The organism is Pseudomonas sp. NPDC087639 (assembly GCF_044743385.1).
In the GTDB taxonomy this organism is placed as follows: domain Bacteria; phylum Pseudomonadota; class Gammaproteobacteria; order Pseudomonadales; family Pseudomonadaceae; genus Aquipseudomonas.
The window spans coordinates 1-48,329 of sequence record NZ_JBIUWI010000012.1; the positions used below are offsets into that span (position 1 = coordinate 1).

31 protein-coding genes are annotated in these 48,329 nt (G+C 59.2%); 16 read left to right on the plus strand and 15 right to left on the minus strand.

All coding sequences use genetic code 11. From position 1 onward, the window contains the following. Positions 1-1,257, plus strand: a 1,257-nt coding sequence (guaA, locus tag ACIOVB_RS07660; RefSeq protein WP_401266352.1) for a glutamine-hydrolyzing GMP synthase, incomplete at its 5' end; no start/stop codon positions are given. An 89-nt stretch (positions 1,258-1,346) separates the two neighbouring features. On the opposite strand, the gene ACIOVB_RS07665 is transcribed toward guaA, so the two are convergent. The 3 genes from ACIOVB_RS07665 to treR form a co-directional block, all read right to left on the minus strand. After that, entirely contained in the window at positions 1,347-4,451 is a 3,105-nt protein-coding gene (locus ACIOVB_RS07665) for a membrane-targeted effector domain-containing toxin (protein ID WP_401266355.1), read from the minus strand. A 186-nt stretch (positions 4,452-4,637) separates the two neighbouring features. Continuing rightward, positions 4,638-7,733 (minus strand): membrane-targeted effector domain-containing toxin, encoded by a 3,096-nt coding sequence (locus ACIOVB_RS07670; RefSeq protein ID WP_401266358.1) that lies wholly within the window; start codon positions 7,731-7,733, stop codon positions 4,638-4,640. Between the two features lie 101 nt (positions 7,734-7,834). Then, positions 7,835-8,539, minus strand: coding sequence for a trehalose operon repressor (treR, locus tag ACIOVB_RS07675; protein ID WP_401266360.1), 705 nt, complete (start codon positions 8,537-8,539; stop codon positions 7,835-7,837). Positions 8,540-8,775: 236 nt separating this feature from the next. On the opposite strand from treR, the gene treP reads away from it, so the two are divergent. The 7 genes from treP to tadA all read left to right on the plus strand — a co-directional run bounded on the left by treP (position 8,776) and on the right by tadA (position 18,106). Continuing rightward, positions 8,776-10,218 carry a PTS system trehalose-specific EIIBC component gene (gene treP / locus ACIOVB_RS07680; RefSeq protein ID WP_401266363.1) on the plus strand — a complete coding sequence of 481 codons (1,443 nt, stop codon included), beginning with the start codon at positions 8,776-8,778 and terminating at the stop codon, positions 10,216-10,218. 28 nt (positions 10,219-10,246) lie between these two features. Continuing rightward, positions 10,247-11,893 (plus strand): alpha,alpha-phosphotrehalase, encoded by a 1,647-nt coding sequence (gene treC, locus ACIOVB_RS07685; protein WP_401266366.1) that lies wholly within the window; start codon positions 10,247-10,249, stop codon positions 11,891-11,893. 105 nt (positions 11,894-11,998) lie between these two features. Continuing rightward, positions 11,999-13,222, plus strand: coding sequence for a maltoporin (locus ACIOVB_RS07690; RefSeq protein WP_401266369.1), 1,224 nt, complete (start codon positions 11,999-12,001; stop codon positions 13,220-13,222). A gap of 62 nt (positions 13,223-13,284) precedes the next feature. Further along, positions 13,285-15,822, plus strand: a complete 2,538-nt coding sequence (gene ptsP / locus ACIOVB_RS07695; RefSeq protein ID WP_401266371.1) for a phosphoenolpyruvate--protein phosphotransferase — start codon at positions 13,285-13,287, stop codon at positions 15,820-15,822. 2 nt (positions 15,823-15,824) lie between these two features. Then, positions 15,825-16,124, plus strand: a complete 300-nt coding sequence (locus ACIOVB_RS07700; protein WP_401266374.1) for a PTS glucose transporter subunit IIB — start codon at positions 15,825-15,827, stop codon at positions 16,122-16,124. A 108-nt stretch (positions 16,125-16,232) separates the two neighbouring features. After that, entirely contained in the window at positions 16,233-17,609 is a 1,377-nt protein-coding gene (locus tag ACIOVB_RS07705) for a multicopper oxidase family protein (protein ID WP_187680609.1), read from the plus strand. Next, positions 17,609-18,106 carry a tRNA adenosine(34) deaminase TadA gene (gene tadA / locus ACIOVB_RS07710; RefSeq protein ID WP_401266376.1) on the plus strand — a complete coding sequence of 166 codons (498 nt, stop codon included), beginning with the start codon at positions 17,609-17,611 and terminating at the stop codon, positions 18,104-18,106. Before ACIOVB_RS07705 ends, tadA begins: the two co-directional genes overlap by 1 nt. Before the next feature lie 131 nt (positions 18,107-18,237). Here tadA and cmoB read toward each other — a convergent pair whose 3' ends face one another. From cmoB to ACIOVB_RS07750, 8 genes are all read right to left on the minus strand, one after another. After that, positions 18,238-19,194: a tRNA 5-methoxyuridine(34)/uridine 5-oxyacetic acid(34) synthase CmoB gene (gene cmoB, locus ACIOVB_RS07715; RefSeq protein WP_401266378.1), complete on the minus strand. Its 957-nt coding sequence runs from the start codon at positions 19,192-19,194 to the stop codon at positions 18,238-18,240. Beyond that, on the minus strand, positions 19,191-19,934 hold the full coding sequence (cmoA, locus tag ACIOVB_RS07720; RefSeq protein ID WP_401266381.1) for a carboxy-S-adenosyl-L-methionine synthase CmoA: 744 nt from the start codon (positions 19,932-19,934) through the stop codon (positions 19,191-19,193). Before cmoA ends, cmoB begins: the two co-directional genes overlap by 4 nt. A 212-nt stretch (positions 19,935-20,146) precedes the next feature. After that, positions 20,147-20,782 (minus strand): lysoplasmalogenase, encoded by a 636-nt coding sequence (locus tag ACIOVB_RS07725; protein ID WP_401266382.1) that lies wholly within the window; start codon positions 20,780-20,782, stop codon positions 20,147-20,149. Positions 20,783-20,784: 2 nt separating this feature from the next. Then, positions 20,785-21,177: a protease inhibitor I42 family protein gene (locus ACIOVB_RS07730; RefSeq protein WP_187680605.1), complete on the minus strand. Its 393-nt coding sequence runs from the start codon at positions 21,175-21,177 to the stop codon at positions 20,785-20,787. A gap of 214 nt (positions 21,178-21,391) precedes the next feature. Continuing rightward, positions 21,392-23,809 carry an endopeptidase La gene (lon, locus tag ACIOVB_RS07735; RefSeq protein WP_401266385.1) on the minus strand — a complete coding sequence of 806 codons (2,418 nt, stop codon included), beginning with the start codon at positions 23,807-23,809 and terminating at the stop codon, positions 21,392-21,394. Positions 23,810-24,467: 658 nt separating this feature from the next. Continuing rightward, a complete protein-coding gene (locus tag ACIOVB_RS07740) occupies positions 24,468-24,842 on the minus strand; it encodes a DUF6124 family protein (RefSeq protein WP_401266387.1) in 375 nt (124 codons plus the stop codon). A gap of 508 nt (positions 24,843-25,350) precedes the next feature. Then, positions 25,351-27,762, minus strand: coding sequence for a glucose/quinate/shikimate family membrane-bound PQQ-dependent dehydrogenase (locus tag ACIOVB_RS07745; RefSeq protein WP_401266389.1), 2,412 nt, complete (start codon positions 27,760-27,762; stop codon positions 25,351-25,353). Between the two features lie 215 nt (positions 27,763-27,977). Further along, positions 27,978-29,339 carry a carbohydrate porin gene (locus ACIOVB_RS07750; RefSeq protein WP_401266391.1) on the minus strand — a complete coding sequence of 454 codons (1,362 nt, stop codon included), beginning with the start codon at positions 29,337-29,339 and terminating at the stop codon, positions 27,978-27,980. Positions 29,340-29,640: 301 nt separating this feature from the next. On the opposite strand from ACIOVB_RS07750, the gene ACIOVB_RS07755 reads away from it, so the two are divergent. Both ACIOVB_RS07755 and ACIOVB_RS07760 read left to right on the plus strand, forming a co-directional pair. Beyond that, entirely contained in the window at positions 29,641-29,871 is a 231-nt protein-coding gene (locus ACIOVB_RS07755; RefSeq protein ID WP_187680225.1) for a VF530 family DNA-binding protein, read from the plus strand. Position 29,872: 1 nt separating this feature from the next. Next, a complete protein-coding gene (locus ACIOVB_RS07760) occupies positions 29,873-30,517 on the plus strand; it encodes a Pr6Pr family membrane protein (RefSeq protein WP_401266394.1) in 645 nt (214 codons plus the stop codon). A 179-nt stretch (positions 30,518-30,696) separates the two neighbouring features. On the opposite strand, the gene ACIOVB_RS07765 is transcribed toward ACIOVB_RS07760, so the two are convergent. Beyond that, entirely contained in the window at positions 30,697-31,482 is a 786-nt protein-coding gene (locus ACIOVB_RS07765; RefSeq protein ID WP_401266396.1) for a siderophore-interacting protein, read from the minus strand. Further along, positions 31,479-32,054: a PadR family transcriptional regulator gene (locus ACIOVB_RS07770; protein WP_187680222.1), complete on the minus strand. Its 576-nt coding sequence runs from the start codon at positions 32,052-32,054 to the stop codon at positions 31,479-31,481. Before ACIOVB_RS07770 ends, ACIOVB_RS07765 begins: the two co-directional genes overlap by 4 nt. 497 nt (positions 32,055-32,551) lie before the next feature. Between ACIOVB_RS07770 and ACIOVB_RS07775 the strand changes: the two genes are divergently transcribed. The 6 genes from ACIOVB_RS07775 (at position 32,552) to ACIOVB_RS07800 (ending at position 39,504) form a co-directional block, all read left to right on the plus strand. Beyond that, complete coding sequence (locus ACIOVB_RS07775; RefSeq protein WP_187680221.1) at positions 32,552-33,043, plus strand: CS1 type fimbrial major subunit; 492 nt, start codon at positions 32,552-32,554, stop codon at positions 33,041-33,043. 108 nt (positions 33,044-33,151) lie between these two features. Then, positions 33,152-35,674 (plus strand): CS1-pili formation C-terminal domain-containing protein, encoded by a 2,523-nt coding sequence (locus ACIOVB_RS07780; RefSeq protein WP_401266399.1) that lies wholly within the window; start codon positions 33,152-33,154, stop codon positions 35,672-35,674. Positions 35,675-35,677: 3 nt separating this feature from the next. Further along, complete coding sequence (locus ACIOVB_RS07785) at positions 35,678-36,886, plus strand: hypothetical protein (RefSeq protein ID WP_401266401.1); 1,209 nt, start codon at positions 35,678-35,680, stop codon at positions 36,884-36,886. A 43-nt stretch (positions 36,887-36,929) separates the two neighbouring features. Further along, entirely contained in the window at positions 36,930-37,679 is a 750-nt protein-coding gene (locus ACIOVB_RS07790) for a molecular chaperone (RefSeq protein ID WP_401266404.1), read from the plus strand. 27 nt (positions 37,680-37,706) lie between these two features. Further along, positions 37,707-38,207: a CS1 type fimbrial major subunit gene (locus ACIOVB_RS07795; RefSeq protein ID WP_401266407.1), complete on the plus strand. Its 501-nt coding sequence runs from the start codon at positions 37,707-37,709 to the stop codon at positions 38,205-38,207. A 52-nt stretch (positions 38,208-38,259) separates the two neighbouring features. After that, positions 38,260-39,504: a hypothetical protein gene (locus tag ACIOVB_RS07800; RefSeq protein ID WP_401266410.1), complete on the plus strand. Its 1,245-nt coding sequence runs from the start codon at positions 38,260-38,262 to the stop codon at positions 39,502-39,504. A gap of 48 nt (positions 39,505-39,552) precedes the next feature. Here the strand turns inward: ACIOVB_RS07800 and ACIOVB_RS07805 are convergent, their stop codons facing one another. Both ACIOVB_RS07805 and ACIOVB_RS07810 read right to left on the minus strand, forming a co-directional pair. Continuing rightward, positions 39,553-44,676, minus strand: coding sequence for a dermonecrotic toxin domain-containing protein (locus ACIOVB_RS07805; protein WP_401266412.1), 5,124 nt, complete (start codon positions 44,674-44,676; stop codon positions 39,553-39,555). A gap of 202 nt (positions 44,677-44,878) precedes the next feature. Continuing rightward, positions 44,879-48,016, minus strand: a complete 3,138-nt coding sequence (locus ACIOVB_RS07810; RefSeq protein ID WP_401266414.1) for a transglycosylase domain-containing protein — start codon at positions 48,014-48,016, stop codon at positions 44,879-44,881. Positions 48,017-48,329 lie beyond the last annotated feature (313 nt).

A 48,329-nucleotide genomic window follows, 5' to 3' on the forward strand; every position in this document is an offset into this window, starting at 1 on the left:
TTCGGTTATGCCCGCGTTGACGTGGTCGGCAAGAGCCGTCTGCTCGACGGCATCGAAGACCATATCGACGCCGACGGCCTGTTCGGCCTCGACGTGTGGATGAGCCACGGTGACAAGGTCACCAAGATGCCGCAAGACTTCCACATCCTCGCCAGCACCCCGAGCTGCCCGATCGCCGGCATGTTCAACGACGATCGCGCGTACTACGGCGTGCAGTTCCACCCGGAAGTGACCCACACCAAGCAGGGCGGTCGGATCCTGTCGCGCTTCGTTCTCGACATCTGTGGCTGTGAAGCCCTGTGGACCCCGTCGAAGATCGCTGAAGACGCCATCGCCAACATCCGCGCACAAGTCGGCACCGACAACGTGCTGCTGGGTCTGTCCGGCGGCGTTGACTCCTCGGTGGTTGCCGCGCTGCTGCACAAAGCCATCGGCGATCAACTGACCTGCGTCTTCGTCGACAACGGTCTGCTGCGTCTGCACGAAGGCGAGCAAGTGATGGCCATGTTCGCCGAGAACATGGGCGTCAAAGTGATCCGCGCCAACGCCGAAGAGCAGTTCCTGAACAATCTGGCCGGCGAAGCCGACCCAGAGAAGAAGCGCAAGATCATCGGTCGCACCTTCATCGACGTATTCGATGCCCAGTCGAACAAACTGGACAACATCAAGTACCTCGCTCAGGGCACCATCTACCCGGACGTGATCGAGTCGGCTGGCGCGAAAAGCGGCAAGGCTCACGTGATCAAGTCGCACCACAACGTGGGCGGCCTGCCGGAAGAGATGAACCTGAAACTGGTCGAGCCACTGCGCGAACTGTTCAAGGACGAAGTCCGTCGTTTGGGTCTGGAACTGGGCCTGCCGTACGACATGGTCGACCGTCACCCGTTCCCGGGTCCGGGCCTGGGCGTGCGCATCCTCGGTGAAGTGAAGAAGGAATACGCCGACCTGCTGCGTCGCGCCGACCACATCTTCATCGAAGAACTGCGTAAAGCCGACTGGTACCACAAAGTCAGCCAGGCTTTCGTGGTGTTCCAGCCAGTGAAATCGGTTGGCGTGGTTGGTGATGGCCGTCGTTACGCCTGGGTTGTGGCCCTGCGTGCCGTGGAAACCATCGACTTCATGACTGCGCGTTGGGCTCACCTGCCTTACGAACTGCTGGAAACTGTTTCCGGCCGCATCATCAATGAAATCGAAGGCATCTCCCGCGTCACTTACGACGTGTCGAGCAAGCCGCCGGCGACGATTGAGTGGGAATGATCCCGCTGCACGTCGATGCCTGCATTGAGTGACTGAAAACCCCTGGCCCAGGCCAGGGGTTTTTCGTTTCAAGCGCCTTTGAAATCCTTTCAGGCGGGTAGGCGACTCTGAAGTTTCATGCCGACTTCTATCAGGCGCTGCGATAAAGCCGCGATATCCGGAAACAATATCCCACTGATTCGCGGCATGGACTGAAGCCAGATGTAAGCCTGGCCGTCCAGTGTCCGATTCACCGGTATTCGAACAATGTTGCCTGTGCTGTTACGGCGCACGAGCATGTAATCGTTTTGCGACTTTTCAAACAGGTAAGCGCCATTGCGATGCAGCAGGCGACCCAGCGTTTCCTCAGTCCATATCACCGCAGGCGCGTCGATTTGCAGGCGAAGGTCAGCGTAGAGGTAGTCGAACGAGTCGCGGGTCGATGCACCATTGTCAAAAGGGCCGCGAGCTACTTTGAGTCCCGGGTCGATGCTGACGCCTGGGTTTTCCAAGGCAGCGGCTTCTTCAATGCGTAAGCCGATGCCGCCTTTCAGTTCGCTGATTCCTGGCAGGCCTCTGAAATTATTGGTGTTCTGTGCATCGATCAGGGCAATCCATTTGCCCGGTCGATTGAGGAGTGCGTCGCCCCACATGATCCGGGACATCAGATGAGCGCGCATCATTTGCTCTTCAATCGACGTGAGCGGCACTCTGATTTTGCTACTCGCCGCGCACCCAAGGCCTTGGACGCGCACGCCATTGGCCTGGGCGGTCTTCACCAGTTCCAGGATGTTGTACACCTCGTTCGGATCGGTTCCGAGGCTGGTCAGGTAAATCCGCAGATCCTCGGACATCTGTCCTGTGGTGTAGAAACTGTTCAGATCAACCTGGGCAAAATCATTCAGCAACTCACCCACGTAGAGCGTCGTGGCGTGTCGTGCAAGCGCGGGCATGTTTTCGATCATGAAACGCATGCTGGTGATGCGATCAAGGGTTTCTCCCACTGCCAGGCCAACTGTTTTTTCAAAGAGGCGATCAATGAGTTCATCGGTCGACATCGAGTGACTGACTTCGGGCAGTGCCGGACGAGCAGGCAGGTTGGTCCAATCCAGCTCTGAGTAATACTCTTTGGCCTGGTTCAGGAGTTGTGTGCGTTTTTGGCTGAAATGCAGCGCAACCTGATCATTGAAAGATGGATGTCTGGCCGTGCTCGCCACATCAGCGGAATCATCAGGGAGGTTCATCGCCCACTTTCTCAGCCTGACCTTGTCCAGGCTTCCAGTATCGGCGAGGGTGGTAACCAGGCGCAGTGGGCGGGCAGTCGGTGGCACCGGTTCGACCAGTGGCAGATCCGGCGATGACGTTGATGTAGAGGTAAACGAGGTCCCTTGAGTCTTCGGCGTGCATCCCTTGCCAATGCACTGACCGCCCCCTCTGAGACGCAGCGCAGGCATGCGCTCCCACTTGCCGGCAGCATTGAAGCGAACCGGCAACGAATAAGCGAACTGGTTGGGGTGTTGAGGATCGATGATGGCCCAGTTGCCACTGCTCTCGGAGGCGTCGAAGTAGCGCACGTAGTACGCGCTGCCATCGATATCGATCGCATAGGGGTGGGCGTTATCGAGGCGGTAGATGCCTTGAAACTTTCCTGGCTCGGTTTCTGCGTAATAGCGATCAAGCAACTCGTTGCACTGATACCGGACAGGCACCTTCGGCGCAGACGGGCGTTGCGGCAGGGGCGCGGTGGGTGTGACCTCGACGGGAATTTCGTTTGCCATCTCGTCTGCCTCTTCGTCAGCGATCAGCAACGACGCCTGATCCCGCGGTGGCAGGAAGGGCTCGTTCGCCGAGGTGAACTCAATCAGCCCGGCCATTTCTTCAGCTTCGGCAAATTCGACTTGCGGGCCCACCTCCAGATACGCGCCGGTGCCGATCAAAAACGGGACGTTGAACACCACTTCGATGCCATTGAGCACCGCGCCAAGGGTGCCGGTCTTGCGCTCGGCAGCTGTCCTGCCGTTGACTGCAAGATCGATGTTCAGCCCCATATTGGCGATGCCGGCGCCAATCACCGGCAATGCCAGCGGCCAGCCGACGGTTGCCATTGGGCCGAATACTTTCAGACCCGCGCTCAAGTACCCTATCCAGAGTTTTTTGCGCAGATCACTGTTGGAGGTCAATGCCAGATTTGCCTCGGCCAACATGGCGCTACGAGTCGAATCGCTTAACCAGGTGAATGCGTCACCGCTGATCGCGACGTTGCTGTGGTTGATCATCCGGTGATCGCTGTGTCCCCAGCTGCTCACCAGGCGGGTCATCAGATCATTCAGTTTTTCGCTCATCTGATTGCGGTCAGTCAGCGAAAAGCGGTTCATGAAAACCTTGCGCTTATCCTCGGTGTTCATCTGTTCAAGCATCCACCAGTGCAGATCCGCTTCATCTTCCATCAACCGAAAGGGTTGAGCTTCGCCGGGCAGGTAGAGGGTTTGCCGGCCATTGTCCTCAACCAGACGCAGCACTTGGGTGGCGACATGACCATCGAGATCCAACACGCGCACATCACCACTCACCGGGTACGTGGCTTGTAGCATTTGAAGGGTGACGGGCCAGGTAATGGGCCCTGTCACGGAGTTGATTACGCGCTGAAAATCAGTGCCGTCAAGTTGACCTTTTTGCAGCGCCTGTACCGCCAGGCTGAGGAAGTTGCACTTGGCCAGCGTCCGGAAATCGTTCCACGAGGACTGCCAGAAAGTGGTCAGCTGATGGGTGTAAAGCGTGCTGAAATCGATGTTCCAGAATGCATTCAGAACATCGCTACCCAGCAGCCGCACTTCATTATTCTGATTGAAGTTTTCAGCTTGCGGCCCGTCCGAGTAAAAGCCGCAGTACAGGCCCAGCAGATCGGCATTGTCCTGATCGGTGGCGCGAAAGCGGTGGATCACCAGTTGTGTGAGGGTCAACGATTCATAAGGCTTTTCCAGCAGGTGTTCCCAACCGGTAAACGTCAGATTGCTGCTCTGCGCTGCCCTGAATCGATGGAAATAGACCCGGTCCGGATCGATGTCCGACAGTCCTTTGTCGATCAGCAGTTGAAGGGCGATCTCACGGGCCGCCTCCAACAGACTGGGACATGTGTGTACGAGTGTTGTTGCGATTGCCTTGAGGCTGGCCTTGTCTGCTGCGTTCGGCAACAGGCGGCGTTCGGGGGCGTTCATGCACTTCTCCATCCTTGGGGAAAAACGAAGATCGAGCATGATCGATCTGCTCAGGGGGGATGCATTACATATGTATTGCTTATCGCAAAACCGAGGAGGGGAATGATCCCGCTGCACTTCGATGTGCGTATTGCGTGACTGAAAACCCCTGGCACACGACAGGGGCTTTTCGTTCTGGCTCGGCCGTTAATCCGGGAGGCGGCTTTGTAAGGTCAGGCCCATTTCGATCAATCGATTAGACATGGCCTCGATGCTGGCGAACCGGACATCGTTCACTTGTGGCCATGACGGGCGGTGCAAAGAAACGCCTCCGTCCGCCAGTAGAACCACGCGCGTTCGCACGAGTATGCCCTGCTTGCTGCGGTGCACCACGGTGTAGGTGTCTGCGATTTTGTTGATGATGAACATGCCACGTCTGTGCAATAAGTTTTCTAACGCATCCTCCGTCCAGTTCATTGGTTCGGCTGGCATTCGCACGCGCAAATCAGCACGAAGAACATCATGATTGCCCTGTGCGGCAGCACCGTTTGGAAATGAACCTCGACGCACTTCGATACCCGGATCAACGTCGATATCCATGATCGTTCCCACTCCAACTTCCTCGATCCGCACACCGATGCCGCCCTTTATTTCGCTGATACCGGCAAGGCCTCTGAGCGTGTTGGTGTTTTGTGCACCGATCAGCACGATCCACTTTTTCGGGCTGTTGAGGTAGGTGTCGCCCGTCATGATGTCGCTCGCCAGGTAGGTGCCGATCATTTGCTCGTCATAGAGCGAGAGGGGCGTCTTCATTTTGTAGCTCGCGGCGCAATCGATGCCCTGGATTCGAACACCATTTTCCCTGGCCACCTTGACCAGCTCCAATGCATTGAAGCGCCCCGCCGGATCGGTGCCCAGGCTGGTCAGGTAGGTTTGCAGATCTGCCGACAGGGTCCCAGTCGTGAAGTAGCGGTTCAGCTCCACTTGAGCGAAGTCACTCAGTACCCCGCGCATGTAGAGGGTTTTTGCGTGTCTGGCCAGTGCCGGCATGTTCTCGATCATGAAGCGCATGCTGGCAATGCGATCCAGGGTCTCACCCACCACCAGTCCGGGGGCTGATTCAAAGAGGCGATCCAAGAGCTCGGAAATTTCCATCTGCGCCCTGATTTCTGGCAGTGGCGGACGGGAAGGAGGGGTGATCCACGGAAGGTTGCTGAAGAATTTTCTTGCGGCGGCATGCAGCAATTTGCGCTTGCTGACTGCATACAGCTCAAAGGGGTCGGACATGCCGAAAGCGCCGTCGGCATTTGGCTCCAGTTGGGCGTGGGTTTCGTTCAGGTTCAAGGCCCAGCCTTTGATCGAACGGCGCACCGTCGGCTCGATATCGTAGGCAGAGGTCACGATGCGCACTGGGCGTAATACCGTATAAGGTGATTCGACCTCCGATTGAATCGCCGCTTCGGGCGCTGGCGGTTCATAGGTATCGAGGGCGATATCGGGGGCGCACGGTTTTCCCACGCATTGACCGCCGCCTGATAGACGCAGCGCTTGCATCCGCTCCCAGGCACCTTCGGCATTCAGCCGCACCGGCAATGAATGAATAAACTGATTGGGACGCTCTGGATCGACGATAGCCCAAAAACCGCCGTCGCCTGGTTCGCCGAAATAACGCACGTAGTACGGATTGTCATTCATCAGGATGGCGAAAGGCGGGTCGGTATCAAGTCGAAAGATACCCTGAAACTGTCCGGGATCACTTTGCACGTCCAGCCCGTCGAGCAATTCGTTGCACATGTATTTGTCTGGAATGGGTGGTGGTGCGGCGCTGTCAGCCGGGGGCAACCGTGGGGGCTCAATAGCCGGGGTGATCACTTCGGGCTCACCGGCAACCCTTGCCGGCGCCTCATCAGCGAGCGAATCCCCTGGCTCCAATGCCGCGGCAGACTCGTTGAGCTCCGCCATCTCTGTCGCTTCGGCCGCGTCCACCGCACCACCAGCCTCCAGCATCGAGCCGGTACCTTTGAGAAAGGGCACGTTGAACAGCGCATCAATGCCGCTCAGCACGGCGCCAACCACGCCGGCCTTACGCTCCCCAGCGGTTTTGGCGTTGACTGCCTGGTCGATGTTCAGCCCCATGTTGGCGATGCTGGCGCCTATCACTGGCAGCGCGACTGGCCAGCCGACGGCGGCCATCGGGCCAAGCACTTTGAGGCCTGCGCTCAAGTAACCGATCCACAGTTTTTTGCGCAGATCAGCATTGGACGTCAGGCTGAGGCTGGCTTCGGCAAACATTGAGCGGCGGGTTGAGTCACACAACCAACTGAACGCGTCGCCAGTGATCTCGAGTTTGCTCTGATTGATCAGATGATGGTCGGAGCGGCCCCAGGTGCTCACCAGCCGATTCATCAAATCGGTGATGTTCTCCCTCACCTGCTGGCTTTCGGCAAGTGAATAGTGATTGAGCAAGGACTCGCGGCGGATCTCCTCGTTCATCTGCTCAAGCACCCACCAGTGCATATCCGCCAGCGTTTCGTTCACGACAAATGATTGCGCTTCACCCGGCAGATAGACGATTTGCCGACCCGTGGGGGAGATGAAGCACAGGAGGTTGGTGGAGGCATGCCCAGCGATATCGAGCGCGCGCACATCACCGGTTACAGAGTGACTCGATTGCAGCATGGACAGGGTCACCGGCCAGGTGACAGGCCCGATGACTGCGCCGACGATCCATAGGTAATCGCTGGCGGTCAGTTGCTTGAGTTCCAGTGCCTGCACCGCCCGGCTGAGGAAACTGCACTTGGCCAACGTACGAAAATTATCGGCGTGTGTGTTCCAGAAAGTCGTCAGCTTGTCGTTGTATCGCGTGCTGAAGTCGATGCCCCAGAAGGCGTTGAGCACCTCGTTGCCGTGCAGGTGACATTCATTGGTCTGGTCGAAATTTTCGGTCTCGGGGCCGTCCGTGTAGAAACCGGCGTAGAGGTCCAGCAGGTCGGCGTTGTCTTGGTCGGTGGCACGAAAGCGATGAATCACCAGTTGCGTGAGAGTCATCGATTCGTAGGGCTTTTCGCGGATGTGCTCCCAACCGGTAAACGCCTTGGTACTGCTTTGTGCCGATCTGAACCGATGGAAATAAACCCGGTCCGGATCGAACCTCGTCAGGCCCTTACGTTCCAGCAACTGGCGAGCGACTTGATGTGCCTCGTCGTGAAGGCTGGGGCACATTTGTACGACAGCCGCAGCGATGGTTTTGAGGGACGCTTTGTCTGCCGCATTCGGCAGAGGACGCTGTTCAGGCGAATTCATGCTTTCTCCATCCTTGAGAAATGAAGGCCGAGCATGGCCGATTCGCTCAAGTGGAGTGCACTACATGGATACCGCACATTACCTAGGTAAACGTGCTGCGGTCAGCGGCGAGCCACGTCGGAGAAGTAGAACTTGTCCAGGGTGTGCCGGGATTCGGTGTACTCGAACTGCCTTCCGTCCTGCAGGAATGTCTGGTTGCTGACCACGATCACATGGCTTTGGCCATCGAGATCCAAGTGCAATTGGTCATCCTTGCTGCGCGGCACCGCTTCGATGGTGCGTTGGGCGTAAGCGATCTGCAGCTGCAGGGTCTGTTCGATATAGGCGTAGATCGATTGCTCGGCGATATCGAGTGACAGGCCGGGAATGACTTCGCTGACAAAGTGGTTGATGTCGAGAATGACCCGTTTGCCGTCGATCCGCCGCACGCGTTTGACCCGGGTTATCAGGCAGCCGGGCTCGGCCTTGATGTGCTCAAGCAGGCTGCCTTCAAGTGCAAACTGGGTCAGTTCGACGACTTCAGTGCTGACGTCGTTGCCCAGCCGCGGATAGGTTTCCTGGAAACTGACGATGCCACCGAGTTGAAACTCGATCGGATTGGTCGACAGGACGAACGTGCCTTTGCCATGGACTTTCTGGGCGAAACCGCGCTCCTGAAGCAGTTCGATGGCCTTGCGTACGGTGCCGCGACTGGCCTGATAGCTGTCCATCAATTCGGTTTCCGACGGCAGGCGGGCGCCGCGCTCCAGGCGTTCGGTCGTAATGCTGGCCAGCAGATCGCTATAGATCTGGTTGTATTTACTCATGGAAGGGGCTCGATGCCGGCTGTGCTCAAAGCTTCGAACCTTAAGGGCAGGGTAGGGCTTTGTCCATGTAGGGATTGGAAATCGACTAAGGGCACGGTAGGAAATTTCTCCGCTGGTCCGGCAAAAACATACAAAAACAAACTCGTCTGTACGAGTTGTTGCATTAACTCGTACAGACGAGTACTTTTCGCTTCGGCGTGCTGCCAATAACAACAATCCACAGCGGAAGAACTAGCATGAGCCACGACTATCCGAACATCGCCAGGGAACTGCTGCAAAGCCTTGGCGGCAGCGACAACCTCGAGCAGGCCGCGCATTGCGTCACGCGGTTGCGACTGGCCCTGAAGAATCCCGGTCTGGTCGACAGCGCCACGCTCAACCAGATCGATCTGGTCAAAGGCTCGTTCTTCACGGGTGGCCTGTATCAAGTGGTGATCGGTCCGGGCGAAGTAGAAAAGGTCTACGCCGAATTGCGCCGCCAGACCGGTCTCGCCGCATCGACCATCGCCGACGTCAAACAGAAAAGCGCCGAGAAGATCAACGCCATGCAGCGTCTGGTGCGGGTGTTTTCCGATGTGTTCATGCCGATCCTTCCCGCGCTGATCATTGCCGGCCTGCTGATGGGTATCAACAACCTGATCGGCGCGAAGGGCATGTTCATCGACGGGCAGACCCTGCTGGATGCCTACCCGAAACTCGACGGGCTCTGGAGCCTGATCAACCTGATGGCCAACACCTCTTTCGTATTTCTGCCGGCGCTGGTGGGCTGGTCGGCAGCCAAGCGTTTTGGTGGCAGTGAAATCCTTGGCATCGTGCTCGGCCTGATGCTGGTTCACCCGGATCTTCTCAATGCCTGGAACTACGGCAAGGCCGTGGCCGGGCTGGACGGCCAGCAGATGCCGTACTTCGACATCCTCGGGCTGTTCCAGATCGAGAAGGTCGGTTACCAAGGGCAGATTCTGCCGATTCTGCTGGCGGCGTATGTCATGAGCGTCATTGAAAAATGGCTGCGGGCACGGGTGCCGAACGCGGTGCAACTGCTGGTGGTGCCGATCACCACCATCGTGGTTACTGGTGTGCTGGCGCTGGCGGTGATCGGCCCGGTAACCCGCCACATCGGCATCTACATCACCGAAGGTGTGGTCATGTTGTTTGATCTGGCGCCGATGGTCGGCGGGGCGATTTTCGGCCTGCTGTATGCGCCACTGGTCATCACCGGCATGCACCACATGTTCCTGGCGGTCGATCTGCAGTTGATCTCGACCCAGGGCGGCACCTTTATCTGGCCGATGATCGTCATGTCCAACCTCGCGCAGGGCAGTGCTGCGTTAGCGGTGTTCTATATGACGCGCAATGCGCGGGATAAAAGCATGGCTTCGACCTCGGCCATTTCCGCGTATTTCGGCATCACTGAGCCGGCCATGTTCGGCGTCAATCTGCGCTACAAGTTTCCGTTCTATGCCGCGCTGACCGGTTCGGCGCTGGGCTGCATCTTCCTGTCACTGAACAAGGTTCAGGCCTCGGCCATCGGTGTCGGTGGCCTGCCCGGTTTCATCTCGATCATCCCGCAGTTCATCCCGATGTTTGTGTTCGGGATGGTCATCGCCATGGTGGTGCCATTCGTTCTGACCTGTGCACTGAGCATGAAGATTGTCCGGCCTGGATATCGGGTTGCCTGACGCGTCCACTTATTGAAGGAGTCCTGCCATGCAAGACTGGCAACGTTCGGTGATCTACCAGATCTACCCGAAGAGTTTTCACAGCCACGCCGGCAACCCGACAGGGGATTTGCTCGGTGTTGTGGCCAAGCTCGATTATCTGCAATGGCTGGGTGTCGAGTACTTGTGGATCACGCCGTTCCTGCGCTCGCCGCAACGTGACAACGGTTACGACATCAGCGATTACTACGCGATCGACCCGAGTTACGGCAGCATGGCCGACTGTGAGTTGCTGATCGCCGAAGCCGGCAAGCGCGGGATCAAGTTGATGCTCGATATCGTGGTCAACCACACCTCGATCGAGCACGTCTGGTTCCAGCAGGCGCGCAGCAGCCTCGACAATCCCTACCGCGACTTCTATATCTGGCGCGATCAGCCGAACAACTGGGAATCCAAGTTCGGCGGCTCTGCCTGGGAGTACGAGGCCCAGACCGGCCAATACTTCCTGCACCTGTTCGATCACACCCAGGCCGACCTGAATTGGGACAATCCCAAGGTGCGCGCCGAAGTGTTCAAAATGATGCGTTTCTGGCGGGACAAGGGGGTGGGTGGTTTCCGTCTGGATGTCATCAATCTGATCTCCAAGCCTGCGGATTTTCCCGAAGACGACAGCGACGGTCGACGCTTTTACACCGACGGGCCGAACGTCCATGAATACTTGCAGCAGATGCACCGCGAAGTCTTCGAAGGGCACGACCTGATCAACGTCGGCGAGATGTCATCGACCCGCCTCGAACACTGCATTCGTTATTCGAATCCGCAATCGAAAGAGTTGTCGATGACGTTCAATTTCCATCATTTGAAAGTTGATTATCCGAACCTGCAAAAGTGGGTTCGTGCCGATTTCGATTTTCTGCAACTCAAGCAGATTCTGTCCGACTGGCAGACCGGTATGCAGGCTGGTGGTGGCTGGAATGCGCTGTTCTGGTGTAACCACGATCAGCCGCGGGTGGTCTCACGCTTCGGTGACGACGGCGAGTATCGGGAGATCTCGGCAAAGATGCTCGGCACCGCGCTGCACTTCCTGCAGGGCACGCCGTTCGTGTATCAGGGCGAAGAGCTGGGGATGACCAACCCAGGGTTTGAGCATATCGATCAGTACCGTGATGTCGAAACGCTTAACATCTTCCGGCTCAAGCGCGACGCCGGTAGCAGCGACGCCGACAACATGGCGGCGATCATGCAGAAGTCCCGGGACAACGGGCGTACGCCGATGCACTGGAACGCTGAACCAAATGGCGGTTTCAGTCGTGGCGAGCCGTGGATCGGAGTGCCGGCCAATGTTGCGCAGATCAACGTTGCCAACCAGCTCGACGACCCGCAATCGGTGCTGCATCACTACCGCCGTTTGATCGCGTTACGGCGCACGGAAACGTTGATTTCCGACGGTGTCTATCGACAGTTGTTGCCCGAGCACAAGCAAGTCTGGGCTTACCTTCGCGAAGGAAGGGGCGAGCGCCTGCTGGTGGTGAACAACTTCTATGGCACGCCGTGTGAGATCGAATTGCCGCCCGTGATCGACGAGACGCAGAGCCAGCGGTTGCTGATCAGCAACTACCCGGACTGCCCGCGGCGCAAGCGACAGTTGACGTTGCGACCTTACGAATCGTTCGTCCTGCACCTGATCGATCACTGATACCTAACTAAAAAGCCGACGTTTAAAAAACACGCAGAGCCCTGCGCGGGGGAGTTTTGCGCGCCGAATTCATGCAAACACACAATAAAAATAATGGGGTGGCTTATGAAAACAACAATAAATCGCAGCCTTGCAGTTGCAGGTATTTGCCTTGCGTTACCACAGACTTCACAAGCGCTGGAGTTCGGTGGTTACTTGCGCAGCGGTGTCGGCAACTCGACCAAGGGCGGTGGCCAATCGTGTTTCCAGTTACCGGGGGCGCAGACCAAATACCGTTTGGGCAACGAATGCGAACAGTACGGCGAGCTTGAGCTGCGCCAGGATTTGTACACCCTCGACGACGGCTCGGTGCTCAGCGTCGATGGCATGGCCTCGCTGTACAACCGCTACAACCGCAGCCCCACGTTCAACGAGGATAACGGCTCGATTCGCCTGCCACAGGCCTATGCACAATGGTCGAACATGCCCGCGCTCAATGGCGGTTCGCTGTGGGCCGGGCGCCGCTACTACAAGCGTAATGACATCCACATTTCCGATTTCTACTACTGGAACCAGAGCGCCACGGGCGGCGGTGTCGAGGACGTGCTGATCGGCGACCTGAAATACAGCTACGCCTTTTCGCGCAAGGACAACCTGTACCAGAAGGATTACATCAACCGTCACGACTTCAACGTGGCCGGTTTCAATACCAACCCGGGCGGTGAGCTTGAGTTCGGCTTGAGCTACATCGACAAACCCGACAGCCGCGATGCCCACCGTGGCTGGGCGATCACCACCCAGCATGTGCAGAAGGATTTTCTCGGCGGCAAGAACAAACTGGCCCTGCAATACGGTGAGGGGCCGGGTACCGGACTCGGCTATACCGGCAACGTCAAACTGGACGACAGCAACAAAAGTTATCGGGTCGTGGAGTTTTTTGACTGGCAGGTGACGCCGCGCTTTGGCGGACAATTCGAGGCGGTGTATCAGAAGGACATTCGCCCGGACGGTGCTGATCAGAACTGGATGTCACTGGGCGTTCGCCCGGCCTATGCGCTCACCGAACAATTCAAACTGGTGACCGAGCTGGGTCATGATCAAGTCGAAGCCCCTGGCGGTACGCGCAAACTGAGCAAGTTTACGATTGCCCCGACGTGGTCTCCCAAAGGCCCTGAATTCTGGGCGCGCCCCGAGGTGCGTCTGTATTACACCTATGCCACCTGGAACGAGGCGGCCAAACGGGCGGCCAACGAACTGGCCAAAGGCTCGGCGCTATCGGACACCGGCGCCTTTGGCACCGCACGCCACGGGGCGAACGTCGGATTGCAGGTCGAATACTGGTGGAAATAAGCGATGCTGGTGGGGCGTTGCGCTCCATGGGCACTTCAAAGAATAAAACCGCAGGTGACGTCATGGCCACATCTCAACCCTTGCAACTGCTGGCGCCTTTGGCTGGCGTGCTGATACCGCTGGATCAAGTACCCGATCAGGTGTTTTCCAGCCGCGTGATCGGCGACGGTCTGTGCATCGACCCGACTTCGTCAACGCTGTGCGCGCCGCTGGCCGGGGTGATCAGCAACGTACAGGCCAGCGGGCATGCCGTGAGCATCACCGATGACCACGGCGTTCAGGTGTTGCTGCACATCGGTCTTGATACGGTGAACCTCGCCGGTCAGGGATTCACCCGATTGGTTGAAGAAGGTCAGCGGGTGGAATTCGGTCAGGCACTGATCGAGTTCGATGCCGACTACATCGCTTTGCATGCCCGCAGTTTGATGACGCTGATGCTGGTGGTCAGCGGCGAGCCTTTCACCTGGCTGACCGTGCCAACCGGTCTGGTCGAAACCGGCCAGCCATTGCTGAGCCTCGCCAGTGCAGAAACCACCGCCGAGGAGCCTGCGACGCCACAAGGCGAAGCGTTTTTCTCCCAGTTCTTGAAATTGCCCAATCCCAATGGCCTGCATGCGCGTCCGGCAGCGGTTTTCGCCCAGGCGGCGAAGGGTTTTGCAGCAAAAATCCTTCTGCACAAACAACAGGCCGAAGCCAACGCCAAATCTCTGGTGGCGATCATGGCGCTGCAGACCGCTTTGGGTGACAGCGTGCGGGTCAGTGCAGTGGGCGAAGATGCTGAGGCTGCTATCAGTGCGCTCTCCCGGTTGCTGGCCGAGGGTTGTGGTGAGGCGGTGACCGCGCTGCCGGTGGAGGTTCAAGTCGAGACCATCGAGCCTGAGAGTCCGGGTGTTCTGCTGGGGGTCTGCGCTTCACCGGGTTCGGCGTTGGGGCGAGTGATGCAGGTCACCGAGTCGAAGCTCGACGTGAGCGAATTTGGTGCCGGCCCGGCTATCGAACAGGAGGCTTTGGCCAATGCTCTGATCGAGGCGGATATGGCCTTGCAGCATTTGCGCGATACCGCCACCGGCGAGGCCGAGGCCGAGATCTTCAAGGCGCATCAGGAGCTGCTCGAAGATCCAAGCCTGCTCGATCAGGCCCAGGCGTTGATCGCCGAAGGCAAAAGCGCCGCGTTCGCATGGCGCGCCGCCACCGAGACAACAGCGACACTTTTCCAGCAACTGGGCAGTGCGTTGCTGGCCGAAAGGGCGGCGGATCTGGCTGACGTCGGCCAGCGCGTACTGAAACTGATCCTCGGGATTCGCGAGCATGCGCTGGAGCTGCCGGCCGGGACCATTCTGATTGCCGATCAACTGACACCATCACAGACGGCCGGGCTCGATACGAGCAAAGTGCTGGGATTCGCCACGGTCGGCGGTGGTGCGACCAGTCACGTGGCGATTCTGGCGCGGGCCTGTGGTTTACCGGCAATCTGCGGGATGCCTGTGCACATGCTGGCGCTGGCCAACGGCTCACAGGTGTTGCTCGATGCCGACAAGGGCGAGTTACAGGTGCATCCGGACGCCGTGGCGATCAATCAATGGCAGGCCAGGCACGAGCAACAACACCAGCGCCGTCAGCACGAACACGCGCAGGCAACACTGGCGGCCTGTACCCGCGACGGACATCACATCGAAGTGACCGCCAACGTCGCTTCGCTGAGCGAGACTGAACAAGCGATGGGCCTGGGTGGTGCGGGCGTGGGGCTTTTACGCTCGGAGTTTCTTTATCTGGATCGCAACCACGCACCGACTGGCGACGAACAAGCGTCGACCTACAGCGCCATCGCCCGGGCCGTGGGGCCGTCACACAATCTGGTGGTGCGCACACTGGATGTCGGCGGTGACAAACCTCTGACCTACGTGCCAATGGACAGCGAAACCAATCCATTTCTCGGGTTGCGCGGGATCCGCCTGTGTCTGGAGCGCCCGCAGCTGTTGCGCGAACAGTTCCGGGCAATCCTTGGCAGTGTCGGTCTGACCCGCCTGCACATCATGTTGCCGATGGTCACGCAGCTCTCGGAGCTGCATCAGGCTCGGCAGATGCTGGAGCAGGAAGCGCTGGCGCTCGGCCTGGTCGAGCTGCCCAAACTGGGGATCATGATCGAAGTGCCGGCGGCGGCATTGATGGCCGATCTGTTTGCGCCGCACGTGGATTTCTTTTCGATCGGCACCAACGATCTCACCCAATACACCTTGGCCATGGATCGCGATCATCCGCGTCTGGCCAGTCAGGCCGACAGCTTTCATCCCTCGGTATTGCGCCTGATCGCCATGACCGTGAAAGCCGCGCATGCCTACGGCAAATGGGTCGGTGTGTGTGGGGCAATGGCCTCCGAACGTCTGGCCGTGCCGTTGTTGCTCGGGTTAGGCGTAGATGAGCTGTCGGTCAGCGTGCCGCAAATACCGGCGATCAAAGCCGCAGTGCGCGAGGTGCATCTGCTCGACTGCAAAGCCATCGCCGAGCAGGTGCAGGGGCTGGAAAGCGCTGAAGAAGTGCGCGAGGCGCTGCGCCTGTATCACGAGGCGACGGTCGATACTCTACGGGTTCTGGAGAACTGAACATGTTCGATAAATTGCAGAAAGCCTTCTGGAAAGCGCTGACCCCGGATCTGGTAGTGGACGAGCCGAACGTGCAGGCCGTACCTGTCGAGGGGCTGAGTGCGCAGATCGTGGTGGCGCTGGGGGGAGTGGATAACCTCGAATCGCAACAACCGGCGGCGTTGACCCGAGTGCGAGTGACGTTGCGCGATGTCTCGCGCATGGATCGCCAGGCGTTGAGCGATGCCGGTGTCGCCGGCGTCATGCCGTTGGAGGGCGGTGTGGTGCACCTGATTACCGGCCTGCGACCTCAAGCCGATTGACGATGTGCGGCCTCAGGTCGCCCTTACTGTTTCGCAATTGCAGGTGTATCGTATTCGCCTTTTACGGGCCTTCAGGGTCCGTCGCTGATACGTGAGGTAGTTGAGTTCATGTCCTTTACCCGTCGCCAAATCCTCGGTGGCCTGGCCGGTCTTGTTGTCGTTGGCGTGGGAGCGGGGGGCGCGTCGCGTTACTGGCTGGGCAAAATGGCTGACGCTGAGGCTGGTCACGACTATGAGCTGATCGCCGCGCCACTGGACGTCGAACTGGTGCCGGGGCACAAGACCGAAGCCTGGGCGTTCGGCCCGTCGGCGCCGGGCACCGAGTTGCGCGTGCGTCAGGGTGAATGGCTGCGGGTGCGCTTCATCAATCACCTGCCGGTGGCGACCACCATTCACTGGCATGGCATTCGCCTGCCGCTGGAAATGGACGGCGTGCCTTACGTGTCGCAGTTGCCGGTGCTGCCGGGCGAATACTTCGACTACAAATTCCGTGTGCCGGACGCCGGCAGCTACTGGTATCACCCGCATGTCAGCAGCAGCGAAGAACTCGGTCGCGGGTTGGTCGGGCCGCTGATCATCGAAGAGCGCGAACCGACCGGTTTCAAGTACGAAAAGACCCTGAGCCTGAAAAACTGGCACATCGACGACGAAGGCAAATTCGTCGAATTCAGCATCCCGCGTGAGGCCGCGCGTGGCGGTACGGCGGGGCGGTTGTCGACCATCAACGGCGTGCCGTTGCCAGTGATCGAATTACCGGCAGGGCAGATCACGCGAGTGCGACTGCTCAACCTCGATAACACCCTGACGTATCGCATCAACATCCCGGGTGTCGAAGCGAAGATCTATGCGCTGGACGGCAACCCGGTCGAACCACGGCCGCTGGGCAAGGAATACTGGCTTGGCCCGGGCATGCGTATTTGCCTGGCGATCAAGGCGCCAGCGGCTGGCGAAGAACTGTCGCTGCGCAACGGCCCGGTTCGACTGGGCACCTTGCGTTCGGTGGCCAACACCGACGCCCCGACTGAATGGCCGAAAGCCTTGCCAGCCAATCCGGTGGCCGAGCCGGATCTGGCGAATGCCGAGAAACTCAACTTCAATTTCGAATGGGTCGGGTCGGTGTCGGTCAATGTCGACAACGGCAAGCCGCCAAGTCTGTGGCAGATCAACGGCAAGGCCTGGGACATCACCGACAAGACCTGTGCCGATCGGCCGATTGCCAGTCTGAAACTGGGCCAGAGCTATATTTTCGAATTGAAGAACATGACGCAGTATCAGCACCCGATTCATTTGCACGGCATGAGCTTCAAGGTGATTGCGTCGAACCGGCACAAGATCATTCCGTACTTCACCGACACCTATCTGCTGGGCAAGAACGAGCGTGCGCAAGTGGCGCTGGTGGCTGATAACCCGGGGGTATGGATGTTCCATTGCCATGTGATCGACCACATGGAAACCGGCCTGATGGCCGCCATCGAGGTGAAGTGATGCGCCAGATTCGCCCCGCAGCGATCATCGACCGCAGCCGTGATCGCGATTTCATGCACGAAGCCCTGGCCCTCGCCGCGCAAGGCGCAGCCCTCGGCGAAGTGCCTGTGGGCGCAGTGCTGGTGCAGGATGGCGAAATTATCGGGCGCGGTTTCAACTGCCCGATCACCGGAAGCGACCCCAGCGCCCACGCAGAAATGGTCGCGATCCGCGCCGCTGCTCAAGCCGTGAACAACTATCGCTTGCCGGGCAGCACGCTGTACGTGACGCTGGAGCCGTGCAGCATGTGCGCCGGGTTGATCGTGCATTCGCGCATTGCGCGGGTGGTGTACGGCGCGCTGGAGCCGAAGGCGGGGATTGTGCAGAGTCAGGGGCAGTTTTTTACCCAGGGCTTTCTCAACCATCGGGTGCTATATGAAGGCGGGGTACTGGCGGAGGAGTGTGGGGCGGTGTTGACCGAGTTCTTCCGGGCGAGACGCGCTAAACCGGCTGAATAAACACGGATTCAATGTGGGAGCGAGCCTGCTCGCGAAAGCGTCCGTACATTCAACATGAATGGTGACGGACACACCGCTTTCGCGAGCAGGCTCGCTCCCACAGGGGGATCTCCGTTGTGCAGGAGATCGGGTTACTTCTTCGCCACAATCACCGCCCGCATCGGCGCCGGCAGTCCTTCGATCGTTTTGCTGTGATCCTCAGGATCCAGAAAGTCGCTCAGCGACTGATACTTCATCCATTCGGTTCCGCGCTGTTCCTCGACTGTTGTCGTACTCACATCGACACAACGAATGTCAGTGAAGCCGGCGCGGCGCAGCCACAGTTCCAATGCCGGCACCGACGGCAGGAACCACACGTTGCGCATCTGCGCGTAACGGTCTTCCGGCACCAGCACCTGATGTTTGTCGCCTTCAACCACCAGTGTTTCCAGTACCAGTTCACCACCCTTGACCAGGCAGTCCTTCAGCGCCAGCAAATGCTCGATCGGCGAACGGCGGTGGTAGAACACACCCATGGAAAACACCGTGTCGAAACCTTCAAGGTTTGGCGGCAGGTCTTCAAACGGGAACGGCAGGTGCCAGGCGTTTGGTTCGGACAGGTAACGCTGCACAGCCTGGAACTGGCAGAAGAACAGCCAGTTTGGATCGACGCCAATCACACTGTCCGCACCGGCACCGAGCATGCGCCACATGTAGTAACCATTGCCGCAACCGACATCGAGGATGCGTTTGCCTTTGAGGTCTAGGTGCGGGGCGACCCGTGACCACTTCCAGTCCGAACGCCATTCGGTGTCGACGTGCACGCCGAACAGATCGAACGGGCCTTTGCGCCATGGCGACAGGCCCATCAGCGCGGTGTGCATTTGCGCGCGGGTTTCATCGTCGCAATCGGTGTCGAGTTTCAAGCCGTTGAGCAGATCGACTTCGCTCGGCTGGATCTTCGGCAAGGCGTCCAGCGCACTTTGCCAGCGCTCCAGATCACCGTGGCCTTTCTCCATTTTCTTGTCGAGTTGCGCTTGCAGGGTGTTGGCCCAGTCGGCCAGCGGGGTACCGGCCAGGCGGCGGGCGAGGGTGGACAGATCAATCATGGCAAGGCAATCAACGAGGCAAAGTTAAGACACTGGAACCACGGCACGACTTTCGAGAACCCGGCGGCCAAGAGGCGTCCGCGGTGTTCTTCGAGGCTGTCGGGCTTCATGACATTTTCGATGGCGCTGCGCTTCTGGGCGATTTCCAGTTCGCTGTAGCCGTTGGCGCGTTTGAACGCGACGTGCAGATCGGTGAGCAAGGCGTGTTCTTCGGCATCGTTGAAGCGCAACTTCTCCGAGAGAATCAATGCGCCGCCGGGCAGCAACGATTGGCGGATACGCGAGAGCAGGGCGGTGCGCTGATCCGGAGCGATAAATTGCAGCGTGAAGTTCAGCGCCACCACCGAAGCTGGCTGGAAGTCGAGCGCGAGGATATCGCCTTCGATCACTTCGACCGGCAGCAACTCCTGGAACATCGAGTTCTGGCCATTGAGGTATTCACGGCAACGCTCGACCATCGCCGCCGAGTTATCCACAGCGATCACTCGGCAACCGTCGGTGCGCACATGGCGGCGCAGTGCCTGAGTCACTGCTCCGAGCGAGGCGCCGAGGTCGTAGAGCACGCTGTTTGGCTGGGCAAATTGCGCAGCGAGCACGCCGAGGTTTTCGACGATGGTCGGATAGCCCGGCACCGAGCGCTTGATCATGTCCGGGAACACCCGCACTACGTCTTCGTTGAAGGCGAAGTCAGGCACCTGGGCCAAAGGCTGGGCGAAAATGCGATCGGGTTCTTTGCTCACGGCGGTTTCCGGCGGTGTCGGTGGAAAAGGCCGGCATTTTAGCCAAAGTGGCGCGGGGATGCTTGGGTTGTCCGACGTGGCGAGGGGATTTATCCCCAATGGGTTGCGAAGCGGCCCCAAAACCGGTCAGCACGGTATGTCAGGCAGACCGCGTGCATAGGTTTTACGACTGCTGCGCAGCCGGTCGGGGATGAATCCCCTCACCACAGGATTTAGCGGTGTTTTTGGGAGAAGGCCGACGCCGCGATGCCCCACTGCCCAAGCCAATAGCTGAGGATGATGATGTACGGCGCGGCATTGAACGGCGCGACGAAGCGGTTGATGCCGATCACGCTGTCGGAGAACACAAACATCACTGCACCTGCCGCAGCCAGCAACGCCGAACGCTTCGGCACATCAGTTCCCAGGCGAGCGAGGGCGCGCCAGAGCATCGCGCTGATGGCGGTGGCGTAAACAATCACGGGAATCAGCAATGGCCCGAGTCCGCTGGAAATCAGAATGCCCAGCAGCACCGCGCCGACAACGACGGCGAGCACCAGCGGCAACAGCGCCAGACGTTTGCAATCGCTGAGGTAAGCCTTGAGGTACGCCAGATGTGCAACCAGAAACGCTCCGAGGCCAAACACAAACAAATCCCCCGGCCACGCGAGCAATACATCGCCGAGCAGCGAGAAAATCAGTCCAAGGCTGATCCAGCGCCGATAGTCGCTGGGCGGGGCGTCGTGTAGCCAGCCGAGCAGCGCCAGCACCGGTAACGGTTTGACCAACAGGCAAAGCAGCGCCGCGTGGGTGCTCACACCGTAGAGAAAAGTCACCGCGCCCATCAGCGCCAGAATCAGCCAGCCCACGATCAGTTCACCGAAATGGCGCAGTCAAAGGTTTCCACCGGCAACACTTCCGGTGCCCACGGCTGTTGCGAGGTCAAGCGCAGACGCCCGGTGCCGGGGGCGAAAGCCTGGAAGCGCCAAGTCGAAAGGCCGGCAGCGCCGACCACACCGGCATCTTCCGGGTTGCTGTAAACCTCGGGGCTGAGCGCACGCAACACGCCACCGGCCGAATCTTGAATGGCCCAGCGATAACCCGTGGTCGGGTTGCTGGGCAACATCACGATCAGGTTTTGCCCGTTGGTGAGCCGCACGGGGCATTCGCTCTGTTTTTCCACGGTCACGTTGTGTTTCGGCTGCGTGGCGCAAGCGGCCAGCAAGGAAAGGGCGAGGGGGACAAACAGGCGAGTGGGGGACATAAGGTCAGCGGCTCCGGCGTTTACGACGAACGGCGAGCATAACTGAAGATGAGACAAAGTGTGACAGTCAGGGGAGGGGTTGTCAGGACTGACGCCTTCGCGAGCAGGCTCGCTCCCACAGTGGGCAGCGGTGTTCACAATTTCTGTGTTCACTGCACAACCCTGTGGGAGCGAGCCTGCTCGCGAAAGCGGTAGAGCCGGCGCTACCGAGTTATCAGAAGAGCACCTTCGCCACATCAGCAAAGCGCTTGGCAAAGTGCACGGTAATACCTTCCTTCAAATACTCCGGCAATTCGTCGAAGTTGCCACGGTTCGGCTCCGGCAAAATCAGTTCGAAAATCTTCTGCCGCCGCGCCGCAATCACCTTTTCGCGCACCCCGCCAATCGGCAGCACATGCCCGGTCAGCGTTAACTCGCCGGTCATCGCCACGCCTTTTTTCGGCGCTTGATTACGCGCGAGTGAGAGCAGGGCACTGGCCATGGTCACGCCGGCGCTCGGGCCGTCCTTTGGTGTCGCGCCTTCTGGCACGTGCAAGTGAACGAAGGCTTCGTCGAAGAACTTCGCGTCTCCACCAAATTGCTTGAGGTTCGAGCTGACATAGCTGTAAGCGATCTCCGCCGATTCCTTCATCACATCACCCAGTTGCCCGGTGAGTTTGAAACCACGGTTGAGCGTGTGAATCCGCGTCGCTTCGATCGGCAATGTGGCGCCGCCCATGCTGGTCCACGCCAGGCCGGTGATGACGCCAGTGCCGGACAGAACCTGCTCATTACGGAACACCGGATGACCGAGCGAGGCTTCCAGATCTTTCGGCCCGAGTTTGATCACCGCTTTCGGCTCGTCGATCAGCTTCATCACCGCTTTGCGCACCAGTTTGCCCAGTTGTTTTTCCAACTGACGCACGCCGGCTTCACGGGCGTAACCGTCGATCAAGGCTTTGAGGGCGCTGTCGCTGATGCTCAGGCTGCCTTTGGACACGCCGGCCTTTTCCAGCAGTTTCGGCCACAGGTGACGCTTGGCGATGGCGACTTTTTCTTCGGTGATGTAGCCCGACAGGCGAATCACTTCCATTCGGTCCAGCAATGGGCCAGGGATCGAATCCAATGTGTTGGCGGTGCAGACGAACAGGACTTTCGACAGGTCCATGCGCAGGTCGAGGTAGTGGTCGAGGAATTCGACGTTCTGCTCCGGGTCGAGGGTTTCCAGCAGCGCCGAGGCCGGGTCGCCCTGGTAGCTCTGGCCCATCTTGTCGATCTCGTCGAGCATGATCACCGGGTTCATCACATCGACGTCTTTCAACGCCTGCACCAGTATGCCCGGCTGCGCGCCCATGTAGGTGCGGCGGTGGCCCTTGATCTCGGCTTCGTCGCGCATGCCACCGAGGCTGAAGCGGTAGAACGGTCGTCCGAGGGATTCGGCGATGGATTTACCGACACTGGTTTTACCCACGCCCGGCGGGCCAACCAGCAGCACGATGGAACCGCTGATTTCGCCTTTGTAAGCACCGACGGCGAGGAATTCGAGGATGCGATCCTTGATGTCGTCGAGGCCGGCGTGGTGTTTGTCGAGGACTTTACGTGCGTGCTTGAGGTCGAGTTTGTCTTCGCCGTACACGCCCCACGGCACCGAGGTCGCCCAGTCGAGGTAGTTGCGGGTGACCGCGTACTCCGGCGAGCCGGTTTCGAGGATCGACAGCTTGTGCATTTCTTCTTCGAGGCGCTTTTGCACCTGCGCCGGCAGGACTTTGCCTTCCAGACGCTGTTCGAACTGTTCAAGGTCGGCGCTGCGGTCGTCCTTGGTCAGGCCGAGTTCCTGCTGGATGACTTTGAGTTGTTCTTTTAGGAAGAACTCGCGCTGATGCTCGCCGATCTTGCGGTTAACTTCCGCCGAAATCTCTTTTTGCAGGCGCGCGACTTCGACTTCCTTGCGCAGCATCGGCAGGACTTTTTCCATGCGCTTGAGCATCGGCACACAGTCGAGCACTTCTTGCAGCTCGGGGCCGGTGGCGGACGTCAGGGCGGCGGCGAAGTCGGTCAGCGGCGACGGGTCGTTGGGGCTGAAGCGGTTGAGGTAGTTTTTCAGCTCTTCGCTGTACAGCGGGTTGAGCGGCAGCAGTTCCTTGATCGCGTTGATCAGCGCCATGCCGTAGGCCTTGACCTCGTCGGTCGGCTCGGTGGGCTGATGCGGGTATTCGACTTCGACCAGATACGGCGGGCGGTGGTGTTTGAGCCAGGTTTTGATGCGTACGCGGCTCAGGCCCTGGGCGACGAATTGGAGTTTGCCGTTTTCGCGACTGGCGTGGTGGACTTTGACCAGAGTGCCGTATTGCGGCAATGCGTCGGTGTTGAAGTGGCGCGGGTCTTCCTGGGGGGTGTCCATGAAGAACAGGGCCAGGGAGTGGTGTTCGGATTTGCTGACCAGTTCGAGGGTTTCGGCCCAGGGTTCTTCGTTGACGATGACTGGCAGGACTTGTGCCGGGAAGAACGGGCGGTTGTGGATCGGGATGATGTAGACCTTGTCCGGCAAGTTCTGGCCGGGCAGGGCGAGGCCTTTGCCGGAGGCGGTGTGTTCGATGTGTTCGGCTTCGGTGTAGTCGTCGGGGCTTTCAGGGAATTCTTGCTGGTCGCTCATGGGGCACCTGCGCAATTGGGTATGGGTGTTAGATGGGGCAGGGCTTGAGTGGTTTCAATGGGGGTGGGTGTTTCTGGTTGTGTGTTCAGGGTTTTGACAGGGTTCACGCTTTGGACTTGGCGGCCTTTGGGCCGACCATGTTCTTGGGGTTTTGGGGGTATATCCGTTTTTGCGGTGCCGCTGCTGGCGGTTTCGCTTTTACAGCGAGTCACTTTTGCAGACGCCCAAAAGTAACCAAAACGCTGGGCCCCGGCGTGCGGCCCGCTCGCTGGGGCTCGGGGTTCCTTCGTTACGGTGCTCATCCGGGGGCATCGCCTCCGGTTTGCTTCGCTGCACCTCCTCTCGATGTGTTCGACTTCGTCGAACGGCGCTGCGCGCCTACCCCCGGATGAACACCTTCACTCAGCCTGCCGAAGGGGCCGGTACGTCAAAAGCTGCAGCCGAGCTAACGCTCATCCTGTTGAGTGGTGAGGAGCGCTCGCTTGGCTTTTGTTTTGTGGTGGGTTTGCCCACCCCAGCCCTCTCCCTAGGGAGAGGAGGCCTATTTGTGGGCTTTTCAAAATCTGAGTTCGCCTCGGTATTTCACGTCGGCGTACTTCTTTCAAACACCTCGGTCAGTCCCCTCTCCCTTTGGGAGAGGGTTAGGGTGAGGGGCTTTTCAGCTGTGTGTTGGGGATTGGGAAATTTCGTGGTTATCCAGCACGCGGTTCACCGCCAGTTCCGCCAGCATGATGATTTGCTGGATCGCCAAAATCGTGCGCCGTTGCGGGAGGTCAATGTAGGCGGCGATGTCGCTGGTCATGAGGCTGGCTTGTGCCAGGGATTCGCAGGCATGTACCAGCAGGCTTTCGCTGTCTTGATCGGGCGCGACCTGGAACATGGTGCTGGGTTTGTGGAACCGCAAGGTGAGCGCGTTGGGTTTGAGGTAGTGGTCGAGGGCGCGTTCGGCGGCTTCGTGGAATTTCTTCGAATCGGGGGATTGGTAGGGCGAGGTGTCGTTGGTTTCTGGTGGATTTGGTGTTGGCTTTTTCATGATGAATACTCAGTTTGTGAAAGTGGAGCTGCCTTCGATTGCCGCGACGCAATCTGAGGTGGCAGCTGTACGCGGGTTCGCGGACCGATAACTGAGAAATCGGCATACCTCCAAGGACGGTATCCCGCGCACAGCCGCCATGACACAAACAACGGGCACCGAGGTGCCGTCAGGTTGGCGATTATGCATCAGTTATCGGGCCGCGACGCCCCATCGCTGAATTTGCAGCGACCCACCGAGCCTATCCATCCCATTTCCGACGCACAACCGACGCGAGTTGTCGGAAAACTCCGCGCAATCTTCAGCATCTGTAGGACAAGCACAATTCCTACAACCCCACACATTCCAACCTGTAGGAGCTGCCGAAGGCTGCGATCTTTTGACGTTGATTGTCAGAAACAAGATCAAAAGATCGCAGCCTTCGGCAGCTCCTACAGGGGGAATTGTTGGTAACAAAAAAGGCGACATCCCTCACAGGATGTCGCCTTTGTTTTACCGCCGCTAACGCTTATTCCGGCAGTTTGTAAGCAATCACATAGTCACCCATTTTGGTGCCCAGCGAGCCGTGGCCGCCGACAACGAGCAGGACGTATTGCTTGCCGTCCTTGCCGGTGTAGGTCATCGGGGTCGCTTGGCCGCCAGCCGGCAGACGCGCTTTCCACAACTCTTTACCGGAGTTGACGTCGTAGGCGCGCAGGTACTGGTCGAGGGTGCCGCTGAGGAAGCCGACGCCGCCGGCCGTTACCATCGAGCCGCCCATGCTAGGGACGCCCAGGGTGAAGCCGATCGGGATTGGCGAGCTGTCGCGGCTGGTGCCGTTTTTGCGTTTCCACACGACTTTGCTGGTGGTCAGGTCGATACCGGCGACGTAGCCCCAGGCCGGGGCCTGGCACGGTACGCCGAATGGCGACATGAACGGGTGCATGATCACCGCGTATGGCGCGCCGGTGTTCGGTTGCACGCCAGCGGTTTCGCTCTCGCGCTTGCTGCCGGCGGCGACTTGCTCGCGTGGCACCATTTTCGAGACGAAGGCCATGTAGTTCGGGCTGGTGAACAGCATCTGACGAACCGGATCGACCGACACGCCGCCCCAGTTGAACACGCCAACGTTACCCGGGTAGATCAGGCTGCCCTGTTCCGACGGCGGGGTGTACTGGCCTTCATAACGCAGTTCCTTGAACTGGATGCGGCACAGCATCTGGTCGAACGGGCTCGCGCCCCACATGGCTTTTTCGGTCAGTTCCGGGGCCAGCAGGTTGAGGTCCGAACGGGCCTGGGTCGGTGCGGTGCGGTCGCCTTTCACGGCGCCTTGCGGTACCGGGATTTCCTTGATCGGGATGATCGGCGTGCCGTCACGACGGTCGAGGACGTACAGGCTGCCCTGTTTGGTCGGAGCGATCAGCGCGGGTTTCACGCCGTCGGCGGTTTTCATGTCGAGCAGGGTTGGCTGGCTGCCAACGTCCATGTCCCACAGGTCGTGGTGGGTGAACTGGTAGTTCCAGCGCACTTTACCGGTGGCCAGGTCCAGCGCTACAACACCGGCGCTGAATTTCTCGGCGCCCGGGGTGCGGTCGGCGCCCCACTGGTCTGGGGTCTGGTTGCCCAGTGGCAGGTAAACCATGCCGAGTTTTTCGTCGACGCTGGCCAGCGACCACATGTTGGCCGAGTTACGGCTGTAGGTTTCGCCTGGGGCCAATGGCTCGGTGGCGTCGGGATTGTTGCTGTCCCAGTTCCACACCAAGTGACCGTCGCGCACGTCGTAGGCGCGGATCACGCCCGATGGCTCGTTGGTCGACTCGTTGTCGGTGACGTGACCGCCCATGATCACCAGATCACGGGTAATCGCGGCCGGCGAGGTGGAGTAGTAGCCACCGGCGGTGAACGGGCCGATGCCTTGGGTCAGGTCGACCACACCTTTGTTGCCGAAGTCTTCGCAGATTTTGCCGGTGTCGGCGTTCAGCGCGATCAGGCGCGCATCAGCGGTTGGCAGGTACAGACGACGTGGGCAGGCCTGAGCAACGGCTTTGCCAGCTTCGGAAATCACGGCGGAGGCCGCGTTTTCAGACTTGGCGTAAGCGGCTTCGTCGTAATACGACACGCCACGGCAGGTCATGTGGGCGAAGCCTTTGAAGCCGACCGGGCTCTTGATCTGCGGGTCGAAGCGCCACAGTTCTTTACCGGTGTCCGGGTCCAGTGCCAGCACTTTGCTGTGCGCGGTGCAGGCGTAGATCATGCCGTTGGCTTTGAGCGGGGTGTTTTCGTTGGTCAGCTCAACCGGGTCATCAGCGGTCGGCAGGTCGCCGGTCTGGATGCGCCAGGCTTCTTGCAGCTTGCCGACGTTGGCCGGGGTGATCTGCTTGAGCGGGGAATAACGATCACCGAATTCGCTGCGGCCGTAGGCCTGCCAGTCGCCATCAGGCATGGCTGGCGCGGTGCTGGTCATGTCGGCTGTGTCGCGGCCCAGTTCGCCGAAAGTTTCGCCCGGGTGGGTAAACAGGCTGGCCAGAGCCGTGACGCCGGCCAGAACCACCGCCACGGTCAGACCGCCGGTGCCCATTGGCGCAGGGCCGGCGAGCAGCAGCGGACGACGGAACCACGGCAGCAGCATCACGAAACCGAGGGCAAACCACAGCGCCAGACGCGGCACCAGTTGCCACCAGTCCAGACCGACTTCCCACAAGGCCCAAACAGTGCTTGCGAACAGCACGATGGCGTACAGGCCCAGCGCCGCGCGACGGCGCAGCAGCATCAGAATGCCGGTCAGCGTGATGCCGATACCGGCCAGCAGGTAGTACAGCGAGCCGCCGAGCATGCTCAGCTTGACTCCCCCGGCCAGCATGGCCAGGCCCATCAGTAGAAACAGAATGCCGAGCAGGCCCGGTAGCAGACGGCCCCGACTCGAAGCACTTACGGTGCTCATAGTGTGAATCTCCGTGACGTTTATGTAGTCCCGCGCTGTAGTCACTTTAGATGACGATTTGGCGTGGGCATGGTTCAGATAAAAACTTGTTTAGCTAACGAATTTTATGTGGGAGCGAGCCTGCTCGCGAAAGCGGTGTGTCAGTCGACTTCTTTGGTGAAGTTGAAATTGCTTTCGCGAGCAGGCGCGCTCCTACATTTGATCCGTGGTGTTGGTTAGAACGAGGACTGGATCTTCAGCCCCGCGATCAGTGCGTCATCGACCTTGTCCACGCCGCCCGGATGGCGGATGTATTGCAGGTTCGGGCGTACGGTCAGCCAGTTCGTCACGTGCACGCCGTAATACAGTTCGGCGCTGTATTCGGTGTCTTGCGGCGGCAGGAACGATGGATCGTCGTAGTCGTAGACCGCGTTGGCCCGGTTGCTCGCTTCGGCGTTTTTGCGATAGGCCGGGTTGACGTGCACGCGAGCCAGGGCGAAGCCGATGTCGTCTTTGGCGCGGGCGTCGAACGGGCCTTTGTAGGTGAGGCCGGCCTGGACGTAGTTGTCGATGGCGTTGGTTTTCTTGTCGTGCATCGTGGCGTTGGCGAACACGCTCAGGCCACGGCTGTTGTCGCTGGCGATGCTGGTGATCTGCTGCTGGGCACCGAACCACACGCCGTGTTTGCTCGACGCGCTGCGGTAGGCTTCGCCGCTCAGCGCTGCCGGTTGGCCATTGTTGTCTTTATAGACGTCAGTGGCCTTGGCGTTGCTGTAGTAGTAACCGGCGCGGTATTCGCCCGGCAGGCCATTGAGCTTTGGCGTCCACACCAGTTCCACCGGCAGGATCGCGCCTTGGGTGCCGCTGCCGCTGAGTTTGAAGCCGTTGCCGCGATCAAGGTTCGACGGGTTCTGCTCGTAGGCGCCGACCTGTGCGTACAGCTCCGGCGTCAGGTGATATTTGACGCGCAGCGCCCACTGGCTGACCGGCCAGTTGTACCAGATGCCGCCGACCCAGTTGCCGACCTGCGAACCGCAGAACGCCAGGTTCTGGAAGTCGCAGGGGAAGGTATTGAAGTCTTCGCCTTCGCCGAAACGGCCGACCTTGATGTCGAGTTTCTGATCGAAGAATTTCTGCTGGTACCACATCTGCGTCAGGCGCGTGGTCTGGCCACGGCCCCAGACTTCCTGAGCCGAGGTGAAGCCGCCGACGCGGGGATCGTTGATGCGGTCGTTGCTGATGTTGTTGCCGCTGCGTTTGGTGATGGTCAGTTGAAACTCGGCGTCGTCCCAGCCGAGGATCTTTTGCAGGTCCAAGTGTGTGCCGAGGCCGAACTGGTCGCTGTAACGTGCGGTGCGGTCGTGGTCGTAGCCGCCGTGCAGGTTGCTGCCCATTTCGCCGGTGTAATCGAGTTTGAAGTCGTAACCTTTTTCCGAGAGTTCGGTGCGCGTGCCGTTCCAGTCACCGAGCATGTACGGTGATTCGCTGTCGAACGCGGGAGCCGCGTGGGCGCAGGTGGCGAGGCCAAGGGCGGCGCAGCCGCCGATCACGCGCAGGGATGAGATAGCGCTGTCTCGGAAGAACGGAAAATCGGGCATAAAAGGGGTCTTTCTTGATCTTTTTTTGGGGATGAGCTGACCGCTACGATTTGACGCAGGCAGTGAAGCGATTCAGCGGAAAGGCGGCAGGATAATGATCTGTAACAAAAAGACAAAGGGGTTTTATTGACATGAACAGTTTCGGATTCGGTAACAGTGCGGCAAACGGGCGCATTGCGGGTCCGGTCGCAGGCTGCGATCTTTTCGGGTTGGCCTACATTTGATGCAAGGCCTTCCACCCGATCACCCCCTCGGCTAAGGTGCGCGGCTTCTGCATTTTCACTTCGTCCAAAGGCCTGGCATGAACGAACAATCCCCCGATCCGCTGCACGGCGTAACCCTCGAACAGATCCTCACCGCTCTCGTGGCCCATTACGAATGGTCTGGTTTGGCCGAGCGCATCGACATCCGTTGTTTCAAGAGCGATCCGAGCATCAAGTCGAGCCTGACGTTCCTGCGTAAAACCCCGTGGGCGCGGGAGAAGGTCGAGCGTCTGTACGTGAAACTGATGCGCACCAAGCGACCGCTCTGAGATGGACGCCGTATGGCGCCGACGCCTGATCATCCTCGCCGCCATGCTTGGCTGGGCGGGACTGGCCATTCAGCTGTACCTGATTTTCTTCGCGCGTTTGAGTGTCGGCGCCAGTCTGTTGGGCGGCCTGGTGAGTTTCTTCAGTTACTTCACGGTGTTGACCAACACGTTGGTGGCGACGGTGCTGACCTGCGCCGTCACGCCGCGTGAATCCGCCGCGCGCCGCTGGTTTTTGCAACCGTGGGTGAGCAGTGGGGTGGCGGTGAGTATTGTGGTGGTCGGTGTCGCTTATAGCCTTTTGCTGCGGCATTTATGGCACCCCGAAGGCTGGCAATTCATCGCTGACGAATTGCTTCACGACGTGATGCCGTTGCTGTTTCTGGGCTATTGGTGGTGTTGCGTACCCAAAGGCACCTTGCGTCTTTGGCATCTGCCGCTGTGGCTGATTTATCCGCTGGCGTATTTCGCTTATGCCTTGCTGCGCGGGCATGTGCTGGGGGCGTATGCGTATCCGTTCATTGATGTGTCGGTGCTGGGTTATCCACAGGTGTTCATCAATGCCGGGGGGATATTGGTGGGGTTTGTGGTGATTGGGTTGGCGGTGATTGGCCTCGATCGCTGGTCTCGGCCTCAACTGCACAGTTGATTGAAAACTGTGGCGAGGGGATTTATCCCCGATGGGCTGCGAAGCAGCCCTGATACCTGCCAGCGCGATTTACCTGATTCACCGAGGTGCTGGGTTGGGGCTGCTGCGCAGCCATCGGGGATAAATCCCCTCACCACAATAGTCCCCAGTCACAGTTGGTTTGTACAAAGCAGGGGATATCATTCCTCTTCTTCAGAACCCTCGGCGCGCCAGTAGCCGACGGCTTTGACGAGCTTCTCATCGAGTCCATGCTCATCCAGCAACACCCGGCGGATCTGCCGCGAAATCTTGGTCTCTGTCGCCACCCACGCATACAGATTGCCTTTGGGCACCTGCAACTGTTTGACGGTGGTCAGCAGGTTGTCCTTGCCGCCCTCACGCAGCACCCAGATCACATTGACCTGCGCCGCGCTCTCCAGTGCTTGCTGCTCGGCGCCGTTTTCCACTTCGATCACCACCAGCGCCTTGCGATTGGCCGCCAGGCCTTCGAGGCGGCGGGCGATGGCGGGCAGGGCGGTTTCGTCACCGATCAGCAGGTAGCTGTCGAAGATGTCCGGCACGATCATCGAGCCGCGTGGGCCGCCGATGTGCAGGAACTGCCCAGGTGCGGCCTGTTCCGCCCAGGTCGAGGCAGGGCCATCGCCGTGCAGGACGAAGTCGATGTCCAGCTCAAGTTTGTCGAGGTCATAGCGGCGCGGGGTGTAGTCGCGCATCTCGGGTGTCGGGCCATCGTTCTTTCTGCCGAGCACCATGGTTTCCAGCGCGGCCGTTTGTTCGGCGTTCTGCGGGAACAGCAATTTGACGTGATCGTCGGTGCCGAGGCTGATGAACCCGGCCAGCTCCGGCCCGCCGAGGGTGATGCGGCGCATGCGCGGGGTGATATCGACCACGCGTAACACTTCGAGGCGACGGCGTTTGATTTCGTGTGTCACGCGGTGAATGGTTTGAGTATCGACTGCAGTCATTCGGCTTTCTCCGGGGCAGGTTGAACGGCTGGGCCGTCGACGATGGCTTTGGCGGTGTCGTTGAGCAGGTCACGCACGCGCTGGATTTCTTCCGGGCTCCAGCGCCCGTGGTGCAGTTGCAGGGCGTGGCGCAAGTTGTGCACCGCCTCGTGGATTTCCGGCGGCCGGTCATGGCCACGCAAAGAGCGTTTGCTGACGTCGATGCGCATGCGCACGCCGTCGAGGGCCACGGCTTGTTCGCTCAGGGACAGGCGCCCGGCGTCGGTCACGCTGTAGCGTTTTTTGCCGCCCTCGGCATCGCCTGTGATCAGTTCGCTTTCTTCCAGAAAGGTCAGGGTCGGGTAGATCACGCCGGGGCTCGGGCTGTAGGCGCCGTCGAACATGCCTTCGATCTGGCGGATCAGGTCATAGCCGTGGCAGGGCTGTTCGGCGACCAGCGCCAGCAGCAGCAACTTCAGGTCACCGGGGGCGAACACGCGTGGCCCACGGCCGCCGCGTTCGCGGCCGGGGCGCTTCTCAAAGCCGTCACGGCCGTCGCCATGTTCTCGGTGGGGGGAATGATGGTCTCTCATTTCTGTCTTCTCTCGTCACGTTTAGATAGAACTTAAGATATATCTTTATGCCGGCGCAAGACGTTTTTGCTCGGAGTACCGGCCAGCTGACGAGTGGGGTCTGTGCCGATGTTGCAATAGGCATTTTCGCGAGAGTCTTCAGCCATCGATAACTTGAAAGTTAAAGTTAACACTCTATTTGTCTTGAGTGATTATTCTAAAATCGCAACTAAGGCCCGCTGTATCGAGGCCGTATTGCTGTATGGTTTTTCAACTAAAACTGTATGTAGGGAATAACTTACAGTCATCGTTTTGATTATTGATTTTTTGTTCTTTTTTCTTGCGGGTCATGGGGTTGTTTAACTACGCGCTTATAGGAAGTTACTTGCTTACTTTCCAGAGGCAACAGCCGATGATGCTCCGGCATTGAAAGTTCAAGTTGATCTGGCTCAACTCCCCTGGCGTTTGACTTGGACTTTCAATCACTCCTTCTCTTAAAGAAAACAAGGTACTGAACGATGTTCAAGAAAATCGCTATCGCTGCTCCTCTGGCTCTTCTGGCACTGGGTTCCTCGGGCGCTTTCGCCGCTGGTGAAGCCGCTCACTCGATCAACATCGTCGCTCAGGTTCCGACCAACGGCTTCTACGTGGTGCCGACCAATCCTGATCTGGTCAATAAGGATCAGGACATGAGCTACAACCCAAGCACCGGCAAGATGGGCGAAGTCACCGGTTTCTTCGACGTGCGCAACAACAACGGTTCGGTTCACGCCAGCCTCGACAGCGCACCGAAACTGATCGCGGGCAGCAGCAACATCGACTTGAAAGTCGAACTCAACAACAAGACCCTCACCCTGACTCCGCAAGAAGTAGTGGGTGAGGCCGAGTCGGACGTTAACTACCGTATGCCGGTGAAAATCAGCGCCATTGGCACTAACTTCGCCCCGGGTGATTACACCGGTGTTGTGGCAATGACCTTCGACGCCGTTCCTCCGGCCGTTACGCCTTGATCGAACGATCCGGCACCCAGCGCTGACCGCAGGTCAGCGTTCACCGACGGGGCAGGCAATCCTTCTGCTCCGTCGGACTTCCACTATTCGTAATCAGAGTAAGAGTTCATGTTCCCGATGACACCCATCGCGGCTGCGCTTGCGCTGCTGTTTTGTGCCAGCGCAGCCGTGGCTTCCAACTCCGCCGGCACCACGCCGCGAAGCCTGTTGGCTCAGGCCAAAGGTTTGCCGGCGGATTTCGAGGAGCACTTCTTTGACGTACCTTTGGCGGTTCGGGTCGAACTCGATCATCAGCCATTGGGCGAGGCCATGGTGGTGTTGTCCCGCGACGATCGCATCACCCTGCTGGAATTCACCGACACCAGCGAAAACCGTTTCGGCCCCGCCGAACGGGAGAAATGGGCTGCTTTTCTCAAGCCCGGCGTGCCACTGGGCAATTGCACCGGTTCCTGTCCCGATCAGGTGCTGGCAGTGCATTACAACCTGGAAAACTCGCTGGTTTCGATTCTCACTGAAAACGCCGAGCGCGACGTCGAGGCCAAGCGTTATTACGAACAGCCCGATGGCGGCAGCAGCGGTTTGATGGTGCGCAATCAGCTCAACCTCAATGGCGGCCAGGAGCAGGATCTGGGCGGACGTTTCGGCCTTGAGGCCAGTGGCAGTCTGGGTAACTGGAGCCAGACGCTGAACCTGCAATTGGCCCGTCTCGGCGGCCCCGATGACAAGCTTTATCACGCAGTACACGAGCTTCACACCCAGCGCGAACTGCAAGGCAGTTTTTTCCGCCTGGGCTATTTCACCCCCAATTCCGAAGGGCTGACTCGCCAACCGCGCACGTTCGGCACCAGTCCCGATACAGCAGTCGGTGTCATGTACGGCAGCTCCGACAGTCTGGCCATCAACAGCCCGATGCCCAGCGTCTATCCGATTTATGTCACCGCCAACCGTCAGGGTTCTGTGGAAATCTGGCGCGATGGCCTGTTGATCAATACACAATCGGTACCGGCCGGTTTGCAGACCCTCGACACCCGGCCCTTGCCCGGTGGCATTTATGAAGTGGAAGTCCGCCTGATCGAAGACGGCCAGATCACCTCCACCACCCAGGAGTTGGTGTACAAGCCCAACAACTGGCGCAACCTCGACGACCGCTGGCGCTACAACGTGTTTGCCGGTGAGGAAAGCAAACTGCTGAGCAACTGGGACACTCAGGCCAGCGGCAGCCCCACCGCCGGTGCGGCGCTCAATTACCTGCTGCATCCACGGGTGATTCTTGGCGTGTCGGCGCGGCAGATTCGCGAAAAGTTGCAATACGGCACGTCCATCGACTGGACGCTGGCCAACCACATCAGCCTGTATGCCAACGTCTACAAGACCGAGGATTACGGCACCGGTCTGGATCTGCAAAGCCTCTATAACTATGGTTCCGGCAGCGTGGTCGTCAGCCACAACCGCAGCTGGCTCGACACCACCAACACCTACGACACCCTGCCGGACGGCACCCGGATTCGTCCGCGCAATGTGTTTATCGGCCAGACCAGCAATTCGTCGCTGGCGCTCAACCATCGCGTCAGCAGCAAGAGTTCGATCAACGCGCGGGTGTCGCACAGCGAGGGCAACGTCGAAGGCGTCGGCATGGATCTGGGCTGGACCCAACGCACCGAACTGTTTGGCAGCGACGCCAGTTGGCGCTTGTCGCTGTTCGATCGGCCGGGCAGTTACAGCAGTGGCGATGCGCGCAATCGCGGCGTCGATTTGAGCGTCAACATGGCACTCGGCGCCCCCGGTCAGCAGATCACCGGCAGCATCGGCTCGCGCACGGCCCGTGATGGCAGCCGCGACAACAATGGCTCGATCGGCTGGCGCAAGGACTTCAAGGATCATGTACTGCAAAACGTATCGGTCACCGCGCTGACCGACACCTATGGCGTCGGGATGTCCAGTCTGACGAACTGGCGCACGGATGCGGTCAATGGCGACGCCTTCATTCAGCGTTCGTCCTACAACGGCAATTTCACTGGTGGCCTCAACGTCGACAGCACGTTGGTGGTCGGCGGCGAGAAAATGCTCATGACCAGTCAGTACGAGATGCGCGGTGCGGGGATGATCGTCGATGTGGAATCGGACATCGATGACATCGCTCTGCGCGCCGACGATTACAGCGGCGGCAGTGCGGCGTTGAAGCCGGGGCGCAACTTCATTCCGATCACCGCGTACCGCAACAGCTCGGTGAGTTTCGACTTCGAAGGCAACCACGTGCCGGCGGCCACCATTGAACCGGCGCGTACCCGCTATCACCTGAACAAGGGCGGCGTGGAGTACCGCAAGATCCGCGTGATGAAGACCCTGACCGTGCTCGGTCGTCTGGTCGACGGGCAAGGGCAACCGCTCAAGGGCCACCACGTGATCAACCACGCCAGCCGTGGGGTGACGGAAGTCGACGGGTTCTTCTCGATGGAGATGAACGCCGGCTCACCGACCCTGGAAGTGCGTCAGGGCAGCCAGTTGCTGTGCCAGTTCCGCCTCGATGCGAACCAGCACCGCAGTGAAAACAATGTGCTGATGATCGGCGATCTGCGCTGCACGCCGGACACGCTGGCCGACGTGACCTCCACCGATCAGAAGGCGGGTTGAGCCATGCACAAGTCCCTGTGTGGCTTGCTACTGGCGTTGGCTTTGCCATCGGCAGAAGGCGCGAGCCAGGAAATCCGGGCGTTGTTTCAGCCTGATCCGTCGCAACCGAGCAAAAACGTGTTTATCAACAAGACACCGGTCAGTGGTTACTGCGCAAGTCATGTAAGCGAGTGCGCCGACAACAACATGTTCAGTCTGCAACTGCCGATTCGTTTTAACGCGCAGCGTCCACTGGTGCCGGCGGACTATATCCAGATCAGGGTGCCTGCCAGTTGGCGACAACTCACCGTCAAGAACAGTGAAACCGGGGAAACGGAAACCGTCGAAGTGCGTATTACCGGGATTGGTTCCAATTATGTCCTGAGTGATGCTGCCACCGCGATCACCGGCGAAGTGGATAACATCGATGCGCATCGCAAGCTCTGGGTGGAAAGCAGCTGGGTCAATGCGCCGCCTCCCTGTCAGTACAGCGGTATGGGCTACCTCACACCCAAGACTTACCAGTTTTTCTGGAAAACACCTCAGGAAGGGGCGTGCACCAAAACCGCCGCTTACGCCATCCCGCACATGTCTATGGAGTACCTCGACTTTGCCTATGAGCTGCGCACACCCAATCCCTTGAACATGTCGTCGGGTCTGTACAGCGGCTCGATGGTCTACAGCATCGGTCCGGCCGGCGATTTCGATCTGGGGTCTTTGATCCAGCCGGACGACAACGTTCTCAATCTGGATTTCGTCCTCGACGTGCAGCACACCCTGAAGGTCGATCTGCCACCGGGCGGCAACAAAGTCATGCTCGAACCCGAGGGCGGCTGGATGCGCTGGATCGACAGTGGCCGCAAGCCGACAAGCATCTACCGCGACCAGCTGTTCTACATCTCCGCCTCGTCGCGCTTCAAAGTCATGATGCTGTGCAATTCAACCGGCGGCACACGCTGCAAGTTGGGCAGTCCGCAAGGCAACGTCACCGAAGTGGAAACCTTCCTGACATTGCCCGCCGGAATCGGTGGGCCGAGTGGCGGTGAGGTGAAGTTGCTCAAGCTGCTTTACAACACTTGGGTCGGGCCTTTCCAGCCCACTGTCTATCTCGACCGCAAGGCCGGCTCACTGCGTTTTGAAATGCCCAGGGACGCTATCGATTTTCTTTTCAGGCCCGGCCTGAGCGACACGCTCAGCGGCAACATCACCATTATCTGGGACTCGGAAGTGTGAGCACTCCGGTCAGGCCATTTTGTTTTTCATGGAGTTGAAACCGATGAAACGTGTTTTTTTGCTGGGTGTGCTCAGCGTGTTTTACCTGACGGCACAAGCCGGTCCGCAGATCAACGTCGGCACGGTATACGACTATCTGGATGCCGATAAAAGTACCTACCTGAAACGGATCTTCAACAGCGGCGACGCGACAGCGTTCGTCAAGGTCAACGTGCTGGAGATTGTCTACGGTGCTGATGGCACACCGCAGGAGATCCCGGTTCAGAACGCCGCTGACGGCGCCTCGCGCAACGGGTTGATGGCCAGCCCCGCGCGGCTGATCGTGCCGGCCCAGGGCATGCAGGGCACGCGTTTGCTGTACATGGGCGAGCGTGATCGCGAGCGCTACTTCCGCGTACGTTTCGTGCCGGTGGTGCCGGAAAAGGAAGATGAGTTCGCCGTCACCGGTGAAGAACGCGAAGACTACAAAAAGTCGCTGAAAGCCGGGGTCAACGTGATGACCGGGTTCGGCATTGTGTTTTTCGTGCGGCCCAAGGATGCGCGTTTTGCCACCGCAATTACCGAGACCGACAGCCGTTATGAGCTGCGCAACGATGGCAACACGGTGGTGATTGTCGACGAGTTCAAAAGCTGCGCGGTGAACAAGGAAACCGACTGCGGCGCGACCACCAAGCACCACTTGCTGGCGGGCAAGACCTTCGCTTTCGACAAGGAGAAGGGGCGCGAGTACCGCTTTTTCCTGATCGAGGGTGGCGATAAGAAAGTCCTCAAGGTCGCAGGCGGCAAGGCCTGATTTCCAATGACGCAACGGGTAACCGACATGATCAAGCAATGCACCGTTGTCGCGCTGATGGTCACGGCGGCTCTGACAGCCAACGTGGCGTGGGCGGCCCGGGAAGAACACACCTTTGAAGTGTCCCTGACCATCCCCAGCCGACCGTTCTACATCATCCCCTCCGAGCCGGACTGGATTCACCGGCCCCAGCGGCTCGACTGGAATCACTCGACATCGAGTCTGAGCAGTGTGCGCAAGAACTTTGATGTGCGGCACGACACCAGCGCGATTGAAGCGCGCCTGGAGGCCGAGCCGTACCTGTCCAACGGTCGTGCCGGTGAGGAAATTTATTTGCAGGTGAGCTTCAACGGGGTGCAGTTGAGCGCCGAGACGACACCGCGCCAAGTGGTGTCGCAGGAAGAAGCCGCTACGGGCAAACGGGTTCTGTTGCAGATCGATCCGATCAAGCCGGACGGTGGTTACCGACCCGGGGACTACAGCGGCAACGTGCTGCTGCTGTTCAACGCCAGGGCGCCGGGCGAGTGAGTCGGACCGTGAAATTCCCTTGGCTTTATCGACACTGTTTTGGAGAACGCCCGTGAGCTTTTCAATCGCCCCGGCCTGCCGGTCATGGATCGGTTTGCTGCTGACACTGGTTGCCAGTGCGGCATCGGCAGAAGTGCATAACATCGACGCGACCTTCGAGCCGGACTTTGCCAACCCGCAGAGAAATCAGTTCAAGAACCAGACGCCGTCCGAGGGTTTTTGTCGCCAGGTGCCTGCAACTTGCGAGTCCCTGGGTCTGTTTAGCCTGATTGCGCGCATACCGTTCGAGGCCAAGGCGCCGATTCAGGCCAACCACGCTGATCCGCGTCAGGGGGGGATGGCCAAGGTGCCTTCGGACTGGCGCACGGTCACCGTCACCCATGCTTCGGGTGATACGCACGTTGTCGAGCTAAGGATTGCCGGTATTGGTCATGAAACCGGATTCCCGATATCCGTCGGTGAAATAACCGGAGGCGGTTGGTGGGATGATTTATGGGAAGGAGGGGCCTGGAGCTACGCTCCGGCACCGTGCCTGGGGGTTGGTATAGCTACGGCGGGCCACCATGGCTACAACAGTTTCTGGAGAGTGCCGGAAGGCGCGGGTGTCTGCTCGAAAAAGGCCTTGTTCGATATTCCGATTGGCATGCATTACCAGTATTTCGTTTACGCCTACGAACTGCGCACACCTGATCCACTGAAGATGGAGTCGGGCGATTACACCGGCTCCATCACCTACACCGTCGGCCCGAATATGGATTTCGATATGGGCGATGTGTTGACCCCGGACGACTCGATTTTGACCCTCAACTTCAATCTGAAGGTCACCCACACCATGAAGGTCGACATTCCTCCCAGCGGCAATCGCGTGGTGCTGGAGCCGGTGGGGGGCTGGCAGTCCTGGCTGGATCAGGGGCGCAAGCCGACACGGCTGTTGCGCGACCAGACCTTCAATATCTCGGCGTCGAGCCGCTTCAAAATGAACATGGAATGCCAGTACGTCATGGGCAACAACTGTGCGTTATGGGAGTCGACCGCCGGCCACGCCGTGCCGCTGGAAGTCAGCGTCAGCCTGCCCAACGGCCTGACGGATGGCGCAGGGCAGCCAGTGAATCGCCGGCGACTGCTGCGCGATGGCAGTGGCACCGAGTTGTTCCAGCCGGGTTTCTATCTGGATCGCAAGGTCGGCACGCTGCATTTCGAGGTGGCCCGTGAAGCGGTGGATGAAATGCTCAACGAAGGTGTGGCTCGTAACTATTCGGGCAATGTCACGGTGATCTGGGATTCGGAGTTGGGTTGAGTCTGGCGGCGTCAGCCAGCCTGTAACGGGGCTGGCTGACGGCACCGATCAAAGTCCGGCGCGGGCCAACGCTTGATGGGTCAATGTTCTGCTCAACTGGTTGCGCGCATAACCGATGTCCTTCATCCAGCGGTCATAGCGGGCATCGCTCATGGGGTCGCCGCTGAAGACCTCCCGGTGGGGAATGTTCAGTTGATTGGCCAGGCCTTCCATTTTTCGTTGAAGCCGGTTCATTTGCGTTTGCGGGGTCGGGTTCGCCCATTCTGCCTGAGCCTTGCGCAACTCATCGAGCAGCCCCGGTTTTTCCTCGAACAGACGATCATTGATTTCGTATTGCGTCGGATGGGTTCGACGTAGATGACGTTCCCAGAACGGATCGGAATACGAGTCGATCATCCCGTCCACCAGCCCGTCTCCTTGCTCGCGGGCAATGATTGAATCGTAGGCCGCGTCGATCTTGACTTGCGTCACGCCTGAGCGCGGCTGATAGAGCATGCCCTCGGACTGCCACGGTAACTCCAGGCGCTTGCCAAGCCCCGTCTCGTAGGCCATGTGCACTTCGATCTCATCGGGCGCGGCATTTCGCCCAGGGTTGATCAGGTGCTGTTGCTCTTGGCGTTTGACCTCTTCCACGGCCACATCCGCTATCCGGTCCAGACGCGCGGCATTGCGTGCGAGCCGCGTAAGGTCGATGTCCAGCACCTTGGCGGATGTCGGCTGCGCATAGGCTTTCGATACCAATACCTTCATGCCCATGTAGTTGAACAGCTGCGCCCCGCCTTCTCGGCAGTTGTCCGGCTCCCGGGCGTGCTTGAACAGTTCTTCGCGCAGTTCGCTGTCCAGCGCAGCGGCATCGATCATTTCCCAGACTCGCTGCGTCAACTGTCTACGCGACTTGTCGGACTGGTAGTCCCGGGCGTCTCTCTGCTTGCGTATGACCTTGAACAAACCTTCGGAGCCGGGCTCTGCCAGCACATCCTGCCAGGACTCCTCGCGGTACTTTGTGAAAGACGTCGAAGGACTGAACGTTCCTTGCTCCTGGGGTAGCAATCGCCAGTGATTTATCTCGTCCGCAACGGCCGGGGAGTAGACTTGCTGGCGGCTGAAACCTACCGACTGGCGATAGTCGCCGTAACGTATCCGGTCGCCGTTGGACAGTCGGGCCGTGTCGAAACGCGCGCGACTGAGAATGAAGGCCTGATCGGATCCCGGCGTGACCTCGGGCAGGCTGCTGATCGGGCATTGGCGCATGTCCAGGGCGAATCCCCGTGAGCGATGTCTGTCTGCATTACCCACCTTGAACAGGCCCTCCGGCCAAGTCTCGATTGTGCTGTTGGCCAGGTCCAGCCGGTTCAGTCGGTACAGACGCCCGACGGCGGGCGGGCGACGCAGTGGGTTGCCGCTCAGGATCAGGGTTTGCAGGCGGGAGAGTCGACTCAATTGCTTGTTGCTGTTGGCCATGACGGTGATGTTGTTGTCTGCCAGATCCAGCGTTTCGAGCTGACGCATGCGACCCAGCGCCGGAGATATCTCGGTCAAATCGCATTGACGGGCGCTCAGTTGGCGCAAATGGGCGAAGTCATCCAGCAGACCTTTGTCTGCGACAGAAAAGTGTGTGTTGTCGAGTTTCAGCGCGGTGATCTGGTTCAGGTATTTTGTCATCCCGGGTTGCTGGCGCAGATCGTTCCACCAACGATCAAGATCGGGTTGTGAAAGGTCGGTGGACAAGTCCAGCGTATAGCCTTGTTCCGGGTGGTTGCTGCGCTCACCGAAGATGTCGCTTTTGCGTTCGAAACATTCAAGCAGTTGCTCTTCGATGTGTCTCCCGCCGTTTTGCAGGAAATCCCTCGATACTCCCGGGATCCGGTCGCCAAAGTCGTCCAGTTCGCCCGAATAACTTTCTCGCCAACTGCTCAGGGTTTGGCGCAAGGCAATGCGTTCGTTCTCCAGTTGCTCGATAGCAGGGGCAATGTCCCCCTTGTTCTGGAGCGCCTGGATGAACGTTGTCACCTCTCGGTCGTTCATTTTTGGATACAGCTGTTTGATCCTTTTCTCCGGTGTTTTTTCGCCAAAGAACCACGGCCAGCCTCGCACCAGTGTCTCGGTTTCAATCGTGGGCACGGTGCGAATGGGTGGCTCGGCCAGCAAGGTTCTGCGTTCGCCGGGGGCGGCAGTGGCTTCCATGATCCACGCCTTGAGTCGGCGACCATCGGTGCCTTTGCTACCCAGTTCCACGCGTTTGCCGTCGGGCAGGGCATTAAGCATCGCCTGGTAAAAATCGCTGGCGTCATGCAAGGGTCGGTTGTTGCCGTCCACTACCTCGTACTGGCCGTGTTCATTGCGAATCAGCCGCCGCACCTGCGTGGCGTCATCCGCCCCGGCGCTGCAACGCAAGGGGCCGTCATGGACGCCATCGAGGACTTCAATGCGCAGATCGGCAAAGGTATCGGTGTGAATCTTGAGGGTGTTCAGCGCCAGTCGTTCGGTGTCTGGCAGGACGCTCTCGTCGCGATAGAAACCCTCATAGGCACGTGCGGCAGAGGCTTCGAAATTCAACTCACGGGCTTGCGCCTTGATCCGCAAAGGCAGGCGGTTTTCATCGACGATACGCTGCATTTCGGCGGGTTTGGCCCCGGTCAGGAGTTTTTCTGCCAGTGTCAGTGGCATTTCAGGAAATGTCTGTTGCACCACGCGGATATCGGCCTTGTTTGATCGTTCACCCGCCTGGTACAGACGCTTGGCCACTTCTCCCTGACGGGCCTGCACTGCATCGGCCAAACGCTCACGCAGTGCCTGAGGACGTTCTGCTGGCGCGACGTCACGACCGAGCAGGGCCTTGCACTCGGCGTCATCGAGAAAACCGGCGAGGCGTTCGGGTAACTTGCCGTAGATAAGGTCTGTGTGACTGATGTTCAGGGTGTTGGCATCTGTGGCGCCGGGGTTGCCGTACTTGCGCGAATAGCCACTCAAGTCGGCCTGTTCGTACACCCTCAACGCCCGTTCACGGGGCCATCCCGGCAAGCCGGTGGTGATCGGTTCAAACCAGACGGCGTCCGAGGCGAGCGGCTGGCCGTCGCGAATAAGGGTGGCTGATCGCTGAACATCGTCATAGGCGGTGAAACGTTTGATGGTGTCGGCCAGCAGCGGTGGCGGTGGGCTGTTGTCATCATGCATCTGTCGTAATTCGTCGGTGTCGGTGCCGCTGCTGATGCGGATCTGTTCAAGCTCGGCGGGCGAGAAACGTTCGACGTCGTGTCCCAAACGCTGCATCAGGGTCTGATCCGACCAGTCCTGCGGGCTTTCGGCTTCATGCCGCCAGGCACCATGGTCGTTGTGCTCGATCTTCGGCCGGTAGGCGTTGGGGCGCGAAGGGTGTTTGATCCGGTGAGTTCTGGAGGTGGGTTGTGTCGAGGCTTTTTCGACGCTGTAGAGTTTGCCTTGCAGTGGCAGAATGTTCGCGCTGCCCACTTGATGCAGGCCTTGTCTGTCGGGTTTCGAGGCGGCCGGCAGGGTGAGTTTTTTCTGTTCGTAAGGGGCAATATCCGGGAACCACAGCGCCGGTTTGCCATCAGGCAGTTTCACCGGCTTCATGCCCTCGATCAGCTTCGACAGTTTGAGCTTGAACGTGTCGCCGATTTTGCTTCCGATGCCAAATGCCGCCAGTTGGATCAGGCTCGACACCACACTGGTCACGTGTTCGCCCACTTCTTGCCAGAGCCCTTCGGCGAGATCGACCAGGCCTTCGACAACGTCAGTGGTGATCTGATAAGCCGTGTAAACCAGCATCACCTGGCCCAGCCCCGGCACAAATGGCGTGGCGACAAACAGCGCGGCATTGAAAATGTCCGACACGATCTTCTTGAAGTTGTCCCACCAGGCCCAGCGCGCATTGCTGTCGGCGTCGGCAGTGGACACGGCGATTTCGCGAGCATCATTGAGGGTCTTGTTGAGTTTCTGCTGGTAGGCATGCGTCCAGTAATCCGGCGCCAACGGCAGGTGTTCCAGGCGCAGGCGCGGGTCGGGTACGGGGTCCTTGCGCCACGCTGGACGTTGATCGGTAGCGTCGGTCGGCTTGTGGTATCGGGTGATGAACAAGCGTTGCTCAAGGTCGGCGAAAAAGTGCCCGCGCTGCTGATGATCGATAAACTGGCTGAAGAACTGTCGGTAGCTCTGTTTCGTCGAAACGCTGACGTTGTCTTCGCGCAACTGACGCGCCAGTTCAGCACTGAACGCCTGGGGCGAGGGGTATTCCTTCAGCGGATGGTCGGGATCATGCGGGATGTAGACAATCAGCCGGTTGATCCCACGGTTGTCGCGTACCGCCGCCATCAGCAACAGAACGCCGGTCAACCGCGTACCCAGCATCGACAGGTCGCAACATTGCATCCTTCTGCCATTGAGCATCAGCCGGGTCTGGTTGCCCGCCATATCGAGCAGCATCTTGTAGGCGTCGTACTCGATGTCATTTTTGATCAATGCCAGATGAGCCGCGACGGCCAGTGCGTCTTTCTGGCTGTCGATGACTTTGTGTTTCAACACCGATTCGGCAAGAGGCTCACCGGGCAGCAAATAGCTTTCGAGATGTTTTTTGTATTGCGCGCCGAGGTTCAGCTCCCGGCACAGGGCCTGGAACTGGTTGACGCTCATTGTGTGTTTGATCGGCTGGATATCGAAGTTGCCGAGCTGATCGGGTTTGCTGATGAAGTCCGAGCCGGCGGCGACCCTTTCGCCGCTGGCGAAGTTGTGCAGCGCGGCATCCAGCAGGGACACATCACGGGCCTTGGCGCCTTCGGAGATATTCAGCGCATACCAAGGTGTGCTTTTGGGCATGTACAGGCGTAGCCAAGTGTTTTTGACGTCGACGTCGATGCCATGGCGTTCCTTGATCTTTGTCTGCAGCAGGGGAATGGCGAAGGCTTGCAGATCGATTTTTTCCAGCAGATGGTCGACCTGATTCTGCGAGACCCAGGCTTTGATATTGGCGACTTTGAGCTTTTCCAGATACGCCGCTGGCGCAGTGGTGTACCAAGGCTCGACGCTCAGTGGCGTCGCTGCCAGTGCCAGACCTCGACTGATCGTGGCGGTCTTGAAAGCGTCATCGACTGCGCTGGAAATGAGTTCGTAGTGCCGCCCTTTGTCCGGTTTATCGACAGGCACGGGTGAGTCAGACATGGCCAATCATCCTTGATTGTTGGAGGAGTGATCAGCCTACCTGCGAGGGGGTAAAACAAAAGTTCAAAGATCAGCGAGCAAAGGGCGCTACGGGTGGCTAACCCGACGAAAATTCGAATTTGAAAAATACATAAGTACCACCCGCCAACGAGAAAAATCCTCACCCTGTATCAGAAATGCCTGACACGAATTGTTACTTCGCTCAAGGCTCTATTATGCCGGCCACTGCCACGCCGGGTGTCTGCATCGGATGACATTGTGAGTCGCTGCCCGGTTGCAAATACGGCGTGAGAATCGGCGCCATGCCCTTGAGCACCTGCACGGGCAGGGCCGAGGTGAATTTGAAGTTCTCCGCCGAGCGCCCAGGAACGAACGCGGTGAGGGTGCCGAAATGGTGGTCGCCGATGAAGAACACGAAGGTCGCCGTGCGGTTGATCGACTTCGAACTGAGGATGCGTCCTCCCGAGCCGATGGCCTCGATCCGGTTGTCGCCGGTACCCGTTTTGCCACCCATGGCCAGCGGGCTGCCATCAGCCAGTTTGAAACTGCCGGAAACACGTTTTGCAGTACCGGCGTCCACCACCTGCGAAAGGGCTTCGCGCATGGCGTTGGCGACTTCGGACGGCATCACTCGTTTGCCGACGTTGGGGTCATTGACCAGCCGGGTTTCATACGGTGTGTCGGCGGCAAAATGCAGGCTGTCGATACGCAGCGTCGGCATCCGCACGCCATCGTTGAGGATGGTGCCGATCAACTCGGCCAGTGCGGCGGGACGGTCGCCGGAGCTGCCGATGGCGGTGGCCAGCGATGGCACCAGGTGATCAAACGGGTAACCGACTTTTTGCCAGCGCTGGTGAATCTCAAGAAACGCTTCGATCTCGAGCATGGTGCGGATGCGACTGTCACGGGCGCCCTTGTGTTTGCTCTTGAACAGCCAGCTGTAGACTTCCTGGCGTTCGAAATGGCTCGCTTTGACGATCTGGGTGAACGTTGCGTCCGGGTTGTTCAGCAGATAACCCATCAGCCACAGATCGAGCGGATGCACCTTGGCGATGAAGCCTTGATCCGGCAGATCGTAGCTGCCCGGGCCGTAGGAATCGTAGAGCCTGATCAGGCGATCATCGGTGAGCTTCTCGGTGACCTTGGCGCCTTTGAGGTGCGAGCGCACGAAGCTGTTGAAGTCTTCCTGGCTGGCGTTCGGCAACAGATAACGGTGCACGGCAGCCATGCGGATCGGTGTCGGACGCATGCTGTCGAGGAACGTGTCGAGGCGCGCCTGGGTGTTCTTGTTTTTGTATTTTTTCCAGAACTTGAGCAGGAACGAGGTGCCTTCGCGGTCGGCAAAACTGGCCAGGTATTCCTGGCGTCGCGGGTCGCGATCGTCCTTGAGCAACTCGGCACTGCTGTTGGGGCCGGAGTAGGTGACGTAGCGCACCACGTCGCGCATCAGGCGAATGAACGGCAGGTTGATCGATTCACGCAGGGCATCACGCAGGGTCGGTATGCGGCCGTTGTCTTCCTTGCGAAAGTTGTTGAAGGTGTGCAACCCGCCACCGGTGAAAAACGCCTCGCCGGGGCTGGCCGAGTATTTGCGATCGAGTGCGGCGCCGAGCATCTTCGACAGGTCGTGATCCTTGTTCTGAATCAGATAGTCGATGACCCATTGGCTGAGGCGATCCTGATCGGGCACCTCGATTTTTTTCAGTTCCGGCACGCTCATCGCGCCGTACTTGTCGTGCAATTCGGCGATGATTTGCAGGTACGTGGTGAGCACGCGCATTTTCGCCGTTGAGCCCAGTTCGAGTTTGCTGCCTTCGTTGATGTCGAACGGCTGGTCAGTGCTGTCGGTTTGTACCCGCACACGCGAGCCGTCCGGGGTGAGTTCGAACAGGGTGAAGCTGTAGCGCACCTGCGTGGTGCTGGTCGGCGTCAACAGACGTTCACCGAGCAAACCGATTTCGCCGGCATAAGCCGGATCGGCGAGTTTCTTCAGGTAGGCGGTGGCCTGAGTTTGCAGGTCGCCCTGCAGGGTACTGGTGGCCGAAAGGTCGAGGCGGTCGAGATCGTACAACGGGCGATTGAGCATGCTCGCCAGACGACTGCGGGCAGCGCTGATGCCTTTGTTGGTTTCAATCGGCTGCAGGGTCGGCTGAGTCTGCCAGTCGCGGTAGCTGACCTTGCTGGCGAGCGCAGCATCGGCGAGGGCGCTGTCGATCACGCCGCTTTGCTTGAGCAGGCGCAGGTGGCTGTCGGTGAGGTCGGAGAGTTCTTCACGGCCCTTGGTCAGGTAATGCGACGGGCGCCGCTGGGCAATCATCAGCGAGAGCATTTCGCGCAGGGCCAGGCCTTTGTCGGCCATGGTTTTCGCATCTGTTGCCGGGCTGTTCAACTGGGCGTTGGCCTTGTTGAAATCGCTGCCGTACCAGACCCGCAAGCCTTCGGCCATGCCATGCACTTCGCCATGCCCCGGCACTGCCGACAGCGGCACGCTGTTGAGGTAATCGCGCACGATGTTCTGCCGCGCTTCCAGGGTTTGCGGGCCGGGCTGATAGGCGCGCACGCTGGCGGACATCATCTGGCGGATTTTCTCGGCGCCGGAGACGGTCAGGCCGTCAGGCGAATGCCGGTACTTCTCCAATTGCGTGGCCAACGTACTGCCGCCGGCCGATTGCCCGGGCAGGTTCAGTAACTTGGCCACTTGCGACCACGCGGCCATGCCGAACCGTGGCCAGTCCACCGCCGGATTGGCGAGCGGTTGTTTGGGATCGAGCAGAAAGCGGTTTTCTATGAACAACAGGCTGCTGACCACTACCGGCGGAATCGTTGCGAAGCTCGCATACAGTTGCTGCGGATAGTTGTACTTGTACAGCGGCGCGGCCCGGCAATCGGTGATCGACAGCCCGGCCTGGATCTTCTCGGAATACGGTACGAACAGGCCTTTGTCGGTGTAGCTGAGCAGCGCGGGCGAAAAGCGTGTCTGCTCGGTGACAACATAATTGCGCTTGAGCAGGCGCGGCAGGAACTCATCGAGGGCGCTGTAACCCAGACGCAGATCGAACGGCCCGTTACCCGGATAGCGAATGGCTTCACTGGGCCCGGGCTCCAGTTTGTAGGTCAGCGAGGCGGCATATTGGCTGAGCTCACGGGATTGAAAGCGCGAGGTGCGCATCTCTTTGGACGCGGCAAGCCCCACCACCACCGCGATAATCAGCAGCAACAACCAGAAAGCCTTCCACCCGTGCCGGCGGCGGCGGGTTTTTTCAGGGACAGGCGCTTGATCATCCACACGTTCAGTCGGAACCACGGCTTTACTCGAATCGGTTTGCCACAAAGCGCCCATAGTCGATTGATCCATTCACGCAGATTGATCGGACTTGTCTGAAGCTTAGACGGTGGTTGGCGGTGGTGAAAAAATTGTCAACGGATGGGGAGGGGGGATTGCTGAACAAATCTGAAATGTTGGCATCCTGGGCTAAATGAGTCGGCAGCAACTCTGTGGTGAGGGAGCTGCTGTGCTGGATTTATCTGTGGTGATGGGATTTACCTGTGGCGAGGGTATTTATCCCCGATGGGCTGCGAAGCAGCCCCAAAACCTCATCCCCCAAATATTCAGGCACACCGCATTCTCTGGGTTTGGGCCTGCTGCGCAGGCC

Bases quoted from the DNA above. Each gene is read 5' to 3' on its own strand.
- ACIOVB_RS07690 (WP_401266369.1), top strand. From the start codon at position 11,999: ATGAAAACAACAATAAATCGCAGCCTTGCAGTTGCAGGTATTTGCCTT.
- ptsP (WP_401266371.1), top strand. From the start codon at position 13,285: ATGGCCACATCTCAACCCTTGCAACTGCTGGCGCCTTTGGCTGGCGTG.
- ACIOVB_RS07755 (WP_187680225.1), top strand. From the start codon at position 29,641: ATGAACGAACAATCCCCCGATCCGCTGCACGGCGTAACCCTCGAACAG.
- ACIOVB_RS07785 (WP_401266401.1), top strand. From the start codon at position 35,678: ATGCACAAGTCCCTGTGTGGCTTGCTACTGGCGTTGGCTTTGCCATCG.
- treC (WP_401266366.1), top strand. From the start codon at position 10,247: ATGCAAGACTGGCAACGTTCGGTGATCTACCAGATCTACCCGAAGAGT.
- ACIOVB_RS07770 (WP_187680222.1), bottom strand. From the start codon at position 32,054: ATGAGAGACCATCATTCCCCCCACCGAGAACATGGCGACGGCCGTGAC.
- ACIOVB_RS07705 (WP_187680609.1), top strand. From the start codon at position 16,233: ATGTCCTTTACCCGTCGCCAAATCCTCGGTGGCCTGGCCGGTCTTGTT.
- ACIOVB_RS07810 (WP_401266414.1), bottom strand. From the start codon at position 48,016: ATGGGCGCTTTGTGGCAAACCGATTCGAGTAAAGCCGTGGTTCCGACT.
- ACIOVB_RS07780 (WP_401266399.1), top strand. From the start codon at position 33,152: ATGTTCCCGATGACACCCATCGCGGCTGCGCTTGCGCTGCTGTTTTGT.
- treR (WP_401266360.1), bottom strand. From the start codon at position 8,539: ATGAGTAAATACAACCAGATCTATAGCGATCTGCTGGCCAGCATTACG.
- ACIOVB_RS07775 (WP_187680221.1), top strand. From the start codon at position 32,552: ATGTTCAAGAAAATCGCTATCGCTGCTCCTCTGGCTCTTCTGGCACTG.
- ACIOVB_RS07750 (WP_401266391.1), bottom strand. From the start codon at position 29,339: ATGCCCGATTTTCCGTTCTTCCGAGACAGCGCTATCTCATCCCTGCGC.
- cmoB (WP_401266378.1), bottom strand. From the start codon at position 19,194: ATGATTGATCTGTCCACCCTCGCCCGCCGCCTGGCCGGTACCCCGCTG.
- ACIOVB_RS07805 (WP_401266412.1), bottom strand. From the start codon at position 44,676: ATGTCTGACTCACCCGTGCCTGTCGATAAACCGGACAAAGGGCGGCAC.
- ACIOVB_RS07670 (WP_401266358.1), bottom strand. From the start codon at position 7,733: ATGAATTCGCCTGAACAGCGTCCTCTGCCGAATGCGGCAGACAAAGCG.
- ACIOVB_RS07730 (WP_187680605.1), bottom strand. From the start codon at position 21,177: ATGTCCCCCACTCGCCTGTTTGTCCCCCTCGCCCTTTCCTTGCTGGCC.
- tadA (WP_401266376.1), top strand. From the start codon at position 17,609: ATGCGCCAGATTCGCCCCGCAGCGATCATCGACCGCAGCCGTGATCGC.
- ACIOVB_RS07665 (WP_401266355.1), bottom strand. From the start codon at position 4,451: ATGAACGCCCCCGAACGCCGCCTGTTGCCGAACGCAGCAGACAAGGCC.
- ACIOVB_RS07745 (WP_401266389.1), bottom strand. From the start codon at position 27,762: ATGAGCACCGTAAGTGCTTCGAGTCGGGGCCGTCTGCTACCGGGCCTG.
- ACIOVB_RS07790 (WP_401266404.1), top strand. From the start codon at position 36,930: ATGAAACGTGTTTTTTTGCTGGGTGTGCTCAGCGTGTTTTACCTGACG.
- lon (WP_401266385.1), bottom strand. From the start codon at position 23,809: ATGAGCGACCAGCAAGAATTCCCTGAAAGCCCCGACGACTACACCGAA.
- ACIOVB_RS07700 (WP_401266374.1), top strand. From the start codon at position 15,825: ATGTTCGATAAATTGCAGAAAGCCTTCTGGAAAGCGCTGACCCCGGAT.
- ACIOVB_RS07765 (WP_401266396.1), bottom strand. From the start codon at position 31,482: ATGACTGCAGTCGATACTCAAACCATTCACCGCGTGACACACGAAATC.
- ACIOVB_RS07760 (WP_401266394.1), top strand. From the start codon at position 29,873: ATGGACGCCGTATGGCGCCGACGCCTGATCATCCTCGCCGCCATGCTT.
- treP (WP_401266363.1), top strand. From the start codon at position 8,776: ATGAGCCACGACTATCCGAACATCGCCAGGGAACTGCTGCAAAGCCTT.
- ACIOVB_RS07795 (WP_401266407.1), top strand. From the start codon at position 37,707: ATGATCAAGCAATGCACCGTTGTCGCGCTGATGGTCACGGCGGCTCTG.
- ACIOVB_RS07740 (WP_401266387.1), bottom strand. From the start codon at position 24,842: ATGAAAAAGCCAACACCAAATCCACCAGAAACCAACGACACCTCGCCC.